50 protein-coding genes, 2 tRNA genes and 6 pseudogenes (1 of these 58 cut by a window edge) are annotated in these 56,548 nt (G+C 61.3%); 33 read left to right on the top strand and 25 right to left on the bottom strand.

Going from position 1 to position 56,548, the window contains the following annotated elements:
- A protein-coding gene (locus JQ641_RS20985; protein ID WP_211997860.1) for an HAD family hydrolase crosses the window boundary here: on the top strand, nt 1-562 show its 3' portion. 113 nt of this gene lie to the left of the window's left edge; only the last 562 of its 675 coding nucleotides appear in the window; the start codon falls outside the window, past its left edge; its stop codon occupies nt 560-562.
- A gap of 353 nt (nt 563-915) precedes the next feature.
- Here the strand turns inward: JQ641_RS20985 and JQ641_RS20980 are convergent, their stop codons facing one another.
- The 9 genes from JQ641_RS20980 to JQ641_RS20940 form a co-directional block, all read right to left on the bottom strand.
- Entirely contained in the window at nt 916-4,425 is a 3,510-nt protein-coding gene (locus tag JQ641_RS20980) for a PAS domain-containing hybrid sensor histidine kinase/response regulator (RefSeq protein WP_211997859.1), read from the bottom strand.
- A gap of 126 nt (nt 4,426-4,551) precedes the next feature.
- Entirely contained in the window at nt 4,552-5,778 is a 1,227-nt protein-coding gene (gene hemA, locus JQ641_RS20975; RefSeq protein WP_211997858.1) for a 5-aminolevulinate synthase, read from the bottom strand.
- Between the two features lie 231 nt (nt 5,779-6,009).
- The gene (locus JQ641_RS20970) at nt 6,010-6,210 is read right to left on the bottom strand and encodes a hypothetical protein (protein WP_192735352.1); all 201 of its coding nucleotides are present in this window, start codon (nt 6,208-6,210) and stop codon (nt 6,010-6,012) included.
- A 26-nt stretch (nt 6,211-6,236) separates the two neighbouring features.
- Nucleotides 6,237-6,518: a hypothetical protein gene (locus tag JQ641_RS20965; protein ID WP_211997857.1), complete on the bottom strand. Its 282-nt coding sequence runs from the start codon at nt 6,516-6,518 to the stop codon at nt 6,237-6,239.
- A 67-nt stretch (nt 6,519-6,585) separates the two neighbouring features.
- Nucleotides 6,586-6,834: a hypothetical protein gene (locus tag JQ641_RS20960; RefSeq protein WP_211997856.1), complete on the bottom strand. Its 249-nt coding sequence runs from the start codon at nt 6,832-6,834 to the stop codon at nt 6,586-6,588.
- A 129-nt stretch (nt 6,835-6,963) separates the two neighbouring features.
- Nucleotides 6,964-8,025 carry an MBL fold metallo-hydrolase gene (locus JQ641_RS20955; protein WP_211997855.1) on the bottom strand — a complete coding sequence of 354 codons (1,062 nt, stop codon included), beginning with the start codon at nt 8,023-8,025 and terminating at the stop codon, nt 6,964-6,966.
- 199 nt (nt 8,026-8,224) lie between these two features.
- Entirely contained in the window at nt 8,225-10,369 is a 2,145-nt protein-coding gene (locus tag JQ641_RS20950; protein WP_211997854.1) for a methyl-accepting chemotaxis protein, read from the bottom strand.
- A gap of 238 nt (nt 10,370-10,607) precedes the next feature.
- Nucleotides 10,608-11,324: an outer membrane protein gene (locus JQ641_RS20945; RefSeq protein ID WP_211997853.1), complete on the bottom strand. Its 717-nt coding sequence runs from the start codon at nt 11,322-11,324 to the stop codon at nt 10,608-10,610.
- Between the two features lie 249 nt (nt 11,325-11,573).
- Nucleotides 11,574-11,894, bottom strand: a complete 321-nt coding sequence (locus tag JQ641_RS20940) for a helix-turn-helix domain-containing protein (protein ID WP_211997852.1) — start codon at nt 11,892-11,894, stop codon at nt 11,574-11,576.
- Between the two features lie 102 nt (nt 11,895-11,996).
- Here JQ641_RS20940 and JQ641_RS20935 point away from each other — a divergent pair, with 102 nt between their 5' ends.
- Nucleotides 11,997-12,233 carry a hypothetical protein gene (locus JQ641_RS20935; RefSeq protein ID WP_211997851.1) on the top strand — a complete coding sequence of 79 codons (237 nt, stop codon included), beginning with the start codon at nt 11,997-11,999 and terminating at the stop codon, nt 12,231-12,233.
- Between the two features lie 6 nt (nt 12,234-12,239).
- Here JQ641_RS20935 and JQ641_RS20930 read toward each other — a convergent pair whose 3' ends face one another.
- From JQ641_RS20930 to JQ641_RS20915, 4 genes are all read right to left on the bottom strand, one after another.
- Nucleotides 12,240-13,709 carry a GH1 family beta-glucosidase gene (locus JQ641_RS20930; protein WP_211997850.1) on the bottom strand — a complete coding sequence of 490 codons (1,470 nt, stop codon included), beginning with the start codon at nt 13,707-13,709 and terminating at the stop codon, nt 12,240-12,242.
- Nucleotides 13,710-13,766: 57 nt separating this feature from the next.
- On the bottom strand, nt 13,767-14,738 hold the full coding sequence (locus tag JQ641_RS20925; RefSeq protein ID WP_502754978.1) for a glycoside hydrolase family 16 protein: 972 nt from the start codon (nt 14,736-14,738) through the stop codon (nt 13,767-13,769).
- A gap of 104 nt (nt 14,739-14,842) precedes the next feature.
- The gene (locus tag JQ641_RS20920) at nt 14,843-15,220 is read right to left on the bottom strand and encodes a hypothetical protein (RefSeq protein ID WP_211997849.1); all 378 of its coding nucleotides are present in this window, start codon (nt 15,218-15,220) and stop codon (nt 14,843-14,845) included.
- Nucleotides 15,221-15,463: 243 nt separating this feature from the next.
- Nucleotides 15,464-15,538: transfer RNA gene (locus JQ641_RS20915), tRNA-Thr, on the bottom strand.
- Between the two features lie 318 nt (nt 15,539-15,856).
- Between JQ641_RS20915 and JQ641_RS20910 the strand changes: the two genes are divergently transcribed.
- The 5 genes from JQ641_RS20910 to JQ641_RS20890 all read left to right on the top strand — a co-directional run bounded on the left by JQ641_RS20910 (nt 15,857) and on the right by JQ641_RS20890 (nt 20,095).
- The gene (locus JQ641_RS20910) at nt 15,857-16,060 is read left to right on the top strand and encodes a hypothetical protein (protein ID WP_211997848.1); all 204 of its coding nucleotides are present in this window, start codon (nt 15,857-15,859) and stop codon (nt 16,058-16,060) included.
- Nucleotides 16,061-16,140: 80 nt separating this feature from the next.
- Nucleotides 16,141-17,862: an FAD-dependent oxidoreductase gene (locus JQ641_RS20905; protein WP_211997847.1), complete on the top strand. Its 1,722-nt coding sequence runs from the start codon at nt 16,141-16,143 to the stop codon at nt 17,860-17,862.
- Nucleotides 17,863-17,976: 114 nt separating this feature from the next.
- Complete coding sequence (locus tag JQ641_RS20900) at nt 17,977-18,483, top strand: hypothetical protein (protein ID WP_211997846.1); 507 nt, start codon at nt 17,977-17,979, stop codon at nt 18,481-18,483.
- A 110-nt stretch (nt 18,484-18,593) separates the two neighbouring features.
- The gene (locus JQ641_RS20895; protein WP_211997845.1) at nt 18,594-19,418 is read left to right on the top strand and encodes an alpha/beta fold hydrolase; all 825 of its coding nucleotides are present in this window, start codon (nt 18,594-18,596) and stop codon (nt 19,416-19,418) included.
- 17 nt (nt 19,419-19,435) lie between these two features.
- Nucleotides 19,436-20,095, top strand: a complete 660-nt coding sequence (locus JQ641_RS20890; RefSeq protein WP_211997844.1) for an NAD-dependent epimerase/dehydratase family protein — start codon at nt 19,436-19,438, stop codon at nt 20,093-20,095.
- 205 nt (nt 20,096-20,300) lie between these two features.
- Here JQ641_RS20890 and JQ641_RS20885 read toward each other — a convergent pair whose 3' ends face one another.
- The 6 genes from JQ641_RS20885 to JQ641_RS20860 all read right to left on the bottom strand — a co-directional run bounded on the left by JQ641_RS20885 (nt 20,301) and on the right by JQ641_RS20860 (nt 24,280).
- Nucleotides 20,301-21,062 carry an ABC transporter ATP-binding protein gene (locus JQ641_RS20885; protein WP_211997843.1) on the bottom strand — a complete coding sequence of 254 codons (762 nt, stop codon included), beginning with the start codon at nt 21,060-21,062 and terminating at the stop codon, nt 20,301-20,303.
- Entirely contained in the window at nt 21,059-22,078 is a 1,020-nt protein-coding gene (locus JQ641_RS20880) for a FecCD family ABC transporter permease (protein ID WP_211997842.1), read from the bottom strand. Before JQ641_RS20880 ends, JQ641_RS20885 begins: the two co-directional genes overlap by 4 nt.
- Nucleotides 22,079-22,274: 196 nt before the next feature.
- Complete coding sequence (locus JQ641_RS20875) at nt 22,275-22,673, bottom strand: helix-turn-helix domain-containing protein (protein ID WP_211997841.1); 399 nt, start codon at nt 22,671-22,673, stop codon at nt 22,275-22,277.
- Nucleotides 22,674-22,985, bottom strand: a complete 312-nt coding sequence (locus JQ641_RS20870) for a type II toxin-antitoxin system HigB family toxin (protein ID WP_211997840.1) — start codon at nt 22,983-22,985, stop codon at nt 22,674-22,676.
- A 63-nt stretch (nt 22,986-23,048) separates the two neighbouring features.
- Complete coding sequence (locus JQ641_RS20865) at nt 23,049-24,074, bottom strand: iron ABC transporter substrate-binding protein (RefSeq protein ID WP_211997839.1); 1,026 nt, start codon at nt 24,072-24,074, stop codon at nt 23,049-23,051.
- On the bottom strand, nt 24,071-24,280 hold the full coding sequence (locus JQ641_RS20860; protein WP_211997838.1) for a TOBE domain-containing protein: 210 nt from the start codon (nt 24,278-24,280) through the stop codon (nt 24,071-24,073). Before JQ641_RS20860 ends, JQ641_RS20865 begins: the two co-directional genes overlap by 4 nt.
- A 205-nt stretch (nt 24,281-24,485) precedes the next feature.
- Here JQ641_RS20860 and murA point away from each other — a divergent pair, with 205 nt between their 5' ends.
- From murA to JQ641_RS20810, 10 genes are all read left to right on the top strand, one after another.
- Nucleotides 24,486-25,775 carry a UDP-N-acetylglucosamine 1-carboxyvinyltransferase gene (murA, locus tag JQ641_RS20855; RefSeq protein ID WP_211997837.1) on the top strand — a complete coding sequence of 430 codons (1,290 nt, stop codon included), beginning with the start codon at nt 24,486-24,488 and terminating at the stop codon, nt 25,773-25,775.
- Nucleotides 25,776-25,870: 95 nt separating this feature from the next.
- Nucleotides 25,871-26,323: a DUF2948 family protein gene (locus JQ641_RS20850; protein ID WP_211997836.1), complete on the top strand. Its 453-nt coding sequence runs from the start codon at nt 25,871-25,873 to the stop codon at nt 26,321-26,323.
- 210 nt (nt 26,324-26,533) lie between these two features.
- The gene (hisD, locus tag JQ641_RS20845) at nt 26,534-27,829 is read left to right on the top strand and encodes a histidinol dehydrogenase (protein WP_211997835.1); all 1,296 of its coding nucleotides are present in this window, start codon (nt 26,534-26,536) and stop codon (nt 27,827-27,829) included.
- Nucleotides 27,826-28,329: a UPF0262 family protein gene (locus JQ641_RS20840; protein WP_211997834.1), complete on the top strand. Its 504-nt coding sequence runs from the start codon at nt 27,826-27,828 to the stop codon at nt 28,327-28,329. The genes hisD and JQ641_RS20840 overlap by 4 nt, the downstream gene beginning before the upstream one ends.
- A 105-nt stretch (nt 28,330-28,434) precedes the next feature.
- The gene (locus tag JQ641_RS20835) at nt 28,435-28,902 is read left to right on the top strand and encodes an arsenate-mycothiol transferase ArsC (protein ID WP_211997833.1); all 468 of its coding nucleotides are present in this window, start codon (nt 28,435-28,437) and stop codon (nt 28,900-28,902) included.
- A 268-nt stretch (nt 28,903-29,170) separates the two neighbouring features.
- Entirely contained in the window at nt 29,171-29,794 is a 624-nt protein-coding gene (locus JQ641_RS20830; RefSeq protein WP_211997832.1) for a Maf-like protein, read from the top strand.
- A gap of 58 nt (nt 29,795-29,852) precedes the next feature.
- The gene (gene yacG, locus JQ641_RS38025) at nt 29,853-30,032 is read left to right on the top strand and encodes a DNA gyrase inhibitor YacG (protein ID WP_349628600.1); all 180 of its coding nucleotides are present in this window, start codon (nt 29,853-29,855) and stop codon (nt 30,030-30,032) included.
- Between the two features lie 317 nt (nt 30,033-30,349).
- Nucleotides 30,350-30,425, top strand: a tRNA-Phe gene (locus JQ641_RS20820).
- Nucleotides 30,426-30,813: 388 nt separating this feature from the next.
- Complete coding sequence (locus JQ641_RS20815; protein ID WP_211997830.1) at nt 30,814-31,164, top strand: hypothetical protein; 351 nt, start codon at nt 30,814-30,816, stop codon at nt 31,162-31,164.
- Between the two features lie 396 nt (nt 31,165-31,560).
- Nucleotides 31,561-31,698: a hypothetical protein gene (locus JQ641_RS20810; protein ID WP_211997829.1), complete on the top strand. Its 138-nt coding sequence runs from the start codon at nt 31,561-31,563 to the stop codon at nt 31,696-31,698.
- A 42-nt stretch (nt 31,699-31,740) separates the two neighbouring features.
- On the opposite strand, the gene JQ641_RS20805 is transcribed toward JQ641_RS20810, so the two are convergent.
- The gene (locus tag JQ641_RS20805; RefSeq protein ID WP_249150579.1) at nt 31,741-32,358 is read right to left on the bottom strand and encodes a terminase small subunit; all 618 of its coding nucleotides are present in this window, start codon (nt 32,356-32,358) and stop codon (nt 31,741-31,743) included.
- Nucleotides 32,359-32,750: 392 nt separating this feature from the next.
- Here JQ641_RS20805 and JQ641_RS38895 point away from each other — a divergent pair, with 392 nt between their 5' ends.
- Both JQ641_RS38895 and JQ641_RS38890 read left to right on the top strand, forming a co-directional pair.
- Nucleotides 32,751-33,215 carry a helix-turn-helix domain-containing protein gene (locus tag JQ641_RS38895; RefSeq protein WP_211997828.1) on the top strand — a complete coding sequence of 155 codons (465 nt, stop codon included), beginning with the start codon at nt 32,751-32,753 and terminating at the stop codon, nt 33,213-33,215.
- Nucleotides 33,212-33,540, top strand: a pseudogene (locus JQ641_RS38890) (IS30 family transposase); the annotation flags it as partial. The gene JQ641_RS38895 and the pseudogene JQ641_RS38890, both read left to right, overlap by 4 nt.
- A gap of 45 nt (nt 33,541-33,585) precedes the next feature.
- Here JQ641_RS38890 and JQ641_RS20790 read toward each other — a convergent pair.
- Nucleotides 33,586-33,770, bottom strand: a pseudogene (locus JQ641_RS20790) (transposase); the annotation flags it as partial.
- A gap of 689 nt (nt 33,771-34,459) precedes the next feature.
- Between JQ641_RS20790 and JQ641_RS20785 the strand changes: the two are divergent.
- The 11 genes and pseudogenes from JQ641_RS20785 (at nt 34,460) to JQ641_RS20735 (ending at nt 48,287) form a co-directional block, all read left to right on the top strand.
- Complete coding sequence (locus JQ641_RS20785) at nt 34,460-35,788, top strand: TAXI family TRAP transporter solute-binding subunit (protein ID WP_211997827.1); 1,329 nt, start codon at nt 34,460-34,462, stop codon at nt 35,786-35,788.
- A gap of 188 nt (nt 35,789-35,976) precedes the next feature.
- Complete coding sequence (locus JQ641_RS20780; RefSeq protein WP_211997826.1) at nt 35,977-36,396, top strand: GFA family protein; 420 nt, start codon at nt 35,977-35,979, stop codon at nt 36,394-36,396.
- 214 nt (nt 36,397-36,610) lie between these two features.
- Nucleotides 36,611-37,597, top strand: a complete 987-nt coding sequence (locus JQ641_RS20775; protein WP_211997825.1) for an ABC transporter substrate-binding protein — start codon at nt 36,611-36,613, stop codon at nt 37,595-37,597.
- Nucleotides 37,598-37,936: 339 nt separating this feature from the next.
- Nucleotides 37,937-39,344 (top strand): annotated as a pseudogene (locus tag JQ641_RS20770) (DUF1254 domain-containing protein).
- A gap of 91 nt (nt 39,345-39,435) precedes the next feature.
- Nucleotides 39,436-40,582, top strand: a pseudogene (locus JQ641_RS20765) (IS30 family transposase).
- 150 nt (nt 40,583-40,732) lie between these two features.
- Nucleotides 40,733-42,559 carry an adenylate/guanylate cyclase domain-containing protein gene (locus JQ641_RS20760; RefSeq protein WP_211997824.1) on the top strand — a complete coding sequence of 609 codons (1,827 nt, stop codon included), beginning with the start codon at nt 40,733-40,735 and terminating at the stop codon, nt 42,557-42,559.
- 280 nt (nt 42,560-42,839) lie between these two features.
- Nucleotides 42,840-43,670, top strand: a complete 831-nt coding sequence (locus JQ641_RS20755) for an LssY C-terminal domain-containing protein (RefSeq protein ID WP_211997823.1) — start codon at nt 42,840-42,842, stop codon at nt 43,668-43,670.
- A 450-nt stretch (nt 43,671-44,120) separates the two neighbouring features.
- Nucleotides 44,121-45,893, top strand: coding sequence for an adenylate/guanylate cyclase domain-containing protein (locus JQ641_RS20750; RefSeq protein ID WP_211997822.1), 1,773 nt, complete (start codon nt 44,121-44,123; stop codon nt 45,891-45,893).
- 17 nt (nt 45,894-45,910) lie between these two features.
- Nucleotides 45,911-46,282, top strand: a complete 372-nt coding sequence (locus JQ641_RS38745; protein WP_349628596.1) for an ABC transporter substrate binding protein — start codon at nt 45,911-45,913, stop codon at nt 46,280-46,282.
- A 259-nt stretch (nt 46,283-46,541) separates the two neighbouring features.
- Nucleotides 46,542-47,258: an ABC transporter substrate-binding protein gene (locus JQ641_RS20740; RefSeq protein WP_249150589.1), complete on the top strand. Its 717-nt coding sequence runs from the start codon at nt 46,542-46,544 to the stop codon at nt 47,256-47,258.
- A 252-nt stretch (nt 47,259-47,510) separates the two neighbouring features.
- Nucleotides 47,511-48,287 (top strand): ABC transporter substrate binding protein, encoded by a 777-nt coding sequence (locus JQ641_RS20735; protein WP_211997821.1) that lies wholly within the window; start codon nt 47,511-47,513, stop codon nt 48,285-48,287.
- Between the two features lie 385 nt (nt 48,288-48,672).
- Here the strand turns inward: JQ641_RS20735 and JQ641_RS20730 are convergent, their stop codons facing one another.
- Nucleotides 48,673-49,953, bottom strand: a complete 1,281-nt coding sequence (locus JQ641_RS20730) for a flavin-dependent oxidoreductase (protein WP_211997997.1) — start codon at nt 49,951-49,953, stop codon at nt 48,673-48,675.
- Between the two features lie 5 nt (nt 49,954-49,958).
- Entirely contained in the window at nt 49,959-51,128 is a 1,170-nt protein-coding gene (locus JQ641_RS20725; protein WP_211997820.1) for an ABC transporter substrate-binding protein, read from the bottom strand.
- Between the two features lie 157 nt (nt 51,129-51,285).
- On the opposite strand from JQ641_RS20725, the gene JQ641_RS20720 reads away from it, so the two are divergent.
- Entirely contained in the window at nt 51,286-52,254 is a 969-nt protein-coding gene (locus tag JQ641_RS20720) for a LysR family transcriptional regulator (protein WP_211997819.1), read from the top strand.
- 157 nt (nt 52,255-52,411) lie between these two features.
- Here the strand turns inward: JQ641_RS20720 and JQ641_RS20715 are convergent, their stop codons facing one another.
- Entirely contained in the window at nt 52,412-52,762 is a 351-nt protein-coding gene (locus JQ641_RS20715) for a hypothetical protein (RefSeq protein WP_211997818.1), read from the bottom strand.
- Nucleotides 52,763-52,983: 221 nt separating this feature from the next.
- On the opposite strand from JQ641_RS20715, the pseudogene JQ641_RS20710 reads away from it, so the two are divergent.
- Nucleotides 52,984-54,059 (top strand): annotated as a pseudogene (locus JQ641_RS20710) (transposase).
- Between the two features lie 1,151 nt (nt 54,060-55,210).
- Nucleotides 55,211-55,315 (top strand): annotated as a pseudogene (locus tag JQ641_RS20700) (transposase); the annotation flags it as partial.
- A 947-nt stretch (nt 55,316-56,262) separates the two neighbouring features.
- On the opposite strand, the gene JQ641_RS20695 reads toward JQ641_RS20700, so the two are convergent.
- A partial coding sequence (locus JQ641_RS20695) for a hypothetical protein (RefSeq protein WP_211997816.1) occupies nt 56,263-56,548 on the bottom strand: 286 nt, incomplete at its 5' end.

The following is a 56,548-nucleotide window of genomic DNA, read 5'->3' as shown; positions in this document are numbered from 1 at the left end:
CTTCGACCACGCGCGCTTCAGCAAGGAGCTCCAGGGCTTCTCCAACGCCTCGATCAGCGCGCGGTTTCTCGCCGAGGAACCACCGACGCGCCAGACGGCGATCATCGGCGAGAAGGAGGCAACCTTCCGCAAGCTCGTTGCCGGGAAAGTCCAGCCATTGCCCGGCCTGATGGCGCTGCTTGCGCGCGCGGATCGCGCCGGCATCCCGATGGTCGCGGTGACCAACGCGCCTCGGCTGAATGCCGAGATGCTGCTCTCCGGATTGGGGATCATGGACCGGTTCAAGGCGCTCGTCATCGGCGATGAACTTGCCCACGGCAAACCACATCCGATGCCGTATCTGGAAGGTCTGCGCGCGGCGGGCGCTTCAGCCGCCCTGTCGATCGCATTCGAGGATTCCCGCTCCGGCATTCAATCCGCCGCGGCCGCAGGTATTGCGACGATCGGGATAAGAACGAGCCTTGCTCATGCGGACATGGTCGCGGCAGGCGCCGTCACGACGGCCGCGAACTTCGACGATCCGGAATTGGCTCGGATGGTCGGGGCGACGATGAATTGGTGATGGTGGTAGCGGATTGTGATGGGTGGAGCGCAGCAATACCCATCCTACAATCTCGTCTAGGACGGGCCGGTAACAGAGCGCTTCCTGAAGATAGCGACAAGGGCAAAGCCCCAACAAACCAGCCAGACTGCCAGGACCGCAAGCCAACCCTCCACGACGACGCCGCTTCTCGTTAATCCCTGCACGTTGCCGACCAGTAGCAACAGCGGCAGCAACAGAATCCCAAATGCCATCGAGCACCAATTCCAAGGGGCCCGGCCCCGCCAGAACGCCAGCCCGGCCGGTAGCATCACCAGAAGGACCACGAAGAGCAGCCTGGGTAAGCCCCAAAACTCCAAGTACATGTCTCGCGACTACTCCGCCGCGACCAGTTGCTGGGCGCGCCACTGGCCGAGCAGCGCCCGCAGCGATGCCGGTTTGACCGGCTTGTTCAGCACCGCGATATTTTCCTCGCGCGCGGCCGCCCGCACATTCGGACTGCGGTCCGCCGTGATCAGGATGGCCGGCGTGTTCTCGCCGAAACGGCGGCGGATCTCGCGGATCGCGGCGACGCCGTTGCCGCGATCGAGGTGATAGTCGACCAGAAGGCCGGTGACGCTTCCGCCTGACGTCTCGATCGCGGCGATCGCAGCCTCGGGGTCGGCTACCGCGATCACCTCGGCGTCCCATGCCGTGAGCAGCGTCTTCATGCCATCGAGGATCGCCGGATCGTTTTCGATGCAGACGATCAAGGCGCCGCTCATCGGCGTCTTCGAGAGCGGCGTCGCGCTGGTGACCGCGGCGGTATAGTTGACCGCCTTGGCGACCGGCACCGTCACCGAGAACACCGAGCCGCCGCCGGCATTGGCTGATAGCGCGATGCCGTGGTTCAGCACGCGCGCCAGCCGCTCGACGATCGAGAGCCCGAGACCGAGCCCGCGCGCGATCCGCGCGCCCTGTTCGAGACGGTGGAACTCCTTGAAGATCTCGCCGCGCTTCTGCACGGGAATCCCGACGCCGGTATCATAGATGCCGATCTGCAGGGTTTGCCCGCGGCGGCGGCAGCCGACCAGCACGCGGCCGCGCGGGGTGTATTTGATGGCGTTAGAGATGAAGTTCTGCAGCAGCCGGCGCAGCAGCGCGCGGTCGGATTCGACCGGCAGCGAGCACGGCACGAAGCTCAGCTTCAGCCCCTTGGCGCGGGCGATTGGGGCGAATTCGATTTCCAGCGACCGCATCAGGTCGGCCATCTTGAAGCTGGTGATCGAGGTGGTCATCGCGCCGGCGTCGAGCCGCGAGATGTCCAGCAGCGCGCCGAGGATTTCCTCGATCGCCTCCAGCGAGTCGTCGATGTTCTCGACCAGGCGCGAATCCTCGCCGCCGCTCTGGCGCTCGACCAGGCTCGTGACATAAAGCCGCGCCGCGTTCAGCGGCTGCAGGATGTCGTGGCTGGCGGCCGCGAGAAACCGCGTCTTCGAGATGTTGGCGTCCTCAGCGGTGCTCTTGGCCAGCGCCAGTTCGGAATTCAGCCGGGTGAGTTCCTCGGTGCGGTCCCGCACCCGCTTTTCCAGCGTCGCATTGGCGCGCTCCAGCGCTTCCGCCGCCTCGAAGCTCGGCGTGACGTCCGAGAAGGTGATCACGAGCCCGCCGCCCGGCATCCGGTTGGAGCGGACCTCGATCACCATGTGCCGGTCGGGCAGGCGTTCCAGATAGGGCTCGCCCTCGGTGGTGTAGGCTTTCAGCCGCAGCGCCAGCAGGGCGTCGCTGTTGCCGGAGCCGGGCGGGCTGACGGCGTCCATGAATTCGAGGATTTCCTGCAAGGGAATCCCGAGCTGGACCAGATGCGGCGGCAGCGCCAGGATTTCGCCAAACTGCGCGTTCGAACAGATCAGCTGCAGATCGGCGTCGAATACCGCAATTCCCTGGCGCACATGGTTCAGCGCGGTCTGCAGGATCTCGCGGTTGAAATGCAGCGCGGCGTGTGAATCGTCGAGCAGTTTCAGCGCCGCCTTGGCGGAGACGGTGCGCTTGCGCAGCAGCAGCGACATCACAAGGCGCGAGGAGGCCGCGCCGATCGAGGACGCGATCAGGCGCTCGGCATGCTGCAGCAGTTCGAAATCGGCGGGCGCGGCCGGATCGAGATGACCGGGATGGCCGGCGGTAAAGGTCTCGAACGCCTGGCGGGCGCGGTCGGGGCCGAGATATTGCGCGACCGTGCTCTGGATATCCTGCACCGTGACCGTGGTGCGCCAGCGCCGGAAGGTCGGTGTAATTGGCGTCAGCGTGCTCGGCACGAACAGGTCGGCCTGCAACCGTTCGATCGACGACGGCTGGCGCGCCAGCGACATCACGACATAGGTCAGGATGTTGAGCCCGAGCGACCACAGCACGCCATGCATCAGCGGCGGCAGATCAGCGCCGAACAGCGCCCGCGGACGAAGCGCCTCGATGCCGAATGGCCCGTGCTGCAGGAATTGCAGCCCCGCCGTGGTGGTTTCGAGGAAGCTCGGCACGAACAGCGTGTAGATCCACACGGCGACGCCGGCCAGCATGCCGCCCATGGCGCCGCGCGCGGTGCCCTGCCGCCAGAACAGGCCGCCGAAGAACGCCGGCGCGAGCTGGGCGAGGGCGGCGAACGACAGCAGCCCGATCGCGGCCAGTTGGGTGCTGCCGAGCGCGCGGTAGTAGAAATAGGCCATCACCATGATGGCGAAGATCGCAAAGCGCCGCACCTTGAGCAGGAAGTCGCCGAAATCCTGCCGGCCCGGGCGCGCCCGCGGGCTCCGCTGCAACACCAGCGGCAACACGATGTCGTTCGAAACCATGATCGAAAGTGCCACGCATTCCACGATCACCATCGCGGTCGCGGCCGACAGGCCGCCGACAAAGACGATGATGCTGAGCAAGGGAGCGTTTCCCTCGATCGGCAGCGCCAGCACGTACATGTCGCTGTCGACGGCGCCGAACGGGAAGGTGACGAGGCCGGCGATGGCGATCGGGATCACGAACAGATTGATGGCGACCAGGTAGAGCGGAAACAGCCAGCGTGCACGATTGACCTCGTCGATGCTGGAATTCTCGACCACGCTGACGTGAAACTGTCGTGGCAACAGCATGATCGCGCAGAACGACAGCAGCGTCATGGTCAGGAAATTGCCGATCGAAGGCGTGTAGTTGATCGCGCGCATTGCTTCCGGTGTCTTCATTGCGCGTTCGATCAGTTCGACCGGCGAGAACATCCAGAAGGTGACGAAGAGGCCGGCGGCGAGAAACGCCACCAGCTTGACGATGGACTCGGTGGCGACCGCCAGCATCAACCCGTGCTGGTGCTCGGTGGCGTCGGTCTGGCGGGTGCCGAACAGCACGGCGAAAACGGCCATCGCCAGCGTCACCACCAGCGCGATGTCGCCGATCAGCGGAATCGAGGAGAACAGCTTGTCCTCGCTCAGGATCGTTTCCAGCGACGACGACATCGCCTTGAGCTGCAGCGCGATATAGGGGACCGATCCGACAATCGCGATGACCGCCACGGTCGCGGCGACCGCCTGGCTCTTGCCGTAACGGGCGGCGATAAAGTCGGCGATCGAGGTGATGTTCTGCGATTTGGCCAGCTGGATCACGCGGCGCAGCAGCGGCGTGCACAGTCCGATCATCAGGATCGGGCCGACATAGATCGCGAGGAAATCGACGCTGGTGCGGCTGGCGAAGCCGACCGAGCCGAAGAAGGTCCAGGAGGTGCAGTAGATCGCCAGCGACAGCGGATAGATCATCATGCTGGCGCGGCCGCGTTGGCTCGGCGACAGGCGGTCGCCATAGCTGGCGACGAAGAACAGCAGTCCGATATACGCGAATGCGGCGGCGATCACGCCCCAGTCGTGCAGCATTGCTGCCTGTCTCCCTTCCCGGCCTCTGTTCGGCCGCGCCGGACCGGAACTGACAGTATAAACGCATTGAGCCGGCAGCGCATCGCGCTACCGGCCCGATTTCCGGGAGTTCGTAGTAGGGTTACTCTACTCGGCCGCCAGCGATTTCTGCTTCAGCGGCAGGCCGAGGCGCTCCCAGACCTGCAGCAGCGCTTCGGCCAGGTGATCGATCAGGCCGTCATCATGGTAGGGCGAGGGCGTGATCCGGAGGCGCTCGGTTCCCTTGGCGACGGTCGGATAGTTGATCGGCTGGATGTAGATGCCGTGCTCTTCGAGCAGGATGTCGGAGGCCTTCTTGCAGTTCTCGGGGTCGCCGACGAACAGCGGCACGATGTGGGTCTCGCTCGACATCACGGGCAGGCCCGCGGCGTTCAGGATCGCCTTGACGCGGGCGGCGCGGTCCTGGTGGCGTTCGCGCTCCCAGTTCGAGGTTTTCAGGTGGCGGATCGCGGCCGTCGCGGCCGAGCAGATCGCCGGCGGCAGCGCGGTGGTGAAGATGAAGCCCGCCGCATAGGAGCGCACGCAGTCGATGATCTCAGCCTTGCCGGCGATATAGCCGCCGAGGCAGCCAAACGCCTTGGCGAGGGTTCCTTCCAGCACGTCAATGCGGTGCATGACGCCGTCGCGCTCGGCAATGCCGCCGCCGCGCGGACCATACATGCCGACGGCGTGTACTTCATCGACATAGGTCATGGCGCCGTATTTCTCGGCGAGATCGCAGATTTTTGCGAGCGGGGCAACGTCGCCGTCCATCGAATAGAGGCTCTCGCAGGCGATCAGCTTAGGCCGGTCGCCGGCAGCGATCAGCAGTTCTTCCAGATGCGAGACATCGTTGTGGCGGAAGATTTGACGCTCGCAGCGCGACTCGCGAACGCCTTCGATCATCGAATTGTGGTTGAGGGCGTCCGACAGGATCAGGACGTTGGGAATCAGCTTGGCGATGGTCGAGATGCCGGTCTGGTTCGAGACGTAGCCCGAGGTGAACAGCAGTGACGCTTCCTTGCCGTGCAGGTCGGCCAGTTCGGCCTCGAGCTGCACCAGCGGGTGATGGGTGCCGGCGATGTTGCGGGTGCCGCCGGCGCCGGTGCCGACACGGGTCGCGGTCTCGACCATGGCGCCGACCACTTTCGGGTGCTGGCCCATGCCGAGATAGTCGTTGGAGCACCAGATCACGACGTTGCGCTGGCCCTTCGGCGAGTGCCAGACCGCATGCGGGAAGCGGCCCGCGATCCGCTCGAGGTCGGCGAAAACCCGGTAGCGCCGCTCGTCATGCAGGCGGTTGAGGGCGGCGGAGAAGAATTTGCTGTAATCCATCACAAGACCTGACGAAAACCTGGAACCAACCGGCCGGAGCGGCGTGGGCTCTTTTTAGAGCTTTTCCAGGTTTGGTGTCTATGTGAAATCCCACATTTTAGCGGGCCTCCGGGATCAACCCGAGGCAAGGCAAATCTTGATCTCGATCAACGCGCTAGCTGCGATTTACGGTCCCGGTATTTTGGCGGTGCGGGTGAAACCATAAGCGGCCAAAGAGCGCCGCCGACCCGCTTACGAGTCAAGTTCCCTGATGGCGCGATTGGCCGCGATCAAGGCGTCGTCTTCGGACTTGCTGTCCTCGGCTGTCACAAAGCCCCGGATCGCCGCGCCCCGTGTGATCGTCGGCGGCTGGACGATCGGCGTCATATTGGCCCGCCAAAGCCCGGGCTGCCGCTGAAAGGTAATGATTCGATAGTCCGACACTTTGGCCATTGTCGTCCTTCTTCGTCTGACGTGGCTCAGCAGCCGCGACAGATGTTGTTCAGTTTGGACGTGGTGCGGGCGTTCTCCGCGAGGAAGGGATCCTTGTACTCGGGCCGTGAGTCGCTCTCGATCGCCCTGGGTTTTTCCCTGAATTTTTCGCTGGATATTTCCTTGGGCGTTGCGATTTTCGGAGGCTGCGCCGCGTCGTAGCAGGCGAGCCGTGCGCTGTGGCTTTCGACCGCACGGCATTCCGGGCTTGCAGCGAACGCGTTCTGTGCGAAGGCGCACAGCGCCAGGGCGGCAACAATTATTTTCATCTATTTTCCTTTGCGGGCGTAATTGCCCGGGACAAAAGTTACATTTCGGAAGGTCACATCAGAAAAGTCACATCGACGAATAGCGAACCGCGCTCTTCAGCGCGCCGTCGATCTCGTCAGCCAGTTCGGCCTCTCCGATCTCTTGAAGTGCTGTTGCCATATTCGATGCCTGCACCGCGCTCATCGAAAGCGGCTCGCTCGTCTCATAGCTGAACTTGATGCGCCAAATTCCGCCAGGGTTGCGATGCGGCTCGATCAGCAGCGCCGGAAGATCAGGCAGTCCGTTCTCAAAAAGCAGCGCCGCGCGCGTCAGCATGACGGCGTCAAATCAATGCCGCCGCTGCGCAAGGCTTCAATGTGGAAGTTCGTCTGGCACGACAGCCGGGATAGCATGGCGCGACCGTGCGCTCTTTTAGGCTCAATAGCTATGGATTAGTTGGGCGAGTCAGGTGGTCCGGAAGTACAGCACGCCGTCGGTGACTTCAGAGGTCAGGCGGCCCTCGACCAGCATGTAGTTGACGTGGGCGATCAGCTCGCCGGCGGCAAACCCCATCTGGTGGGCGTCCAGCACGTGCTTGTGGAACACCACCGGCACAAGTTCCTTCGAGGTCTGCGGCACGGTCCGGCAGGCTTCGGCGATCAGGCGGCAGCGGTCCTCGTGATGATCGGCCAGCTGCTTGATCCGGGTCTTGAGGCCGTAGAACGGCACGCCGTGGCCGGGCAGCACCATCACGTCATAGGGCAGCGTGGTGGTCAGGCTCGCCAGCGAGGCCAGATATTCCCCGAGCGAATTCTGGTTGGGTTCGACCGCCCAGACGCTGACATTGGGCGAGATCTTGCTCAGCACCTGGTCGGCGGAAAGGAATAATTTGTCGGCGGCGCAATACAGCATCACCTGGTCGAGCGCGTGGCCGCCGCCGGTGATGACCTTGAAACGCCGCGTGCCGATCGAGATTTCGTCGCCATGGGCGATGCGCCGGTAGGACGGCGGCAGGATCGACACCTGCTTCAGATAATCCTGGCCGCGGCTCAGCAAGGTGTCGGTCAGGCTCTCGTCCATGCCATGGCGGCGGAAGAACAGCCGCTGAGCGTTGCGGCGCTCCTCGGTGCCGCGGTTCTGGTGATAGACCGACTGCAGATATTCGACCTGCGACATCTGCAGCGGGCAGTCGAAGCGCTCGGTGACCCAGCCTGCCAGACCGACGTGATCGGGATGCGAATGGGTCACGATCAGGCGGGAGATTTTCACGTGCCGGAGCGGGCCCTCGAACAGCGTGGTCCAGGCTTCGATGGTTTCCTCATTGCCGAACCCGGAATCGATCATCGCCCAGCCCTCGCCGTCGGCGAGCAGGTAGATGTTCACGTGATTGAGCCGGAACGGCAGCTTCAGCCGGACCCACAACACGCCCGGCACTACCTCGACGACCTGATCCTGGCCGGGGTGATTTTCCCAGGGGTATCGCAGGGCCTCGGCGGAGGACTGAACGGGGTCGGTTTTCGAGTGCATCCCACCGACTTACCCGCACAATTGGTGCGGCGCTAGCCGAAAAAACGGGTGCTGGTTTGGCCAAAACACATGGACGGCCGATTGGTCGTCATTCCAGGGCTATGCGAAGCATAGAACCCGGAATCTCGAGATTCCCCGGGGGCGCAATTGCGCACCTGAGGTTCTATGCTTCGCATAGCCCCGGAATGACGAACAAGGATCACGCCGCCCGGATATTCCCCAAAAACGCGTCGATTTCCGCCCGCAGCACGTCGGCTTCGCGGCGGAGCGCGCCGGAGGCGGTCAAGACTTCGCTGGCGGCGGAGCCGGCTTCGGTCGAGGCGCTGGAGACGCCGACGATGTTGCTGGAAACCTCGCTGGTGCCGCCGGCGGCATGCGAAATGTTGCGCGCGATCTCGCGCGTCGCCGCGCCCTGCTCCTCGACCGCGGCCGCGATCGCTGTCGTGACGTCGTTGATCTCGCCGATCGTGGTCGAGATGCTGCGGATCGCTGACACCGCCGACGTCGTCACCGTCTGCATGCTGACGATCTGCTGACGGATCTCGTCGGTGGCCTTCGCGGTCTGGGTGGCGAGGCTCTTCACCTCGGAGGCGACCACGGCGAATCCGCGGCCGGCTTCACCGGCGCGCGCGGCTTCGATGGTGGCGTTCAACGCCAGCAAATTGGTCTGCGAGGCGATGGTCTGGATCAAATCGACCACCACGCTGATGCGGGCGGCGTTGTCGGCCAGCCCCTGCATGGTGGCGTCGGTGGCGCCGGCTTCCTCGACCGCCTTGCGGGCGATCTCCGCCGAGGTGACGACCTGGCGGCCGATTTCCTCGATCGAAGACGACAGTTCCTCGGTGCCGGACGACACGGTCTGCACGTTGACCGAGGTCTCCTCGGCGGCGGAGGCGACCGCGCTCACCAGCGCGCTGGACTGATCGGCGGTCGCCGACATGCTCTGCGCGGTGGTCTGCATCGAGCCGGCCGCTTCCTGCAAACTATCCAGCGCCGTACGCACCGTGGTTTCGAACTCGACGATGCGGGATTCCATGCGGGTGGCGCGCTCGGCCTTGGCGATGCGATCCTTGTCCTGGTCGGCGGTGAGCGCCCGGCTCTGGATCATGCTTTCCCGGAACACGTGCAGCGAATTGGCCATCGCCGCGATCTCGTCCTTCTGGCTCGACTGATAGATTTCCGATTCGAGGTCGGCGCTGGAGAGCAGCTGCATCGAACGCTGCAGATTGCCGATGCGGCGCAGAATGTTACGGCCGACATAGAGCCAGACGAACAGCACCGATCCGATCAGGGTCGCCGCACCGAGTGCGAGCATGACCGTGGTCGCCAGCGAAATCTCCTTGCCCGCCTGCCGGGTCGAGGCGTCGGTTTCACCGCGTACCCCGTCCACCAGTTGCTGCACGCTGATGCCGAGACCGACATTGAGCTTGCGGGTTTCTTCCAAAATGGTCTGGCCGTAGTCCGTGGCGTCCAGTTCCTTCTGGCGGACCTTGAAGACGCCGGTCTTGCCTTCGCCGAGCGCCAGCAGGGCTTTCGAGGCGTTGCTCAGTGCCGTCGTCAGGGAACCTTTGGGAAGCTGGTCGAGGTTCGATTTCACGCGCTGCTGCGCAATGCGGGTCTGCTTCTCGATGGTTTCGAGCGTGTCGCTGCTCTCGGATGAAAGCGCGGCCATCATGTTGAATGCGGTCAGATTGCCGGCGGCGATGATGTCGCTGATCTGCTCGACCGTTTTCTCCGCCTTGGTGGCTTCGTCCTGGTTGAAGCTGGCGGCGCCGAAGATGCTGCTGAGCTGGGTCTGGGCGTCGACCATCGCGGGCGCGGCGGCCTTGACGAACGCGGCCTGGGCCGCGCGCAGTGCTTCATACAGTTTTTCGTGCTGGGCGCCGGTTTCCAGCCGTTCGCGTGCCGCGCCGCCGAGACTCTTGATCATGTCCTCGATGTTTTTCACCGTCTCGGTGAGGGCTGCGACGGTATCCTTGTTGGCGCCGAGCTTGGTGACCTCGGCGAGCCTTTGCAGGGTGATGCGCTGGGTCTCCTGCATTTTTTTGGAGCGTTCGTTCAGCATCTCCTCGCTGCGGGAGGCGAGCAGCCCCGGCCCCTGGCTGGCAAGGCTGGCGCTCTCCGCCGACAATTGCAGGCTGGCCGCGAGGCGGGGGATGTCCCGTCCGCTCAGGTCGACCATGGCCCCGCCGAGATGTCCGAGCACCAGGCCGGCGCCGGCGCTGATCACGATCGCCATGCCGGCGATGACGGCGAAGGCGGCAAACAGGCTGCCTCTGACGCCGAATTTCGGAAAGCTGAATCCCTTGAGCCTGATCTTGCCGATGCTGAATCGTAACGCCATTTGCCGCCGCCCCGTCCCGCTATCCCTGGATGATTCCCCGCGCGGCAGTATCGTGGTACCCGGTTAACAAGTCGGGAAAATGCGGATGCTTTTCGCGATTTGAGCGCTGGCCCGCCATCGAACAATGTTTGAAAATCGCAAGCCCGCTTCGCTGGAAAACGCCATGGCGCAAACAACATGCCGCAAACAAAAAGGCCGGCGTTCAAGCCGGCCTTTTCGCGCCTCCCTGTAGAAGCGATTAGTAGCGCCCGCCTGCGAAGTTGAAGCGATAATTGACGCCAACCTTCAACGTATGCTCGTCGTTATGGAAGGTGCCAAAGGGGACCAGCGCGACCGGGGTCACGAAGCGGGTGGTGCCGAAGTCGTAGTACATGTATTCGGCCTTGGCCGACCAGTTCGGGGCAAACATGTACTCGACGCCGGCGCCGACGGTGTAGCCATTGCTGTGATTCTTATCGAGCGTGAACGCGACCGGCACGCCGGCAAAGGTCAGGGTGTCGCGATTGTTCGAATAGGCGTAGCCGCCTTTGACATAGAGCATGCCCGGGCCCCAGGTGTAGCCGACGCGGGCGGTGATCGAAGCGATCGCGCGCTGATCATTGTTGTAGACGAAGCCGTTCGGGAACACCGAACTGAGGTTGTTCTGGCCGAGCCAGCTGTACTGGCCCTCGGCGCCGATGACCCAGTTCGGCGCGAACTGATAATCGGCACCGGCCTGCACGCCGCCGAGCAGGCGGGCGCTGTAGTCGCTGAGCACCAGGCCGTTGAAAGTGTTGCTGCTCGAGAAGGCGCCGCCGATATGGGCGCCGAGATAGAAGCCGGTCCAGTTGTAGAGCGGCGCGGCATAGGCCGGCGCCTTGTTGTAGTACGGCCGTGCGCCCATGTCGGCGCCGAGCGCAGGCGACGTCGCGCCGAGGGCCGCAAGAGCGACGATAGCGAGCAGGAACTTCTTCATGGTCGTGAGTCTCCGGAAAATCGTTGGGAGGCGCCACATCCCGGGCGCCGTCCATGGCGTGCAGTTAGACAGCTTTTGAATAAAATGCTGTCACTTGCCGGGCACACCGATCGAATACCCAACCCATTGGAGAACAAACGTTTTTTGTGCTTAACGAAGCCCTATTTTCTGTGCTTAACAGCGTCCTAATGCAAGCTTAAGGAAGCCTTAAAATCGGGTCCCTCCGGCGTGCGGCGCGAAAGCTTTGCTTCACGCAATGCGCCGCCGCACGTCGCCGCGCATCTGCTCGCGGAACGCCTGCCGCCGTGCCGGCCGTTCCTTTTCGGCGACGTCATGGCGGTCGAACACGTTGAACATTTCCAGGATCGGATAGCGGTCGCTGGCCATCGCCAGGATGCGCAGCAGTTCGGCGACGGGGCCACTCGGGCCCGTGACTTCCCATTTCCGAATCGTGGTGGCGCCGTCTTCAGGCGGCAACCCGCAGAGCTTGGCCATGTCGGCCACGCCGAGGGGTTGGCCGATCGCCTCAGCGAGGTCTTCGCGCAGTTTCTTCAGTTCCGGACCGGTCACGGGTTCTCCGTTTTAATGCGGGCTTCTGTGAAGTACGTCACACACCGGGACCGGAGTGCAAGCTATACGCAGCGCAATCAGTTCCTCGAGGAGGAGGCAGTCATGCGCAGCTTGATCGAAAGCCTTACCCCCGACAGCCGCCGGATCTACTGGCGCTGGGTCGGTGGCATCTTCGGCCTTTATGTCGTCTTGATGGTCGGCGCCGCCAGCATGTTCATCAGCCACGAATCATCGCGGAACGTGCGGCATGAACCCGCCGTGACTGTGGCAATTAAAGGTGATCTCGCGCCGTCACACGAGACTTCGATGCCCCAGCCGCAGCTGGTGCGCTATCACTAAGCCGCTTCAGGCGCCGATCGCGTTGCGCGTCACCACGTCGCGATAAAACGACGCACTGAGCTTCGGCGTCCGGCGCTGGGTTTCAAAATCGACGTGGATGAGCCCGAAGCGCTTTTCGTAGCCGTAGATCCATTCGAAATTGTCCATCAGGGTCCACAGGAAATAGCCGCGGACCGGCACGCCCTCGGCCACGGCGCGCTGCAGCTGCCGCAAATAATTGCGCAGGTACATGATGCGGTCGAGGTCGTAGATCTTGCCGTCGGCATGCACCTTGTCCTCCGACGAGGTGCCGTTCTCGGTGATGTAGATCGTCTTGAGGTTCCAGACCTTGGCCGCGAGCCGCGGCGCCCAATAGATCGTTTCGGGACCGATACGCAGCCAGTCGGCGCTCATGTGCGGAAACGAGGCGGGAAACGGCAATACCGACCAGCCCGGCTTCTTGTCTGACGCTGCGATGTAGAATTGCGGCGCGTAGATGTTGAGGCCGACGAAATCGTTGGGCGAGCCGATGATCTTCAATTCCTCGGCGGTGAATTTCGGCGCGTCCTTGCCGGCATATTCGAGGAAGCCGTCGGTGTATTTGCCCTCGAGCATCACGCCGAGCAGGCCCGAGTTCAGTTCGCGGGTCGCGATCTCGGCGGCGCGGACGTTTTCGGGCGTGTCGAAGGCCGGCACGCAGGTCGCGATGTTCTCGGCCGGGCCGACCTTGGTGCCGGCGCGCCCGCGGGCGCGGATCGCCTGCACCGCAAGGCCGTGACCCAATACGACGTTATGCCGTGCCTGGTTCAATTCCGCATTCGGCAGTTTGAGGCCGGGCGCGTCGATGCCCCATCCGTAGCCGAAATTCAGGAAACGTCCGGCTTCGTTCAGCGTGAAGATGTATTTGACGCGGTCGGTCAAACGCTCGGCGACATAGCCGGCGTAATCGGCGAACGCTTTCGAGGTGTCGGTGGACTGCCAGCCGCCGACGCGGTCCTGCAAGGCCTGCGGCAAGTCCCAATGATACAGCGTCGCGTAGGGTTCGATGCCTTTGGCGAGCAGTTCGTCGAGCAGGCGGTTATAGAAATCGAGGCCCTTGGGATTGGGTTTGCCGGTGCCTTCCGGAAACACCCGCGGCCACGCGATCGAGAAGCGGTAGTGCTTGACGCCGAGATCGCGCATCAGGCCGACGTCTTCCTTGTAGCGATGATAATGTTCGTTGGCGCGGTCCCCGGTGGTCTTGTCCTCGATCTTGCCCGGGGTGTGGGCGAAGGTGTCCCAGATCGAGCGGCCGCGGCCATCCTCGTTGACCGCGCCCTCGATCTGATAGGCCGACGTCGCGGTGCCCCAGCGAAAGTCTTTCGGGAAACGGGCAGGGGCGTGCGGGTCGGCGGCCGTTTTTTGTTTTGGCGCCGCATTCGCCGATGTCGCCGTCAGACCGAGCGCGGAGAGGCCCGCCAGCTTGGCAAATTGCCGGCGCGAGAATTTCCCGGACATCACGTTCTCCGTCAGCTTCGGTGCTGCCGGCTTGCGCGTCCCGGCCGGTTGCAATGATCAGTATGTATCAATTTGATAGACCGAGATCCGGTCGATTTCGAATTCCACGACATTGGGAGACAGGCCGTCGACGAATCCGACGCCCTCCATCGTCTTCGAGCCCATCGCAAGGTTGACGATCATGTACATCGGAGCGTCGAAGCCGACCGGGACCTTGATCTCCGACACCGGCTGGCGGTCGATGAAATAGATGATGCGATCGCGCTGCCACAGCACACCGTAATTGTGGAATTCGTTCCGCGTATCGGCCACCATGAAGTCGAACCCGCAACGTTCGACCCTTCCGGTGGCCGGAATCCGCCAATGCGTGGTCATCACGATGTTGTCGTGCTGCTGTCCGCGGCCCTCCATGATGTCGATTTCCGGCGGCCAGCCGCCGTCATCGGCGAGCATCCAGAACGCCGGCCACACGCCGACCCCGGCCGGGATCTTGGAGCGCATTTCGAAATAGCCGTACTTCTGCGTGAACTTGCTCTGCGTGGTCAGGATGCCCGAGATGTATTCATTGTTGAACAGCAGGGACCGCAAGTCGGGCGGCGTCCGGCTGGCGATGATCGAGAGTATGCCATTGCGGACCCGGAACGGATCGAGCCCGAGCGGCACCGTGCCCCGCCCGCCATACACTGAATCCACGTAGATCTGCTGTTCGCCATTATAGCTGGTCTTGCGCTTGAAATCGGAGCCTTCGCCGCCCCAGTAGCGCGACTGCGGCCAGGCGGCGCCGCCGGCGTAGTGCGGCACCCATCGTGCCTCGACCAGCGGATGCACGTCGAAATCGTCGTGGAAGGTCCGATGCAGCGACACCGGCACCAGCGGATCATCAGCTTCGATCTTGCGGCACTGATCGCCGAGCGCGCGGGTCGGCACCTGCAAGGTGAGCTCGGGCAGCGCCAGCGTGGGATCGCTTTGCGCGGAAGCCGGCATGGCCGTGAAAAGACAGAAGATCAATGCGAGAGCGTGCGGTCTCAACCTCGTGATCCCCAGGGTCCGCGCATGCGAATCCCGGGGTTCGCGCATGCGCTGAAGTCGACGGGCGAAAGACATAGCAGATCGCGGAATCGAAAAGGATGCGGCTATTTGATCGTCGCGTTCACCGTAATGACCGACGTGCCGGCCGCCGTCGGCCCCTTGCCCGTTGCCTTGATCACGAAAGTGTCGCTCCCCTTGTATTTCGCCTTCGCCCTGTATTCGTAAGTGGATGCGTCAATCTTCTTCAACTTGCCGCGTGCCGGCTTCTGCGAAATTTCAGAGCTGGTCACCGTGCCGCGTATCTTGATCGGAAACACGCAGCTTTCCCCGGCCGCGATGTCAATGTCGCCGGTCGAGTTCTCGCCCCAGTTCGCCAGTGTCGTCGATGCTGAACAGTCGGAAGCGGCCGGCGCCGAAGATGCCGGCGCCACGCTCGTGGCTGCAACGATCAGCGCCAGGGCGGCGGCTTTGGATAGGCGCATGGTGGACTTCCTCGCTTTCATGCAAACCCGTTCAAGGTTTCCCAAATGAGGGCTATCATAATCCGGAATGGGACGCGCGCGTGGCGTGTGGAGCAGCCGGGCGATGCCGAATTGAAGGGCATCGGATAAGCGGTCGCTCGAAAGCTGATCGAGATGGCAGCCGAGACGGAATGGAGGGAAAGTGCGCGCAGATCTTTGAGCGCGCGGCGATGTCTCGTTTGAGGCGAGAGACAATGCCAGAAATGGTGCTGCCAGACAGGATTGAACTGTCGACCTCTCCATTACCAATGGAGTGCTCTACCACTGAGCTACGGCAGCGTGCCCGGTAATTAGGAATCGGCCAAAAGGCCCCTGCAGGCGGCCGGTTCTTGCCACAAGGACCCCTCCGGCGCAAGCACGCGGCGGGCCCCGAAAGGGCCCAAAACGGGCAAAAATTGGCATGGTCGCCGGCTCATGGCTTCAAACCGGGCCAACTCGGGCCGATCGGTTCCATTTCGCCGGCCCACCCCGGACGCCAGCGCCGCCGAATCATTGTGGCGCGTCCGGCAAGGAGGCGATTGCGCGGCGGGTGGGCGAAACCCAATATGTTCGGAGAGAAGATTAAAGTGCCGCGACGGCACACCCGACAGGCCCAGGATGCAAGACGACCAAGACGAGCGCGCGGGAAAAACCGATGGCGGTGTGAAGGATTCGCGACAACAGCGCTTGAAGGTGGCGCTGCGCGAAAATCTCAAGCGGCGGAAGTCGCAGGCGCGCGGGCGCAGCGACGAGGCCGCCGCACCTTCCGAAAGCGCCGATGTCTCCTTAGATGACGCAGGCGGCGAGAAGCCGGGCCGATAGCGGACAGGAAACTCCCGGCGGCTCGCCGGGTGGTCCGGGACATGCTCTCCGCAAGCTCTGAATTTTAATTGGGTGGCGAGATGAGTACAGACACCACGACAGCCGGTCCGGCGGCCGGCCAGGCTTCCTTCGCCTTTCCGCGCCACGAACAGACCTTCCCGACGCTGACGTCGCACGAAATCGAGCGCATGCGCCGGTTCGGCGAATTACGCAGGTTTGGGCACGGCGAAACGCTGTTCGAGACCGGCAAGCCCGGACCCGGCATGTTCGTGGTGCTGTCGGGCCATGTCGCGATCACGCTGCGCGACGGCCTCGGCCATGTCACGCCGGTTATCGATCAGTGCGTTGGACAATTCGTGGCCGAGATCGGCCAGCTCTCCGGCCGCGTCGCGCTGGTCGACGGCCATGCCGAGGGCGACGTCGAGACGCTGCTGATTCCGCCGGACCGGTTGCGGGCGCTGCTGATGGCCGAGGCCGACCTCGGCGAGCGCATCATGCGCGCGCTGGTGCTGCGCCGGGTCAGCCTGATCCAGGGCGGCGTCGGCGGCCCGGTGCTGATCGGGCCGGCCTCGCTCGGCGACATGGCGCGCTTGCAGAACTTTTTGACGCGCAACGGTCAGCCGCATCATCTGCTCGATCCCGAGAACGACAAGGACGCCGCCGATCTCGTCGAGCGTTATTCGGCCGCGCGCAGCGATTTGCCGCTGGTGGTGTGTCCTGACGGCACCGTGCTGCGCAATCCGTCAGAAACCTCGCTGGCGCTGGCGATGGGCATGATCACCAACCATGCGCATGACAAGCTCTACGATGTCGCCGTGGTCGGCAGCGGTCCGGCCGGGCTTGCCACCGCCGTCTATGCGGCGTCGGAAGGGCTGTCGGTCGCGGTGTTCGATTCCCGCGCCTTTGGCGGGCAGGCCGGGGCCAGTGCGCGGATTGAGAACTATCTGGGGTTCCCGACCGGCATTTCCGGCCAGGCGCTTGCCGGGCGGGCCTACAACCAGGCGCAGAAATTCGGCGCCGAGATGCTGATCCCGGTCTCCATCCGCTCGCTGGATTGCACGAAGCCCGATGGCCTGTTCGCGCTGGCGACCGAATGCGGGCAGTCGCTGAAAGCCAAATCGGTCGTGGTCGCGAGCGGCGCGCGCTACCGCCGGCCCGAGATCGAAAACCTCGACGCCTATGAGGGCCGCGGCGTCTGGTACTGGGCCTCGCCGATCGAGGGCAAGCTGTGCGTCGATCAGGACGTCGTGCTGGTCGGCGGCGGTAATTCCGCCGGACAGGCCGCCGTGTTTTTATCCAGCCATGCGCGGAAAGTTTACATGATCATCCGCGGCGGCGGCCTCGGCGCCAGCATGTCGCACTATCTCATCGAGCGCATCGAAGCGACTGACAATATCGAGCTGATCTTCAACGCCGAGGTGGTCGGCCTCGAGGGCGAGGATGCCTCGCTGCGGCGCGTGCGCTGGCGCAGCCGTCTGGCCCCGGACGAGGTGCAGAGCCTCGACATCCGCAATCTCTTTCTGTTCGTCGGCGCCGACCCTGCGACCGGCTGGCTCGAAGGTTGCGGCGTCAAGGTCGACCGCGCCGGTTTTGTTCTCACCGGCGTCCAAGGTGGCATCCAGGGCGGCCAAAATAGCGAGCGTGCGGTGCCGTTTCTGGAAACCACGGTGCCCGGCGTGTTCGCGGTCGGCGACGTCCGCTCCGGCTCGGTCAAGCGGGTCGGCGGCGCGATCGGCGAGGGCGCGCAGGTGGTGGCGGCATTGCACGGCTTTCTCGCCGATGGTTCGAAGCCGGCGCTCTAATCCGCGTGCGACTTTCGTCGATGCCGCGCATGACGGTTGTGCAATGGGCGCGTGTGGCAATTTTTTCTGCTGCATCGTAACGTGCGGGCGGGTTTCCAACGAAGGGGGCGCTTCATGATACTCGGTATGAGCACGGCGACATTTGTTCTCGTGCATGTCGTCATCAGTTTGATCGGGATCGTTACAGGCCTCATCGTGATGTTCGGAATGCTCGGCTCGAAGCGGCAGCCGGGGCTGACCGCGATCTTCCTGCTGACCACGATCCTGACCAGCGCGACCGGTTTTGTGATTCCGCCGCTGCTGTTCGAAAAATTCCTGCCGTCGCACCTGTTCGGCCTGATGTCGCTGGTGCTGCTGGCGATCGCCTGTTTTGCGCTCTACATCATGAATCTGCGCGGCGCCTGGCGCTGGATCTACGCGCTGACCGCGCTGGTGGCGCTCTATCTCAATGTGTTCGTGCTGGTGGTCCAGTCGTTCCTGAAGGTGCCGGTGCTGCACGCGCTGGCGCCGAGCGTGCCGCCGGCCGAGCCGCCCTTTGCGGTCGCGCAGGGCATCGTGCTGGTGTTCTTCGTGATCGTTATCATTGGTGTCATCCGGCGCTACCGGCCGGCATACGCCTGACGCTTTTGTCGTTCCGGGGCGCGCGATAGCGCGAACCCGGAACCTCGAGATTCCGGGTTCGACGCTTTGCGTCGCCCCGGAATGACGAACCAATCCAAAGGAGTCTCCCCATGCCCACGATCACAACAAAAGACGGCGTCGAGATTTTCTACAAGGACTGGGGCTCCGGTCAGCCGATCGTGTTCAGCCACGGCTGGCCGCTGTCGGCGGACGACTGGGACACGCAGATGCTGTTCTTCCTCCACAACGGCTTTCGCGTCATCGCCCATGACCGCCGCGGCCATGGCCGCTCTGCCCAGGTCGGCGACGGCCACGACATGGACCATTATGCCGACGACCTCGCGGCGGTGACGGCGCATCTCGATCTGAAGAACGCGGTGCATGTCGGCCATTCCACCGGCGGCGGCGAGGTGGTGCATTACATCGCCCGCCACGGCGAGAGCCGGGTGGCGAAGGCCGCGATCATCAGCGCAGTGCCGCCGCTGATGGTGAAGACGGCTGCCAATCCCGGCGGTCTGCCCAAGGATGTCTTCGACGGCTTGCAGGCCGCACTCGCGGCCAACCGCTCAGACTTCTATCGCGATCTCCCGTCCGGCCCGTTCTACGGCTACAACCGGCCCGGCGCCAAACCGTCGGAAGCCATCATTCAGAATTGGTGGCGGCAGGGCATGATGGGCGGCGCGAAGGCACATTACGACGGCATAGTCGCCTTCTCGCAGACCGATTTCACCGAGGACCTGAAGAAGATCAACGTGCCCGTGCTGGTCATGCATGGCGACGACGACCAGATCGTGCCCTATGCCGACTCCGCGCCGTTGTCGGCAAAGCTGCTGAAGAACGGCATACTGAAAACCTACAAGGGCTTTCCGCACGGCATGCCGACCACGGAAGCGGCGACGATCAACGCCGACCTGCTCGCCTTCATCAAGGGATGAGCCAGGCTCACCCTGCCATGAAGGTCATTCTGTTCGGCGCCACCGGCATGGTCGGGCAGGGCGTACTGCGCGAATGCCTGCTCGACGCCGGTGTCGAGCGCGTGCTGGTGGTCGGGCGCAGCCCGACCGGGCAGCAGCACGCCAAGCTTCGTGAAGTCCTGCACAAGGACTTTACGAATTTTTCCGCCATCGAATCCGATCTCACCGGGTACGACGCCTGTTTCTTCTGCCTCGGCGTTTCCTCGGTCGGCATGGACGCCGAGCGCTACCGGCATCTGACCTATGACGTCACGATGGCCGCGGCGAACACGCTGGTTCGGCTCAACCCGAACATGGTGTTCACCTACGTCACCGGCCGCAGCACGGATTCAACCGAACAGGGCCCGGTGCGCTGGGCGCGCGTCAAAGGCAAGACCGAGAACGATCTGCTCAAGCTGCCGTTCAAGGCCGCCTATATGTTCCGGCCCGCCGGCATCCAGCCGCTGCACGGCGTGCGCTCGAAGACAGGCTGGGTGAACGCGATCTATGTCGTCGCCGCACCGCTGCTGTCGTATCTCGCCCGCACCTCACCGAAGTTCATGACAACAAGCGAACAACTCGGCCGCGCCATGATCAAGGTCGCACGCGATGGCTATCCGAAGCCGGTGCTGGAGAGCGAGGATATCAACGCGGTCTGACGAATATGCATTCGTCGCACGTGCACGGGCTGCATGGTTCGAGACGCGCGAAGCCGCGCTCCTCACCATGAGGGATAAAACAACTCCCCATCCAGACGAAGAGACTAAATCCTCATCCCCGCGTGAGCGTAAGCTCATCGCTGGAGGAGCGGCCTCTTGGCCGCGTCTCGAAGGACGAGGCCCCGCTACAAGCCGCGCCTTCACTTCACCCCGGCACAAACGCCGTGCCAGTCGCATCCGTAATCACCCGCACCGGCGCGCCGTAAAGCGCTTCCAGCTGCGCCTGCGTCAGGATTTCCTTGGTCGGTCCTTCGGCAATGCGCTCACCGCCGCGCAGCAGGTAAGCGCGGTCGGCGGCGCGCAGCGCATGGTTGGGATCGTGGGTGGTGAACAGCACGCCGAGGCCGGAAGCGGCCAGCGCGCGGATCTCGCGCATCACCTTGCCCTGGTTACCGAAGTCGAGATTGGCGGTCGGCTCGTCCAGCACGATGAATTGCGGCTCCTGCGCCAGCGCCCGCGCCAGCAGCACCAGTTGTCGCTCGCCGCCGGAGATCATGGTGTAGGGCCGGTTCGCCAGCGCTGCGATCCCGAGCCGGTCGAGCATGGTTACCGCGACCATGCGATCCCTTGCCGTCGGCCGCGCGAACAGGTCGCCATGCGCGGTACGGCCCATCAGCACCACGGCCTCCACCGTGAACGCAAATGTCGCGACGTGGGTCTGCGGCACATAGGCGATCAGGCGCGCGCGTTCGCGGATCGAGCGGGACGACAGGTCAGCGCCGTCGAGCCGAACCTCGCCCGCTTTCGGCGGCAATAATCCGAGCAGGGTCTTCAAGAGCGTGGTCTTGCCGCCGCCATTGGGTCCCAGCAGTGCCAGCACCTCGCCGGTCTCCATCCGGACATCGAGCGAGGTGCCGACCACGCGGTCCGGATAGCCGATCGTGAGCTTGTCGCCCTCGAGGATCATGACCAGTTCTTTTGCACGCTGGCGAGCAGCCAGATGAAGAACGGCGTCCCAATCACGGCGGTGAGGATGCCGAGCGGAATTTCGACCTGCGCCATGGTGCGGGCCAGCGTGTCGATCAGCAGCAGATAGCCGCCGCCGAGAATGGCCGCCGCCGGCAACAGCCGCGCGAAATCGGGTCCTACCAAAGATCGCGCCAGATGCGGCACGACGAGGCCGACCCAGCCGATGATTCCGGCGGTGGCGACGCTGGCCGAGGTGACGAGGGTCGCCGCAGCGACGATGGCGATGCGCAGCGGCCCGGTGGCGACGCCGAGCGCGCGCGCCTCTTCCTCGGGGAGCGACATCACGTTCATGCGCCAGCGCAACGCGACCAGTACGGCGGTGCCGAGCGCGACCGGGCCGAACAGCGGCAGCAAGTCAGCGATCCCGGTCGACGACAGGCTGCCGAGCAGCCAGAACGTCATGGCCGGAAGCTGGTTGTAGGGGTCGGCGAGATATTTCACGAGGCCGACGCCGGCGCCGAACAGCGAGCCGACCACGACGCCGGTCAATACCAGCACCAGGATCGGATCGCGCGAGCGCACCGCAGCCCCGATCACATAGACGATCGCGACCGCGATCAGCCCGCCCACGAATGCGACGGCCTGGATCGCGAATATACCGAGCGACAAATAGATGCCGACCACGGCGCCGAGCGCCGCCCCCGACGATGCGCCGAGAATATCGGGGGAGACCAGCGGATTGCGAAACAAGCCCTGAAACGCGGTACCGGCGACCGCGAGTGCCGCACCCACCAGCATCGCCGCGATCACGCGCGGCCCGCGCACCTGGAAAATGACGCTTTCGACCGCGGGATGAACGTCGGCGCGGTGGCCCGCCAGCTTCGCGTAGAGCACGCTGAGGAGATCGCCAAGTCCCACCGGATAGCGGCCGACGGTGAGCGCCAGCAGCAAGCCCGCGATCAGCACCGCGATCGCGATCGCAAATCCCGGCACGGCGGATCGGACATTGTTCATGCGGCCGAAGCTAGAGCCTTTCTCGCTTCGATAAAATCGAAACGGGGCTCTAGATTGTTTTTTTGACGCGTTTTCTTCACGCGAACCGGGCGCCACCGCGGACGAAGATCGGCACTACGGCTTCGCCGTTGTGCTATGACGAGCCATCTGAAGCTGCGGCGAACCTCACAGACATAAGCTCGAACTCCCGGAAACACTACGCCGCTCGTTTAGCGTTGCGCCGGATCGATGCTTTCTTGGGCGGTGGCAACAGCAAGTCGGCTGATACGCGGAAGCGGGCACGCAACCTCTGAACCATCGCCATGCTCAGTTCCTTCCTGCCTCGCAGGACTTCACTAACTCTGCTCGGTGTGCCCAGGATCGGCACCATGTCGGCGCGCGTGAGGTTGTGCTGATCCATAAGGTGCCGGATTAGTTCTGCGGTGCTCGACGGACGGCGAGGCCACCTGCGCGCCTCATAGGCGGCGATCAGCCGCGCTTGTGCCTCCAGCCGCGCGATGTCGGCTGGGTCATCCGAAGTCCAGAGACGATCTACCAGTGCGCGAGCACGCGCGAGCTCCGCGTCGCTGTCGATCAAGATCATGGTTGCGTCCATTTACACTGTCTCCGCGTCTATCTCGTCGTATTCCGCGTGCGTCCCAAAGAACCGGATCGCCAAAACGCCTGCTTGGTACTGCAACCGGGCGATCAGTCGATAATCATTGCCCTTGATGTTGAACACGACCCGGCCAGCCTTCAAGATGCTAGCCTTGGGGTAGGACGCCTTCACCTCTTCTGGATTGCTCCATTCGGCACGAGCGACGATATCCAGCCACGCTCCGTATTGCGATCGTGCGGCTTTGATCCCTTCATGGCCGGCATGAGCGGCAAGGTAGCTTTCGACCACATCCGTCCCAACAACGATCATCAATGAAGCGTAGCACGAAATTCCAAAAATTGGAAGGCCGCGATTGGCATCCGAGATGCTCTGCTAATCCCGGCCCGCAAGTACATGGTCGATTTGCGCCGCCGTCGGGGTAACATGATAGAAGCGGGAATAGAAATCTGCTGTCAGCGTGCGCAGGTCTTCCGGAAAGCGCTCGGGGTAAAGCAGCTTGGCGAGCCACCACAGCCCGATCAGGCGGTTGACCGAGGGCGGAAAATCCACCCAGCCGAACGGCATCTTGGGTGACAGGTGCACGCGGTTGTCCCTGACGGCCTTGACCGACGCCCAGGCAGCATCGCTCCGCACATTGGCGGCGAACTCCTGGTCGATGGTCACGATCACATCGGGATTCCACACCAGGACCTGTTCGATCGAGACATTGGCGAGCCCGCCCTGGGTTTCGCCCGCGACGTTGCGGCCGAGCATTTCAATGGTCTCGACATTGATCGAGCCGCCGAGCCCGGTCGAAAGTCCGCGCGGCCCGCGCGCGTAATAGACTTTTGGGCGGTCGCCTGCTGCGACCGGCGCGACGCGATCGAGGATGGTCTTCAGCGTGTCTTCGGCATAGCGCGCGAGTTTCTCGGCATCTTCAGTTCGTCCGATCAGTTCGCCGAGCGTACGATAGGTGCCGGCGATGCCGGCGAAGCGGCCGTCCAGCAGCGCGTAGGGAATCCCGGTCTGCTCCTGAACTTTTTCCGCCAGCGAGACGAAGGTGGCGCTGGTCGATCCGACGTCGAGGATCAGGTCGGGCTTGGCCGCCAGCACGGTTTCGAGATTGGCGGTGTTGCCGCGGCCCGTGATGCGACCGACTTCCGGCCGCGCGCAGATATCCGGCAGCATGTAGGCGCATTCTTCAACCCGGTTGGCGCGCGGCCAGCCGATCAAAAGGTCCGGCGCCAGCGTGTAGAGCAGGATCGCCGCCGGCGGCCCGGCGGGAAACACGCGCGCCACCTTGGCCGGGATCGGCACCGCGCGTCCCGCGGCGTCCTTGGCGGTCGCCGCGAACGCACGGCGCGGCCCGATCAGGGCCGCGGCCGACAAACCCGCAAGTAGCGCGCGGCGGTCGATCAATCGACACCCACCATCACGTCGCTGGCCTTGATCACGGCGGTGGCGGCTTTGCCCTTTGCCAGTTTGAGATCGTCGACCGCTTCATTGGTAATCGACGCGGTGACGGTGACGCCGCCGCCGATGTCGATCCGGACATGCGACGTGGTCGCGCCCTTGACGATTTCGGTGATGGTGCCCTTGAGCTGATTGCGTGCGCTGATTTTCATGGGAGGCTCCGTGTTGGTGGCAGGCCTGGCGCCGAACTGTCGTGACAGCCAATGCTCCGTGTTGCTGACTCACCATAGCAATTCAGAATACAGCGGTCTAACCGGCCTGGAATCCTGCAACCCCATCAAATAGCCGCAAATTGCAAGGCTTTTGCCATTGGGGTTTCGCGGCCCCCATACGTTCTACATAACAAAGGGGGGTGGCATGGACCGCATTCGGATTGTCGGCGGAAGCCCACTCAACGGCACCATCGCGATTTCGGGCGCGAAGAATGCCGCGCTGCCGCTGATGATCGCGGGGCTGCTCACCGAGGAAACCCTTATTCTCGACAACGTGCCGCGGCTCGCCGATGTCGCGCAGCTGCAGCGTATCCTCGGCAATCACGGCGTCGATATCATGTCCGCGGGCAAGCGGCCCGGCGACCGCGAATATCAGGGACAGACCCTGCATATTTCGGCGGCTGATGTCATCGATACGACCGCGCCTTACGAACTGGTGTCACGGATGCGCGCCAGTTTTTGGGTGATCGCGCCGCTCCTGGCACGGATGCACGAGGCGAAGGTCTCATTGCCGGGCGGCTGCGCGATCGGCACGCGGCCGGTTGACCTGCTGATCATGGCGCTGGAGAAACTCGGCGCCGAGATCACCATCGACGCCGGCTATGTGGTCGCCAAAGCGCCCGGCGGCCTGCGCGGCGCGGCCATCGATTTCCCCAAGGTGACGGTCAGCGGCACCCATGTCGCGCTGATGGCGGCGACGCTGGCCAGGGGCACGACCGTCATCGACAACGCGGCCTGCGAGCCCGAGATATCAGACGTTGCCGATTGCCTGAACAAGATGGGCGCGCGGATCACCGGCGCCGGCACGCCGCGCATCGTGGTCGATGGCGTCGAAAAACTGCACGGCGCGCGGCATACCGTGCTGCCCGACCGCATCGAGACCGGCACCTATGCGATGGCGGTGGCGATGACCGGCGGCGAGGTGCAGCTCGCCGGCGCACGGCCGGAGCTGCTGCAATCGGCGCTCGACGTGCTGACCGAGGCGGGCGCCGTCATCACCGTCAACAAGGATGGCATAAAAGTTTCCCGCAACGGTGCGGGGATCAAGCCGGTCAACGTGTCGACCGCGCCGTTCCCGGGCTTCCCGACCGATCTGCAGGCGCAGCTGATGGCGCTGATGGCCTGCGCCGGCGGCTCCTCGCAGATCACCGAAACCATTTTCGAGAACCGCTTCATGCATGTGCAGGAGCTGGCGCGGTTCGGCGCGAAGATTTCGCTCGACGGCGAAACCGCCACCATCGACGGCACCGCGAGCTTGCGCGGCGCGCCGGTCATGGCGACCGATCTGCGCGCGTCGGTGTCGCTGGTCATCGCCGCCCTTGCCGCCGAAGGCGAGACCATGGTCAACCGGATCTATCATCTCGACCGCGGTTTTGAGCGGCTGGAGGAAAAACTGTCGGCCTGCGGCGCCTCGATCCAGCGCATCAGCGACTGACGTGTCTCCGGCAAAAGCATGTCCTCGGACTTGACCCGGGATGGGAACCGGCTTTTGCGGCTAGGCTACGCCCAAATTAAAGGTAAAGTTGGCGCATGGGTTCGCCTGAACAGCTCAAACTGATCGCGCTCGACGCCGATGATCTCTCGGTGATCTCCGCGCATGTCCAGGATGCCCGGGTGCAGGCTTCCGACATCGTTTGGCGACAGGACGAAAAGCGCCTGGTGGTCGGCATGAACCGGCTCGACTGGGAACAAACGCTGTCCGGCGGCACCACCCCGCGGCGGACGATCGCAGCATTGCGCTTCGACCGGGTGCTGGCCTGCAAGTCGCGCAACATCGATCTGGATGCGCCGGACGCCGTGCTGGAACTGGTCGGGATCGAATTCCACCCCGGCGAGGCCCCCGGCGGCAGCGCCTTGTTGCTGTTCAGCCATGGCGGAGCGCTGCGGCTGGACGTCGAATGCCTGGAATGCGAGCTGACCGACCTCGGCGCCGACGACCTCGGCACCAGCGATATCGGCATCGCGCCGTCGGACGCTTCGTAGGGTGGGCAAAGGCGCTTTTCGCGCCGTGCCCACCACATTGGGGCAGATTCTCAGCCTTTCCCCGAGTTAGGTGGGCACGCTTCGCTCTGCCCACCCTACGGGGCCGGCCCGACCCTTTGAACCATCCGGCCAGGGCGGACTCAAAGGGTTGACGGCCATGGGCCGCCGCGCCATTGAGCATAGGCCCGCAAGCCTCCACAGAAAGCCACCATGCCCATTCGCCTGGACAGAAGCAGCGCCGATTTCGACCAGCGCTTTGGCGCCTTTCTCGGCGCCAAGCGCGAAGCGTCCGCCGATGTCGAGCGGGCCACCCGCGCCATCGTCGATGACGTGGCCGCGCGCGGCGACGCCGCCCTGCTCGAGGCGACCCGCAAATTCGACCGGCTGGATATCGCAGCCAGCGGCCTGCGCGTCACCGCTGATGAGATCGCCGCCGCGACCAAGGCCTGCGACAGCGCCACGCTGGATGCGCTGAAATTCGCGCGCGACCGGATCGAGATGTTCCATCGCCGCCAACTGCCCAAGGACGAGCGCTTCACCGATGCGCTCGGCGTCGAGCTCGGCTGGCGCTGGAGCGCGATCGACGCGGTAGGCCTTTACGTGCCCGGCGGCACGGCGGCGTATCCGTCCTCGGTGCTGATGAATGCTGTGCCGGCCGCGGTGGCCGGCGTGCCGCGCGTGGTGATGGTGGTGCCGTCGCCGGACGGCAAGCTCAACCCGCTGGTGCTGGCGGCAGCTGAGCTTGGCGGCGTCTCGGAAATCTACCGCGTCGGCGGCGCGCAGGCGGTGGCGGCGCTGGCCTACGGCACCGCAACGATCGCGCCGGTGGCAAAGATCGTCGGCCCCGGCAACGCCTATGTCGCTGCCGCCAAGCGGCAGGTGTTCGGCAAGGTCGGCATCGACATGATCGCCGGCCCCTCCGAAGTTCTCGTCATCGCCGACGACACCGGCAATGCCGGCTGGATCGCGGCTGATCTTTTGGCGCAGGCCGAACACGATGCCAGCGCGCAGTCGATCCTGATCACCGACAGCGAACGTCTCGCCGCCGAGGTCGAACAGGCGGTGGAAGCGCAGCTCGTCACGCTGCCGCGCGCGGAAATCGCCCGCGCCTCGTGGCAGGATTTCGGCGCCATCATCATGGTGAAAAAGCTCGACGACGCCGTGGAGCTGGCGAACGCCATCGCGGCCGAGCATTTGGAAATCATGACCGCGGACGCCGAAGCGCTGTCGGCAAAGGTCCGCAACGCCGGCGCGATCTTCCTGGGGGCCCATACGCCCGAGGCGATCGGCGACTATGTCGGCGGCTCCAACCATGTGCTGCCGACCGCGCGCTCGGCGCGGTTCTCGTCGGGCCTCGGCGTGCTAGACTTCATGAAGCGCACCTCGATTCTCAAATGCGGGCCGGACCAGTTGCGCGCGCTGGGACCCGCCGCGATGACCCTGGGCAAGGCCGAAGGTCTCGATGCCCATTCACGCTCGATCGGATTGCGCCTCAACCTGTCATGACCAAGCCGCCCGCAGAGGAAGACCCGCAGAACCGCATTGTCGCGGTGACGCTCGACGAGGAATCGATCGGGCGTTCCGGGCCCGACATCGAGCATGAGCGCGCCATTGCGATCTACGACCTGATCGAGCAGAACCTGTTCGCGCCTGATGGGGCCGACAGCGGCCCGTTCACGCTGCACCTTGCGATCACCGGCAACCGGCTGATGTTCGACATCCGCCGCGAGGACGGCACGCCCGTGGTGGCGCATCTGCTGTCGCTGACGCCGTTCCGGCGGATCGTGAAGGACTATTTCATGATCTGCGACAGCTACTACCAGGCGATCCGCACCGCGACGACCGACAAGATCGAGGCCATCGACATGGGCCGCCGCGGCATCCATGACGAGGGCTCGCGCACGCTGCAGGAGCGGCTGAAGGGCAAGGTGCGGATCGATTTCGAAACCTCGCGGCGGCTGTTCACGCTGATCTGCGTGCTGCACTGGAAGGGGCAGGACGCATGACCCCGAAAAGTGCGAAGCGGTTTTCGGATCAGGTCATGCGTCAAATAAAGCGCGGGATCCGACTTTCGGAGAGGCTCGCGCCCCGAACAAGAGAAGACTGACCGCATGGACGCGCCGCCCCGCGCGCGCAATCCGCAGGCCGTATTGTTCTCATGCGGCCTGAACAGCGTGCGTTCGCCGATGGCGGAAAGCCTGCTGCAGCAGATGTTTCCGCAGGCGCTCTATGTGAAATCCGCCGGCGTCAAGAAGGGCGAGCTCGATCCGTTCGCGGTCGCGGTGATGGCCGAACTCGGCCAGGATATTTCCGGCCACAAGCCGCAGACGTTCGAGGAACTCGAGGATTGGGAAGGGCTCAATTTCGACCTCATCATCACGCTGTCGCCCGAAGCGCATCACAAGGCGCTGGCGCTGACGCACACGCTGGCCGCCGACGTCGAATACTGGCCGACGCCGGATCCGACCGACACCGAAGGCAGCCGCGAGCAGAAACTGCAAGCCTATCGCGACGTCTGCGACGGCCTCTCGCTGCGCATCCGCCGGCGGTTTTCAAAGGTGGGCGCGGCGAGCGGGTGAAGATTGGTGTTGATTGGCGTTCCCCGGATGCAGCGCAACACGGAGTGTTGCGCTGCTGTTCCGGGGTCCATCTTTGCGGGGAGCGTGGGTCCCGGCTCTGCGTCGCAACACTTCGTGCTGCGCCGCGTCCGGGACACGAGCCTCTCGCAGGGGCGACTTAGATAGTGAAGCCACCACAACCACTTGCCACCCGGTTGTGAAAACCACGCCCTTCCGATAGGTTCCGCGCGCATTCGCCCCTCGATTCCTCTGCCTCCCAAAAATCAGCATGCTTGGCCGACCCAAATTCGTTCTTGCCTCCGGTTCGCCGCGACGGCTCAGCCTGCTCAACCAGGCCGGCATCGAGCCCGACGCGCTGCGTCCCGCTGACGTCGACGAGACCCCGAAGCGGGGCGAGCTGCCGCGCGCCTGCGCCAATCGCCTGGCGCGCGCCAAGGCGGATGCTGCGCTGAAATCCGTGCAGCTCGACGACGAGCTGCGCGGTTCCTTCATCCTCGCCGCCGACACCGTGGTCGCGGTCGGCCGCCGCATCCTGCCGAAGGCGAACCTGGTCGACGAAGCCTCGCAGTGCCTGCGGCTGCTGTCGGGCCGCAACCATCGCGTCTACACGGCGATCTGCGTGGTGACGCCGAAGGAAGCCTTTCGCCAACGCCTGATCGAGACCCGCGTGCGCTTCAAGCGGCTCAACGAGGACGACATCCAGGCCTATATCGGCTCCGGCGAATGGCGCGGCAAAGCCGGCGGCTATGCGGTGCAGGGCATCGCTGGATCGTTCGTGGTCAAGATGGTCGGCTCCTACACCAACATCGTCGGCCTGCCGCTCTATGAAACGATCACGCTGCTCGGCGGGGAAGGTTTTCCGATCCGCTTCGGCTGGTTGAATGCCAGCTGACCCGCCCAAAGATGCGGGCCAGGAAACGGGCAAGGATGCCGGCCAGGCCGAATCGGGCGTGTCGAAACCGGCATCGGAGCCTTCATCGAAGCCTTGCCCGGAATGCGGCAAGCCCGCCGAAAATCCCAAAACCCTGCCGTTCTGTTCCCCGCGCTGCCGCGACGTCGACCTGAACCGCTGGCTCTCCGGCCGCTACGTCATCCCCGGCAAAGAGAATGAGGCAGAAGACGAGGAGTAGGGGCGATCTTTCCCTCTCCCGCTTGCGGGGGTCGAGACGAGCGGAGCTCGCTCTTAGGGTGCCGAGCAAAGCGAGGCGGGTGGGGGCTCTCTCCACGAGTCGCATCGCGGAGAGAGCCCCCACCCCAACCCTCCCCCGCAAGCGGGAGAGGGAGCCGAGTCCCTTCGCGGTGACACCAAATACCGCTTAATTCCCAACAATTTGGCGGATAAGTCACAAACGGGCCGCGCCCGGCGAAGCCAAAGGCGAAGCCGGGTGGACACGGCCCTCTCGCCCCACTATAAACCGCCCGCTCCGGGCCGTTTTCGCCCCGCAGTGCCCAGGTAGCTCAGTTGGTAGAGCATGCGACTGAAAATCGCAGTGTCGGTGGTTCGATCCCGCCCCTGGGCACCATTTTACAGAGAAAATCATAATAAAATCAAAAAGATAGTGTGCGATACGGAATCACGTTACACACTTGTTTCCACAGTGTAATGCGTGATGAACCGCCGCGCCCTAAGCCGGCAGCCAAGAACAAAACCCAGCGCTTGGCCGAGCTTCTGTCGTCCGGAGAGAGATTTCAGAGCAGCCAGCTTCTCCGCACCGGCGGGTGTCATGCCGCGATCTACGCTGCCAGCCGGCGCTTTGGCGTCAGACCGCGCTGGGCGGTACTGCCGGGCGCGCTGGCATGATCGCATGCACGGGTCAGAGCCGCCGGATAGCTTCGACGGTGCGGAAGACCCGAGCCGTCGTCTTGGAATCACAAAACGCGCCGCGCCGGAAGAGACTATACGAAACGCTAATGCGGTTCGGTCATCCTACATGGAGGAACGACGAGCCGACGCCGCCGCCGAGCGAAAAACAGAAGCGGCCGACGTATGCCGAAGAACTGGCGACGCTGTATCCCGATGGCGACTTCGCCGTCCGTCCGGTCAAGGCGACGCGATACGGCCGTCAGCAACTTCGAACCTGGACAAATAGTGTCACGGCCGACAAGACATCTTCGCGGACGGTTTCGGTTATCCGTACGTCGCTTGAACAGGCGCTCGGTGTCACATTTGACGCCGAGAAGGGTAGCCATTTCTTCAGATCGACGCTGGTGCAGACGCTGTTCTATGGTGTCTTCTCCGCGTGGGTTTTATGGGCCCGCTAAGTGCCGCGCTCTTCTCCAAAATTTGACTGGAAGCTCGCGACTTGGCATCTCACGGTTCCGTTCATCCGTTTCAGCAAATTGCGAGTTCCGCACATTTGCAGCCGCTTCATCTGGTCGAGGTGCTCGATTGGACTGCTGCAACCCTCAATCGGGTAGACCCCGACGGGTTCTTCAAGCGGTTCAACAGTTCTTTTATGAGCCATTCCTCGAAGCTTTCGATCCCGAACTGCGCAAGGAACTCGGAGGTTGGTATACGCCAAACGAGGTCGTCACCTACATGGTCGCCCGGGTGGACAAGGCGATGCGCGAAGACTTGAATATCGAGGACGGGCTCGCGTCGGATCGCGTATTCGTACTCGACCCCCCTGCTGCGGCACGGGCGCATTCCTGGCCGCCGTGCTGAAACGCATCGAAGCGACGTATGAAGCGAAAGGGCTTGGCGGTCTTAAAAGTCAAATGGTAAAGAAGGCGGCGCTTTCGCGCGTCTTCGGCTTTGAGATCATGCCGGCGCCGTCGTGGCGCATCTCCAAGTAGGCCTCTCCGCCGACACGACTCGGACTGCTTTCGATCGAAGAGTTAAACATTGCGGTCCATGCGCTGTCCCGCGCGAACTAGCCGATCCGCGAGACCTTCGACGTCGTTAATAACTATCTGATTCTGGAACGCATTTACGCCTACATGCTTGCCAATCAATTCCAGACGGCGCAGTCGATCGCTAAACTTGATCTTCTTCACCAGACCGACTTGCTTGCGATCTTCGCCATAGCCTTCGAACAGTGCCTCGACTTCAACACCAACGACCAATCCTTGCCGCCAAATTTCTGGCCATGCCTCGATCGGCTTGAGATCGCCCGCGTCCGTGTAGAGATCGGCGAGATCGGCATCGGCTTCCAGCACAAGGCGCTTCAAGACCCAATCGGCATCGATTTCCGTTCGGTCGGAGCGCGCAAGCTTTGCCGCGTCGATCGCGGCCTTGATGCCGGTCTGACCGAGCAGAATGTGCCCCTGCTGGTTTGCTGTCTTTTTCGAGTATCCGGCCCGGATCGCGGCTTTGCCGGCGCACATGTCGAGAAGGTACTCCTCGACAAATCGCCGTTGCTTGGGCGTCAGGACCGGCATGACCGGCATGGGTGCATCGGGTGACATCACGTCCGACGCATATCCCTCGAATGGTTGCCGCCACCAGTCGATCAAGTTTTATCAACGTCAGGCCGTCTGAGGTTTCGTAGGTTTATGAGGTTGTTTCACCTCCCTTCCATGAACTGTCATGTATGCACGGGTATATAAGCGGCTCTACTGACAGTTTCCGCGTTAGGGTTGATAGAAACCTCAGAAACCTCAGAAACCTCAGATAGGTGGAATTCTAGGACGTGTACTCGTATATGCGCGATGTCCGCTTCTAGGGGTGAAGCAGACTTCCCCAAGCAACTCCGGGACGGCGCCTTTTGACGGCGGGTTCAACTGATCAACGCAACACTCTAATCCTTGTCCAAAGATGGAGTGTGGTCATGAAACAGCGGCGTCGCATCTATTACTCGGCAGCGCAGCGGTCAGAGATCTGGGATCGCTAGCAGGCTGGGGAGCCGATGAGTGCGATCGGGCGCTGGTTTGACCGGGAGTCTTCTTCTGTCTTCTCGGTAATCTCGCCAAAGGGCGGAATCCGTCCTCCAGATCGCCGCCGTTCCAAGTGGACACTCAGTCTTCTGAACGAGAGGGAGATTTCTCGATGGCTCAGCATGCGCCGCTCATTGCGTTCAATTGCGCTCCACTTGGGACGATCTGTGTCAACTATCAGCCGTGAAGTCCATTGTAATGGCGGGGCGGACCGCTATCGAGCTCCCCGGTCCGATCAGGCTGCCTGGGATAGGGCGCGGCGCCCCAAGCTTTGCAAGCTGGCTTGCCGTCCGTTCCTGAGGCGGACAGTATCGACCTGGCTGCGGCGGCAATGGTCACCGGAGCAAATTGCCGGCTGGCTCAAGCGCACATATCCGGGGGAACCTCAAAAGCAGGTGTCACACGAGACGATCTATCGGAGCCTGTTCGCGTGCTGAAAAAGGAGCTTCTTGAGCACCTGAGGGCGAGGCGCACGGTCCCCCGATCCAGGCACGCCAGAACGGGCTCGGCCAGATCAAGAATGCCGTATCCATCAGCGAACGACCGCCGTCAGTTGAAGATCGTGCGGTCGCAGGCCATTGGGAGGGCGACCTGATCGGTGGATCGGGGAATAGTTATGTCGCAACGCTTGTCGAGCGCCATTCGCGCTACGTGATGCTGGTCAAGGTTGCGAATAAGGACACCGAAAGCGTCGTCTCCGCGCTGATCAAGCAATCGCTAAGATTGCCCAGTGAACTGTACCGGTCGTTGACCTGGGATAGAAGGAACTCGCGGACCATCAACGCTTGACATCATTCTGCGAACTTCTCAGCCGGCGTAGAGCAAGGTCTTTGTCGGCCGTTCATTGAGCTGCCTTGCGATGGCACTGAGCTTAACCTGGCTGTGCAAGGACAGACCGGTGCCGCGCGGAAGGTATTGGCGCAGCAATCTGTTGGTGTTTTCGTTTGATCGCGCTGCCAGGGAGATCGAGGATCACAAAAGTAGACCTCGACCTCAGTGGTTGAACCCGCCACCCCAAGCGGACATTCGGCATGGTCTGCTGCTTTATAGGTAGGCCGTATAAGAATTGATAATAGGATCGAGGCGAGCAGACCGATCACGCCAGCGTTGCCGGCAATGGCGGTGACGCTGCCTGACATGCCTAGGTGAAGCGACTCGCGGCTAATCCCGTCAGGGATCGAGATAACCGCGGGAAACACCGTCGCCCCGCCGAACGAGTTGGTGCGCGCCAGCTCGCCCGACGTCGCGATCTGCCCCTGGCCGATGCCTCTGGGAATGGCGATGACCTTCGCGTGAAAGATGCGGTCCGGGACGTTGTCGAAAACGATATCGACGTCCACGCCCTCCTTGATGGTCTGGAAGCCGTTCTGGGAAAACATCCCGACCAGCGTGATCTCTTTCTCGACGATGAACGACATCGCCGAGCGCGCCTGCAGCGCCCGGTCGCCGACGGTCAATGCGACCACGGTGACATAGCCGTCCCTCGGCTCGGCGGCATTCGTTGACGGCCACTCCGCAAGTCCGACCGACGGCCGGACCAGAGTCTCCTGCTGGCACGATACGGACCAGCCGTACCGCCCGCCGGATGTCTGCTTTGAGGGGTAGAACGGAGGTCCGCGTTGGCCAGTTCGACTTCTGAGTTTGACCCGAAGCAGACATTTTCTCTGCTAGGATCGGTAAGATGGTCAGCGACCATCCTTACCGCAAAGTGAGCCGGATGCGATATTGGCTGAATTTGATCATTATGAGTGCGTTGGCGGCCATTGTCGTTGCTGTCCCATATGTCACGTATCGCCTTATCGATCCGCTGCCGCCGCGTCGCTTCGCCATCGCGGCTGGGGCGGCAGGATCGGGGTACGATAACTATGCGAGGCAATACGCTCGCATACTCGCGCGCCATGGTGTCGAGCTGGAGATCCGAAATTTTGCCGGCGCCATTGAAAATCTTGATCAGTTGCGCGATGCCACCTCCGGGGTGCAGGCTGCCCTTACTACTTTCGGCGTCACACAATCATCGGATGCCGGCACCTTTTATTCGCTGGGTGGGGTGTTCGATGCCGCAATATTCATTTTCTACAAAAGCACGGAGCCTGTTACGCTCTTTGCGCAGTTGAGTGGCAAGCGCCTCTCCATCGGCATGCCAGGAACCGCCCTGCGATTGGCTATGCTAGAAATTCTCAAAGCCACCAATGCGTTGGATGCTTCGACCCAACTATTGGATCATCCCGATTACACACGAGCAATCGACGCATTGATGGCGGGCGAAATCGACGTGCTGGTCATTCCACAGCAGGATCTCAACCGCGTGCAGGATACGCTCGACGCACCTGGCGTTCGGCTAATGAGCGTCGCGCAGGCTGAAGCCATCGCTCAGACGATCCCCGGTCTCAAGCACGTAGTGCTCTGGCGAGGTCTCCTTGACCTAGGCCGAGACATCCCGAATTCAAACGTGGATATGCTCGCTTCCCGCAATAGAATGTTGGTGCGCAAGACCCTTCACCCAGCGTTGCAATATTTGCTGCTGGAAGCGATGCGCGAAGTCCACTGGCCCGCAGGCTCGTTCAATCGCCTCGGCGAGTTTCCGGCCGAGCAACCCAGTGATTTGCCTCTTTCTCCAACGGCAGAGGCCTTTTACCGGTATGGCCCGACCTTCTGGCAACGCTACACGACGTTCTGGCTCTCGTCGCTCCTCAACCGGATAGCATTCTTTATCATTCCAGTCATTTTGACGATTATTCCGCTGGTCGGCTTCGCGCCTCGCATTTATCGGTGGCTCCACGTTCGTCGTATCGACCAATTGCACCGCGCTCTGGGGCACTTGGAACGGGAGCTTGCCCAGAAGCCGGATGCAGCATCCCGGGAGGCCGAGTATCTGCAACGAATGGCCAAGATCGAAGCCGACGTGCGGTCCCTATCGGTTTCGCGTGCATTCGAGGTTGATCTGCAGCGGCTCAAGGCGCACTTGCGGATGGTACAAGAAGAAGTTCGCCAAGTGGGCGCGTTTTCTTGAGAGCATGTCTGCTCTTGGCACTTTTGAGACATGCCGACCGTCTCTGATGATGTCCGTTAATTGGGATAGACCGGAAGTGGTTGGCTATGGGTCAGACCAACGCGAATCAACGAATTCGGACCTATCAGCGGTCCGAAGAGCCATTAGAGTTCGGGTGGCCACGTGAACGATGTAACAAGGGGCAAGCCATGAAAATCGATGGACGGTGTCACTGCGGCTATGTGTCATTCGAGGCTGAAGCCGATCCTGAAACTACGACAATGTGCAACTGCACGGACTGTCAGACAATGAGCGGCGCGCCAATGCGAGCGGTCATTATCGCGCGGCCAGGCACGTTCGTGCTGTTATCGGGCAAGCCCAAGGAATACCTGAAGACAGCCGATAGCGGAGCGGTCCGCCCGCAAGCATTTTGCCCACAGTGCGGCACGGCGCTCTACTCCACTTCAGTTGGTGATGACCCAAAGCCTTACAACGTCCGGGTCGGCGTACTTCGCCAACGCTATGAACTAGCGCCGCGCCGACAGTTATTTGTTCAATCGCAGCAGGCGTGGGTCTACGACCTCAATTCGATCACCAAGTTTGAAAAAATGCCGCCGCCGTCGCGGTGACCGCTCCTATTGGCACCTTTCAACATGCCCGCCTATCCTGAGAATGTCCGTTCACCGTGGTAGACCGGAAGTCGCCGTGATCCGGTCAAACCGACGCGAATGACCCATTTTGGAAGTGAACTGATCGTCCAGACCTGTTTCTGGGCTACCTCCCGGCCTTTCAGACTGCTAGGTTCTGCCGGAGCCACTTTGTCGTGACGGTGGAGCTATCGGCATGAGACGGCGTGAGTTCATTACGCTTCTTGGCTGCGCGACGGCACTGCCGCTCAACGCGCGTGCACAGCAATCGGGTCGGGTCCGCCGCGTCGGGGTTCTCGTATTATACAATGAAGATGATCGGGAAGGTCAGCTTCGAGCGCGAGCCTTTCAGGAAGGGCTTCAAGCGCGTGGCTGGGTTATCGGAAGCAATCTTGTTATCGATTTTCGTTGGGGTGTAGGCGACCTCGATTGGATACGCTCGAAGGTAAATGACTTGATGGACGCCACGCCGGAGGTGATCCTGGCAAATAGCGACCAAATGGCCCGCGCTGTTCAGTCGGTTTCAAAAACAATACCGATTGTGTTTATCGGTGCGAGTGACCCAATTGCTCAGGGCTTCGTCCGGAGCCTCGCACATCCCGGCGGCAATATGACCGGGTTCAGTATCCTAGAGCCCAGCCTCGGGCCAAAGTGGATCGAAATACTCAAGGAGATTGCGCCGCAGGTAAAACGGGTGGCTGTACTTCTTAATTCTGAGAATGCAGGTTCACTGCTTCTGTTCCGCTCGTCTGCCGACGCGGCAAATAAATTTGGCGTGGAAGTATTTTCAACTCAAATCCGCAAACCTGCAGAGATTGAGGCCGCCTTCGAGACGCTCGCAAGGGAAACCGCCATTGGCTTCATTCTTCCACCTGATCCGTCCATCGCGGCACATCGCAAATTGATCGTCGAGATGGCCGCCCGGTACCGAATACCAGGTGTGTATGCTCTGCCTAGCTTTGCCGCCGAGGGGGGCCTGATCTCATACGGCATCATTATTCCAGAGGTATTCCGACAGGCGGCTGATTATGTCGACCGCATACTCCGGGGCGACAAGCCCGGAGACCTTCCCGTCCAGCGCCCAACAAAGTTTGAGTTGACCATCAATATCAAGACCGCGCAGGCGCTTGGTCTGACTGTTTCGCCAACGCTTCTCGCTCGCGCCGACAGGGTAATCGAATGAAGCGGCCACTTCCGGTGTTGGCACGAAGCGGAAGAGCCGAGCCGATCTGGCGATGTCCGTTCACCGTGGTAGACCGGAAGTCGCCGTGATCCGGTCAAACCGACGCGAATGACCCAACCCGGACATTCCACTAGCCCAGTAGTAGACCCCTATGCTTTGATGTTAGGGTTGAACAGACCGACTGCGGGAACATCCCTTGGCGGCGAGTGGGTAGAATGGCCATTCGTTGCGATTTGCGTGATCCTGCATCGTCCGTTTTTGCATAGTCAGCCACGACCATTCGGATGATATTTATTGCGTCCCGCCCCCGCCCGGTGCGCCACAACGTGGAGCTTCGCCATGAAAGCCATCACACGAAGAACTTTTGCCTGCGGGATTGCCGTGCTCCCGGCACTGCGCTTGACCGCAGCCCACGCCCAGGCCGGCGTCACCCCCGTTGAAGCGCGGGCCATCGCAAAGGAGGCCTACGTCTATGGCTTCCCGATGGTAGACAACTATCGCATCCAGCACGCCTATTGGGTGGATCGCACGAACCCGGAATACAAGGGGGGCTTCAACCAAGTCTGGAACGCTTCACGTCTCTTTTCGCCGGCGGACACAGCGATTCAAACGCCCAACTCGGATACGCTTTACTCCATGATCGGCGGTGACCTGCGTGCCGAGCCACTTGTCCTCACTGTGCCGGCGATGGAGAAGGAACGGTATTTCAGCGTCCAGTTCATCGATTACTACACTTTCAACTTCGACTACGCCGGCACTCGCACGACCGGCAACGGAGGCGGTACCTTTCTGCTCGCAGGGCCAAGCTGGAAAGGCGAGATCCCAAAGGGCGTCGATAAGGTTTTTCGCTCGGAGACTGAACTGGTATTCCCGGCGTATCGCACCCAGCTCTTCAACCCTGCCGACATCGAAAATGTGAACAAGGTTCAGGCCGGCTACAAGGTGCAGACGCTATCCGCATTTCTCGGGCAGCCCGCACCAAAGGCCGCACCGGCGATCGATTTCATCAAGCCGCTGACGCCGGATCAGGAGAAAACTTCGATCGAGTTTTTCAATATCCTGAACTTCGTCTTGCAATTCTGCCCGACGGTTCCGTCCGAGGTAGAACTCAGGGCGCGTTTCGCGAATCGGCGTGGGCGCGGGAAAGACCGTGAATGTGAGCTCGCCCGAGATGAAAACGGCCATCGAGCAAGGCATGGCCGATGCGTGGAAGGAATTGGGAGACTTCGAGCGGACCGAGATCAACACCGGCAAGGTAACCCCCGCCAATCTCTTCGGCACCCGGGAATTTCTGAAGAACAACTATCTCAATCGTTGGACGGGCGTCGTTCTCGGCATCTACGCCAACTCCAAGGCTGAGGCGCTGTATCCGATCTACAGGGTGGATGCCGCGGGAGAGAAGCTCGACGCTTCGAAGAACCGCTACACGCTGCGGTTCGCTCCGGGTCAATTGCCGCCGGTCAACGCGTTCTGGTCGCTGACCATGTATGATTTGCCGCAGAGCCTGCTGGTGGCCAATCCGCTCAATCGCTACCTGATCAACTCGCCAATGCTACCGAACCTCAAGCTCGATGCCGACGGCGGGCTGACGATTTACATCCAGCGCGAATCCCCCGGTGCCGACAAAGAGGCCAACTGGCTGCCGGCACCGAAGGAGCTATTCTGGACGGCCCTGCGCCTCTACTGGCCGAAGGAAGAGGCGGTGGATGGCAAGTGGAAACATCCGCCGCTGAATCGGGTGACATAAGGCGGCAGCCTCAAAGCTACGTCTGGGTTTGGCGGCGGGCTCAATTGGTCAGCGCAACACTCTAATCTTTTAGCAAAGATGGAGTGTGGACATGAAACAGCGACGTCGCATTTATTACTCGGCGGCCCAGCGATCAGAAATCTGGGATCGGTGGCAGGCCGGCGAGCCGATGAGTTCGATCGGACGCCGATTTGACCGGGAATCCTCGTCGGTCTTCTCAGTGATCTCGCCGACCGGCGGCATCCGTCCTCCGGATCGGCGCCGTGCCAAGCAGACGCTCAGCCTTTCTGAACGAGAGGAGATCTCTCGATGGCTCAGCATGCGCTGCTCGTTGCGGTCGATCGCGCGCCACTTGGGACGATCTGCGTCGACCATCAGCCGTGAAGTCCAGCGCAATGGTGGGGCGGATCGCTATCGGGCTGCGGGGTCCGATCGGGCCGGGTGGGATAGGGCGCGGCGCCCCAAGCTTTGCAAGCTGGCTTGCCGTCCGTTCCTGAGGCGGACAGTATCAACCTTGCTGCAGCGGCAATGGTCACCGGAGCAAATTGCCGGCTGGCTCAAGCGCACCTATCCGGGGGAACCTCAAAAGCAGGTGTCACACGAGACGATCTATCGCAGCCTGTTCATTCAGGCCCGCGGCGTGCTGAAAAAGGAGCTTCTTGAGCACCTGAGGGCAAGGCGCACGGTCCGCCGATCCAGACATGCCAGCATGAAACGAAACGGGCTCGGGCAGATCAAGAATGCCGTGTCCATCAGCGAGAGGCCGGCATCTGTTGAAGATCGCGCCGTGCCGGGCCACTGGGAGGGCGACCTGATCGGCGGGTCCAGGAATAGCTATGTCGCAACGCTTGTCGAGCGTCATTCGCGCTACGTGATGCTGGTCAAGGTCGCGAACAAGGATACTGAAAGCGTCGTCTCGGCGCTGATCAAACAATCGCAGAGACTGCCCAGTGAACTCTACCGGTCGCTGACTTGGGACAGAGGTAAAGAGCTTGCCGATCACCAGCGCCTGACACTGGCCACCGAGGTCGAGGTCTCGGTCTCCCTGGCAGCGCGGCTCAAACGAAAACACCAACAGATTGCTGCGCCAGTATCTTCCGCGTGGCACCGATCTGTCCTTGCACAGCCAGGCCAGGCTCAGTGCCATCGCAAGGCAACTCAATGAAAGGCCGAGAAAGACCTTGCTCTATCAGACGCCGGCTGAGAAGTTCGCAGAATGTGTTGCAGCGATCGGTTGAACTCGCCGCACTTTTCGGACATGCCGCGATGTCCGAGTTGAGTCCGCTTTCGGGGGCACAGCGGAAGTTGGCCTTCGGGGCTGTCAGGGCAGCTTTTGACCCATTTGGGACATTGGCCCTAGCCGAAGGGCAACGCATTATGGTTTGATAATGTCGGACGGATCTACTGATCTCGGGGAGCAGTTATTGCCCGACAATCGCGTGATACGGCGGCTTGCGGCAATTTTGGCGGCGGATGTTGCCGGATACAGCCGCTTGATGGGTCGCGACGAAGAACGCACGCTCGCCGATCTGAAATTAACCCGAAAGACGCTTGTCGATCCCGAGATCGCCTCGCACCGTGGTCGCATCGTCAAGACCACCGGCGATGGCATGCTGGTCGAGTTCGCCAGCGCCGTGGATGCGGCACGATGTGCGGTCGAAGTCCAGCGCGGCATGGCCAAGCAAAACGCCGACGTGCCACAGGATGTCAGGATCGAATTCCGCGTCGGCATTCATGTCGGCGACATCATCATCGACGACAATGATATTTTCGGCGACGGCGTCAATATTTTGGCGCGCCTTGAGGGGATTGCGGAGTCCGGTGGAATATGCATCTCGGACGATGCTTACCGCCAAATCCGTGGCAAAATTGATTTCGCATTCGACGATATGGGATCGCAGAACCTGAAAAATATCGCCGAGCCGATGCGAGCGTGGCGCCTTCGGATTGACGAGAATTCCTGTTCGCCAACGGCGGCGAAACCGCCGAACGAAAACGCTCGACCGCTCGCGCTCCCTGACAAGCCTTCCATCGCCGTGCTTCCATTCCAGAACATGAGCGGCGATCCAGAGCAGGAATATTTTGCCGACGGTATGGTCGAGGACATCATCACCGCACTGTCCCGTTTCAAGGCGCTGTTCGTCATCGCCCGCAACTCGAGTTTCACGTACAAGGGGCGCGCCGTCGACGTAAAGCAGGTGGGGAGCGAGCTTGGGGTGCGCTACGTGTTGGAAGGGAGCGTTCGCAAAACGGCAAACCGAGTCCGTATCACGGGACAACTCATCGATGCCGCCACTGGGATGCATCTTTGGGCGGACCGGTTTGATGGAGGGCTCGGCGAAATCTTCGATCTGCAGGATCAGGTGACTGAGAGCGTTGTCTGGGCGATCGCGCCTACCGTGGAAAAAGCCGAGATCGAGCGTGCCAAGCGCAAACCGACCGAGAGTCTCGACGCCTATACCCTCTATTTACGCGGTTTGGCTAGGCTTTATCAGTTTGCTAACCGGCAAGCGAACGACGAGGCGTTGCGCCTGTTCTACGGTGCGATTGAGCTCGACCCAGATTTTGCGTCCGTCTACAGCCGCGCCGCCCTTTGCTATGCCGGCGCCAAGGCCTATGGCTGGATTTCAGGCACAGGGAGCGAGATTGCGGAAGTGACGAGGCTCGCTCAGTTGGCGGTTGAGTTGGGCAAAGATGATGCGATGGCGCTTGCCTTCAGCGGCGGGGCGTTAGCGTATGTTGCTCGCGATCTTGAGAGGGGCGCCGCCTTAATCGATCGCGCGCTTGTGCTCAATTCCAATTTGGCCGAGGCGTGGATTTGCGGTGGTTGGGTAAAAAATTGGCTCGGAGAGCCGAAACTGGCGATAGAGCGTTTTACTCATGCCATGCGCCTGAGCCCCCTTGATCCGATGGTTTTAGACATGCGAAACGGGACCGCTCATGCGCAGTTCTTCCTGGGCCGCTATGACGAAGCGGCATCGTGGGCGGCAATGGCCTTGCAGGATTTTGCAGATTATCAACCTGGATTACGGATCGGCGCCGCAAGCAATGCGATAGCGGGACGGATCGAGCAAGCACATAAGGCATTGACTCGGCTGCGACAGCTGAATCCCACGCTACGTGTTTCCAATCTCAAAGAGGTGCTAGGCCCTTATCGGCCCGAAGACCTCTCGCTGTACGAGGAGGGGTTGCGCAAAGCCGGGCTGCCCGAATGACCGTCGCGGCCAGGTGCTCGCCCGTGGCGACGAGGTGATCGAACGAGAGCGGCGACTTCCGCCTTTGGCACGAACCGGACCAAACGGGCCGGTCCGTTGATGTCCGTTCGCGGGGGTAGACCTGAAGTGAGCGTCGCACGCTCAAAGTGACGCGATTAACCCGGACCGGACATCAGCCGCTTGGACTGGGCCCAAAAAATGCCTACGCTCGGGTTGAGGCATCGCAGGCGGAATTGGCAATGAAGCGACGCGGGTTCATCACGCTGATTGGCGGCGCGCCGTGAGGTCGCTTAAACGCTTATTCCAGCGCTTGTTGATCCTGGGGTTGGGCATCCTCAGTATCTGGGTGATCGTCTTTGTGATCTTTGAAACTGCGGACCGCAGGCTACCGTGGCTTCTGGCCTTGGGCCTCACTTATGGAATCGCAGCGTATATTGTCCTCCCCCGCGCCATTCGCATCGGCCTCAAAATCCTCCAGCACAAACTTGTGCCTAGCTTCACAATTACGGGCGATGGACTGCCTGGTGACCCCGTCAACATCGCGCTCATTGGCACAATCCCGCAGCTCCGTACCGCCTTTGCAGCCCTCGGTTGGTCAGAAGCAGATCGATTGAGCGTGGCAAGCTCGTGGCGCATGACGCGCGCGTTCGTATTCAACTCGCCCTATCCGACCGCCCCGTTTAGTACCCTCTATCTCTTCGGACGTGGCCAAGACATTGGTTTCCAGAAGGCAATTGATAACAGTCCGCGAAAGCGCCATCACATACGATTCTGGGCGTTGAGCCTAACGCGTGCTCAGGACACCTGGGGAGCACCAGGCTTCTGGCTAAACACTGACCGGCCACCGGACAATGAACACGTTCTCTGGGTCGGAGCCGGCACCAGAGATACAGGTTTGTCGTTAACTCGACTCACTTTCCAGATAACCCATGCGACCGATTCGGATACGAATGCTGAGCGAGACTACATCATTGCTGAGTTAATAAAAAATCGAGTCATCCAGGCGGTGAAAGTAGTTCAGTCCGGCCAACGTCTGCCCGCGGAACGCGTCAACCACTACATTACTGATGGGGAAGTTACGTTGGCCAGCCTGGTGGTAAATGACGCTTGATACCCGGTTCGCGCTCGTTGCCGTGCTGCATGAGTCTGATTCTGGCACCCTTGAGACGTGCTGCGATGTCCGCTATTCGGTCGCTATCGGGGGTAAACCGGACATGTCGCCGACAACTCATTTCGGTAGCGAATGACCCACAACAGACATCACCACCTGCAGGTTCTCAGACCCTATCGGGCAGTCCAGCGTAGAAGTTAAAGGCCATAGTTCCCGCGTATTTGATCAGCACGATCGATACATCTCCTGCAGAGGCCTTCCGCGCAGGAAGATAGTGTAGGAGTCTTCGCGGCGGAGCCTCTAGACTGTCCAAGGGCTCGCCGAAGCAGTTTAGGGGCCCCCCCGAGCGGGGTCCATGCGTAGCTGCTTGTTGCAAACTGCGCCCTATGAGACTTGCCTCTCAGGTCAGCTTTCGTACAAGATGGCCTCGCAAGAGGAAACGTGCTTGCCATGGAGCACGAGCAACCAGGTCGTGTCGGACGCAGGCTCGCCGCCATAGTCGCGGCTGACGTCGCGGGCTACTCGCGGCTCATGGGGCTCGACGAGGTCGGCACGGTCCGCACGCTCCGCGAACACCGTAGGGTCACCGATGCACTCGTGGAGAAGCACGGTGGACGGCTTGTGAAGAGCACGGGAGACGGTGTGCTGCTTGAGTTTCCTTCGGTGGTCGATGCGGTCGAGTGCGCGGTAGTCGTGCAAGCAGTAATCGCCCAGAGGAACGAAGGCATCCCGCAGGACCGGCGTATGCTGTTTCGGATCGGGATTAACCTTGGAGACATCCTGATCGACGGAGACGACATTCTTGGCGATGGTGTGAACGTCGCCGCTCGGCTTGAAGGCATCGCTGAACCGGGTGGCATCTGTATCTCTTCTTCCGCGTACGAACAGGTTCGTGGGAAGGTTACGGTCGAGTTCACTGACATCGGCGAGCAAATCCTCAAGAACATAACCTGTCCGATCCGTGCCTACGTGGTTGGCCAGACCGCAAAGGCTCATCAGGCCGCCCCCCTGTCATCTTCAGCACCGCATTTGTCTGTAGTGGTTCTGCCATTCGGAAACCTCGGCCGCGATCCCGAGCAAGAATACTTCGTCGATGGCGTCACCGAGAGCCTGACAACAGACTTATCGCGCATCAGTGGGGCGTTCGTGATTGCGCGCAACACGGCGTTCACGTTCAAGGGCAGACCCGTGAACGTAAAGGAAGTCGGACGTGAGCTGAACGTCCGTTATGTGCTCGAAGGTTCTGTGCAGCGCGGAGGTAACCGGCTTCGAGTGAACGTGCAGCTGATCGACGCCGAAACCGGCAATCACCTGTGGGCTGAGCGTTTTGACAAGTTTGTGGCCGATCTGTTCGACATGCAAGACGAAATCGTTTCGAGGCTCGCCAATGCGCTCGATGCCGAACTTATCGCTGCCGAGGCCCGCCGAGCGGAGCGTTCACCGCATCCGGACGCGATGGACTTGGTGTTCCAGGGTAGCAGTTGGTTCAACAAGGGGCTGACACCCGATAGCCTGACACGAGCGCGCGGCTTTTTCGAGAAGGCCATTGCGCTCGATCCCGACAACATCGAGGCCATGGTCGGATTGGCACGGGTCGATGGCTACCTAGGCGCTTCGTTTATGACCGATGACTATTCAGAGCGGCTCGCGGCGGCGGAGACGACCATTAGGAGGGTACTATCCCTCGCACCAAACCACGCTTTGGCCCACGTGACTTTGGGCTTCGTGCAGGTATTTACGAACCGCGCAGCCCAAGGTATCGCGGAATGCCAGCAGGCTTTGACGCTGGATCGCAATTCGGCCCGCGCTCATGCTCTCATCGGGTTTGCCAAGTTCTTCCTTGGTCGCGGCGAAGAAACCGAAACTCACATCAACGAGGCCTTCCGTCTTTCTCCTCGCGACACCGCTGCCGCTCGTTGGCTGGGGTATGTCGGCCTTGCCAAGGCGCAGCTCGGTGCAGATGAGGAAGCGGTCATCTGGATGCGTCGGGGCCTCGAAGCAAACCGAAACCATTCGTTTGCGCATTTCCCTCTCGCGGCAATGCTGGCGCGGCTTGGCGAGTTGGACGAGGCGCGCGCCACGGTACAGGCGGGACTTGCGCTTGATCCGAGCTTCACTATCCGTCGGTTCCGCGCTCACGTACCGAGCGACAATCAGATTCTCATTGCTGTCCACGAACGCATCGTTGCGGGAATGCGGCTGGCCGGGGTGCCGGAAGGGTAGCGTCGTCGGCGACAACATTGACACTTCAAGTTGACGGCACCAGCCAGAGCCCACACTGGCCGGTGGCCCTAATGTCTTATGATCCTGACCTGATCGATCAGTATCGCCGCGTAGCTGGCTATGTCGACCGCATTCTCAAAGGTGAGAGGCCGCACGACCTGCCGGTTCAGGAACCGACTAAGTTCGAGTTGGCGATCAACCTGAAGTCTGCCAAGGCACTCGGTCTCACTGTGCCGCAGACCGTTGCTCGCTCGCGCTGGCGAGATGATCGAATAACAATCCGTTTGCTGCACTGCATGGGTCCGTGTTTGACCGACCCAAAGCAGACATTCCGCCGCATGGACCGGTGCCGAAATGTGATTACGCTGGAAGCGTCATCCAAGGAGTAACGGATGAGGCGGAGAGAGTTCATCGCGGGTGCTGCGGCGTCGCTCGTTTTGCCATTGTCTGCGCCTGCGCAGGAGACCCGACGTCGGATCGGCTTGCTTTTTGTAAACGAGTTGCCACCGACTTGGCAGAGTGCGTGGCTCGACGGTTTGCGAAGCCACGGCTGGGTTGATGGAAAGAACCTGACCCTCGAACCCCGATTTGCCCGATCCCGGGACCGCTTGCCAGCGATGGCAGCAGAACTGGTCACTCTCGGCGCAAATGTGCTTATGGCCGGCAACCCCACAATCGGCCATAGCCCTGAAATCGGCAACCACAACTATACCGATTGTATTTGTGGGGGTGGCTGATCCGGTCGGGATAGGATTGGTGCAAAGCCTCGCCCGTCCCGGCGGCAACATCACAGGTCTTGCGACGTTCGTGCCGGGGCAGTTCATCAGCAAACAGCTACAAATAATTCGGGAGCTGGTTCCGGCGGCTTCGAAAGTCGCCGTTCTTAGCAATCCAGGCAATCTCATACACAGAAGGGTAATCGCCGATGAGCTGCCGCAAGCGGCCCGGCAACTCGGCGTAACCCTACCAGTCTTAGAAGCGACCAAGGAGGAAGAACTTGTTGGAGCCTTCACCTCGGCAGCAGCTCAGCAAGCAGATGCAAGAATCGTTTTTGGTGATCCAATAACCTTACGCAACGCCGGGAAGATTGCTGCGCTGGCTGCCCAACATCGCTTGCCTGCAGTTTATCTTGGTCGAAACTACGTCACGGATGGTGGATTGATTTCGTATAGCCCCGATTATCAAGACCTGTGGCTCCGCGCGGGCGGCTACGTCGGTAGAATCCTCAAAGGTACCAAGCCGGCCGAGTTGCCGGTCGAGCAACCTGCCAAATACGAGCTGGTGATCAATCTCAAGACCGCCAAGGCGTTAGGCCTTACTGTGCCACCCTCCTTGCTTGCAACCGCCGACGAGTTGGTCGAGTAGATGCGGCATATCTACTGTTGGCACGTTTGAGACTTACCCGCCAATCCTGAGAATGTCCGTTCACGGGTCAGACCGGAAGTCGCCGTGGTGCGGCCAAACCGACGCGAATGACCCTTAGCGGTCATGGCACAATGCAGAAGAGCGGATTGCCGCGCTCGACATCCTGCGCCTCCAACACCCGGACTCCCATGGCGCGATGTGGTATGCTTCGAGCTGGATTTAGCGTGGTCCTGAGCCTCCTTGGAGGGCTGCATGAGACGACGCGGTTTCATCAGTGGCGGTGCGGCGGTGGCATGGCCGCTCGCTGCGACGGCACAGCAGAGCGCCAATAAGAAACGTCTTGCTATCTTCAGCCCGTCAGAGCCAAGCGCGGACTTGCATGAGCATAGCGAACGCAAAAAGTACCGAACCTTTTTCGCCGAGCTTCGGCGGTTGGGATGGATCGAGGGACACAACCTCAAGGTCGAACGTTACGGCCGAGAGCAAAACACGTCCGGCCCCGAAGCCCTGGCGACGGAAATCGTTCGGAGCAACCCGGATGTCATCCACGTCGTTGGCCCTGGCGCAGTCATCTTCAAAAAGCTAACATCGCGTATTCCAATCGTTGTGATAACTAGCGACCCCGTTAAGCAAGGGATCGCCGAAAGTCTGGCACATCCGGGCGGCAATTTCACCGGAGCTAGTGTCGACGTTGGTCCATCCATTTATGGAAAACGGTTCGCACTGTTGCGCGAGATGGTTCCAACGATGACGAAACTTGGCTGTCTCGCTCTTGGATTGCAATGGAATGGGCCAACCATAGGTCCCGCAATCCGCGCAGCGGCCGAAACGGCAGGCCTCTCTCTCGCGGTGTCGTTACTGGAACTTGGTACCAGCGAAGCAGGCTATCGGGCGGCGATCGAGAGCATCACCCGCGATGATGCAAATGCGGTCCTAGTCGTCGAGTCGCCTGAGACCGATCAAAACAGCACTTTGCTCGCTAAGTTGGTCGGCGACGCGAAGCTTCCGGCGGATTTTTGGAGTTCCTGAACCCGTCGAGGCCGGGGGCTTAATGGCCTATTCCTTCGATCTAATCGAGGTGCATAAGCGCGCCGCCAATAACATCGACGCAATTCTCCGAGGAGCAAAGCCCGAGCGACATCCCGATCTACCAAGTAACCAAATTCGAGTTGTCCATCAACCTCAAGACAGCCAGCAGCTGGGGCTTTCCGTACCTCCTGCGCTCGTTGCGAGTGCCGATAAGGTAATTGAGTGAACCAAAGGTCCGGTGATGGCACCTTTGAGACATGGCGACCGGTCCAGACGATGTCCGTTTCCAGGGGAAGAGCGGAAGTTCGCGGCGCGCTGTCAAAGTGACGCGATTGACCCAAACCAGACATCAGCACTCATTTGCAGCTCTACGCGGCTGGACAAGTCAGACGTCGGGGGATTGATATGCCGTCTGTTGGCCTGGATGTACGAGGGAGAGCCGGTTATTAACCGTTTCGACATCAAGACCCGCGGCCGCAGCGAACGAGTTGGCGATGGAAGCCAGTTCGTGCCGCGAAATCACGTCTTCGATCCGGACGAAGCCATTTGGCGCGCGCTCTTCCACCAGCTGCATGGCGGCCTCCGGCCCAAAGCTCCGATTACGCAGGGTTATGTCGTTCATGACGGGCCGTCGCGTCGCGTCGTAGTACCGCAGTGCCTCTACTGGATTCGCAGTTTCGATAAGCGCGGCTGTAAGCAACCGAGCGTCGAGAACTGCCTGGGAGCCGGCTTGGCTGCCAATCGGTTGCATCGGATGCGCGGCATCGCCGATCAGGGTGACGCGGCCGAGCGTCCATGCCGAAACCGGGTCGCGATCGACCAGCGGAAACTCAAAGATGTCCGGTGATTGCTCGATCAGCGCCGGCACATCGAGCCAGGGAAACCGCCAGCCGCCGAATGCCGCCAATATCTTGTCTTTGGCGGCACGCCTGTTCCAGTCCTCGCGTGGCGGTGCCTCGTCAGTCACCGTCATTTGGCAAATCCAGTTGGTGAGCAATTTGCCACCAGCCGCTTTGGCGACGGGATAGGCGATGATCCGCTGATGGAAATGTCCGGCGATGACCATCGTGAGGCCGTCCAGGAATGCCTCAGCGTCGACGGCGGCGCGCCATAGCAGCTGTTTCGCAAAGCGAGGACCGCCTTCGGCCGGATAGAGTTGCCGTCGGACCGCGGAATGGATGCCGTCCGCGCCGATCAGCACATCCGCTTCGTCGATCACCTCCGCGCCCGATGCGCGATCATGGAAGCGGCCACGGACCCTGCCGCCAATTTGCTCGAACGCAGTGAACGTCAGTCCGCCGCGGAAATGATCATAGCCGATGCGTTCGCGAACGGCCTTTAGCAGTAGCTGCTGCAGACGTCCGCGATGGAGCGAATATTGCGGCCATCGATATCCGGCCGCCATTCCCCTGGGCTCGCTGCGGATCAGCTGTCCGAACTTGTTGTACAGGTTCAACCGCTGGGTGGCGATGCCGGTCTCGGCGAGGGCATCGCCGAGCCCGAGCTCGACGAGTTCGCGCACGGCGGTCGATTGAAGGTTGATGCCGACCCCGAGCGGCGAGAGATCGCGCACCGCCTCATAGACCCGGACCTTGAAGCCGGCCTGATGCAGGCTGAGCGCAAGGCTCAGCCCGCCGATGCCGCCTCCGACAACGATTATTTCCATCTTTTTCATTTTGCCGCGACGCGGGGATCCCTGACGTTGTTGAAGGTTACAAACTCGACGTTGCGAAGTTCGCCATCCACCTTCTCGACTTTGCGGATGTAGATGTTGTGGACGACCTCGCCGGTTGCACTGTCGATCGACATCGGGCCGCGCGGGCTCTCCCATGCGGTGCCCTTCATGGCCGAGACCAGCGTCTTGCCGTCGGTCGAGCCGCCGGTCTTTTTCAGCGCCTCATAGATCACGTGCATGCCGTCGTAGCCGCTTGCCGCCATGAAGTTGGCGCGAACATGGTTGTCTTTTTGGTATTCGTCGGCGAAGGCCTTGTTCATCGCGGAGGGATGCGCGGCCGAGTAAAAATGCGCGGTTACAGCGCCCAGCATAGCGTCGCCCATGTTCGATAACGCTTCGTCGTCGGTCAGGTCGCCGGGGCCAATCAGCTTGATCCCGGCCTTGTCGAGACCGCGCTCCACGAACTGCTTGGCGAAGGTGGCGGCCTGGACCGATGGAATGAACACGAACAAGGTCTGCGGAGCCGCATCCCGCACCCGTTGCAGGAACGGCGCGAAATCGGGGCTTCGCAAGGGTACGCGGATCATTTCGGCGATCTGACCGCCGGCAGCCTTGAAGTTGTTGGTGAAGGTCTCTTCCGCTTCCAGTCCCGGCGCAAATTCCGTTACCAGGGTCACGGCCTTGCCGAGACCGTTTCGGATCGCCCAGTCCGCCATGATGGCGGACGATTGCGCCAGCGTGCCGCTGGTCCGGACAAAGTAGGGCGATTTTTCAATCACGGCGGTCGTGCTCGATATCATGATGACGGCCGGCTTCTGTGCCTCGGTGAGGAGGGGCGCGCTGGCCATCAGGTCCGCCGTCGGACCGCCGCCGATGACGTCGACCTTTTCGTTGACGATGAGTTCCTGAATCAGCCGCTTTCCGTTTTCGCCGGACGAGGCGTTGTCCTTGACGATCAATTCGATCTGCCTGCCGGCCACGGTGGCGCCGTGCTGCTTGATGTAGAGCCGGGCGCCGGCGATCACTTGCTGGCCCGCGCTCGCCAGCGTCCCGGTCATCGGCATGACCATGCCGATCTTGACCGCGTTTTGCGCGTACGCGCCGCTCGTCGCGGCGGCGGTCATGCCGAGGATTGCAATGGTTCGAGCGACATATTTGCTCAACATGGCCGTTCTCCCTCTGGGTTGTCGGACTGTTTCGCGGGCGCTGATATCCCTGAATCGGGTTTGGTTTGAAATGGCAGTTGTATTATGGCCGCCGGTGGCTGTAGTTTGGAAGTTCGATTTTCCGGCATCCCTGTAGCCTGCAGACTAAGGGGCGAAAATGGACTGGTCAGATCGGATCGGCCGTCGCGTCCGTCTGCGCGACCTTCACATCGTGCTCGCGGTGGCCGAGGCCGGCAGCATGGCGAAGGCGTCCACCAGGCTTGCTATCTCGCATCCCGTTGTCTCCAAGGCGATTTCCGAGCTGGAGCACACCCTCGGCGTCAGCCTGTTCGACCGTAGCGCCCAGGGCGTTGAGCCAACGGCGTATGGAAGGGCATTGCTCGATGCTGCCGTCAACGTATTCGACGAGATGCGCCAGGGGTTCAAGCGCATTGAGTTCCTCGCCGACCCCACCGCGGGCGAACTCGCCGTCGGCTGCCCCGAAATCATCCTGGCCGGTGTGCTGCCGGCGATCACGGAGCATTTTCTTGGCCAACATCCCCGAGTGCAGCTGAGGGTCATTCACGCCGACACCGCGCTGATGCAGTTCGACCAGTTGCGCAAGCACAATGTCGAACTCCTGATCGGGCGTATGCCGATGCCGTTCGTCGAGGAGGATCTCGTCTCGGAGCCGTTGTTCGACGAACCCTTCTCCGTTGTGGCGGGGATCGACAGCCAATGGGCGCGGCGTCGCCAGATCGAACTGGCAGAACTTGCCGGGGAAGCCTGGGTGCTGCCGCCCCCCGACAGTGTTCCGGGCGTGCTGATCGCCCAGATCTTTCGCGAGCATGGTCTGCAGCAGCCGCGCGCCGGCATCCTCACTTTGTCGGTTCAATTGACGACGACCGTGATTGCCACCGGGAGGTTTGTCGGACTGCTGCCGGGTTCGGTGGCGCGATTTAGTGCTGGGCGGGTAGGCCTCAAGATATTGCCGGTCAAGGTGCCGACCGTACTGGGCTCGGTCAACGTCATCACCGTCAAGAACCGCACCCCCAGTCCGCTCGCCCAGCTGTTCATTAGTTCGGCGCGCGCGGTGGCAAAATCGATCTCGGCGCCGGGGACGCGAAGGACACTTGCCGGAAAGTAGTGCGATATCGTGGCGTCTGCATGTGGCACCTTTGAGACATGCCCGCCTTTCCTGAGAATGTACGTTCACCGGGGTAGACCCGAAGTCTCCGTGGTCCAGCCAAACCGACGTGATTGACCCGAAGCGGACTTCAACTTTCTTCAATGGGCAAATGCAGCTAGCCAGTACGAAACACGACAACAAGCTGAATCATACGCACAGTTGCCACGACGTAGAAGCCTATCGCGAGGATTCGAACTCCAAGATGTAGCTGTTGCTTGTTAAGCTGATGTAAGCCACTGAGCGCGTTTAGGATCGCAAGAAGAACTCCGATAGCCAGCACGATAAAGCCAACCAACTCGTCAAATAAAACCCCAAACAGGTCTACGGCCACACCGTGTCTTGTTGCGTAACTTCCCGCAGCCATGATGAGCGCTGCCATAAGAAGATTCCTGACGTGATCGAACAGGTCTTTCAGGCCGCCTTCATCGAACAGTCTTGCCTTAGTAGATAAGAAAAAATCGGACATCATTCCTCCATGACCTGCAGTTAGCCGTTACGCAGGGCGCGCCGACATTCCCATCGACGAAGGCGTCGAGGTAAATGATCCAATCAGCACTAGCAGCTTAAGGGGCCGGTTTTGAGACAGCTGCGATGTCCGCTACTGGCGGATTTTGTTGCAAAAGTCATTGAGACAGGCCGTGAAGCGTGATTCCGTTGTGTTGACGCTATTCTCGGTGGGGTCGATCCATGATGGGCCGTCTGAAGAGTGACCAAGGTCAACTGTTCTACGAGTTTCATCTTGGCGACGCGGTTCCCGAAGATCACCTAGTGCGGAAGATCGATGCTGCGCTCGATCTATCCTGGCTTCGCGGCAAACTTGCACCTCACCATTCGTCGATGGGCCGCCCGTCGATCGATCCGGAACTAATGATTCGGATGCTGGTCGTGGGGTATGTGTTTGCGATCCGCTCGGAGCGGCCGATCTGCCGTTAAGTGCAGGTGAACTTGGCCTATCGCTGGTTCTGCAAGCTCGGTATCGAAGATGCTATCCCGGATCATTCGGCATTTTCGCGCGCCCGCAACGAGCGTTTCCGCGATGGAGATGTTTTCCGCCACATGTTCGTGCATCGCGGTCGGTCTGGTTGGCGGTGAAGGCTTTGCCGTCGATGCGAGCCTGATTGCGGCCGACGCCAACAAGCAACGCTCAATCACGGGTCAGGATTGGCGCAAGGATCGCGATCCGGCGAGGTCCAGTCGCGCGGTGAAGGAGTATCTGGCGACCCTCGACGATACGGAGTGGGGCGCCGCCAGCGACGTTGTCGAGGCAGGCATCACGTTGACCCTGCCCAAGCCGCAGACGTCCGGTGCCAAGTCAGATGGCCGCTTCGGCAAGCAGGACTTTGTCTATTTGCCTGAGGAGGACGCCTATCGCTGTCCTGCTGGGGAGCAACTGCCATATCGCTCTACGAACGAGGAAGACGGCAGCGGTTACGACGCTACTGGACCACAGCCTGTCAAGATTGCTCGCTTAAATAGCAGTGCGCGACAGGCCAGAGCGGCGGATTCCACGATGGGAGCATGAGCATCTGCTCGAAGCTGTACAGCAGCGCCTTGATGCAAACCCACAAGCTATGCGCGTGCGTCGCGAGACGGTCGAGCATCCGTTCGGCACGATGAAGGCCCGTATGGGAGCGACACACTTCCTCACCAAAACGCTTCCAAAAGTAGCCGCCGAGATGGCTCTCTCGGTCCTAGCCTATAACCTGACACGGGTCATGAACACCGTCGGGACCAAGCCGCTGATGGCTGCGATCGTAGCCTGAGACCGAACTGGTCCTGGCTTCTCTCCGACTTCCTTGGAAGGGTGTTTTTACACGGCCAAGACTCATAGCGGACGTGCAGCAAGCGATGGCCATTTTCCTGAATTGGTCCACGGGCACGATCCGTTCCTATGGGCGGTGGGGTGCTGGCCCCTTTCCATCCCTTCGCCAAGTTAATGGTCCCTTTTGATTTTTAACGTTGGTCCCTTTTGGACCTCATCAGCGCCGCGCTGCTGCCGCGCTCTGTTCATCAGCCATAGTGGGTAGTCCCGGAACGGAGCAAGGCGGTATCGGCCTATATTTAGAACCCTATTGGCCTAGTTTGGAAACAGTGGCTTAATTTGAAGTGTGACGCACGTCACTGTGAGCCCGGTCACGGCCCGGCATAGTCCCCTCACATTAACGGCGTACAGCGCCGCATGGAGGGACCCCAAATGCACAACCTGGATAGCACGCTCAACAATCGCCAACTGAACGTCGAGGAGTTGGACTATGCGTCCGGTGGTTGGACAACGATGCACTTGGCGAGCGAGCGCGCGCCGAGGTTCATAAAGAATTCAAGGGAAGACAGGAAGATTGAGAATTGGACTGGCCCGACCTGACGCGGCCTTACTTTCATTTGGCCCGTAGTCGTCCCACAAACAGAGAGTTAAGAGGGCCTCAGTTCGCGAGGATATTGGATTTGCCGTACCCAAAGCAATAGGTATTGGCCTGTTTTGATCCCAGTTGGCCGGTGGCGGGTCGCGCGCTCCATTAAACTATTGTGCAGTGCGGAATTTAGTGTCCTTATGTGCGCAATCGTGCGCATGTGATTCATCACCGCCCGGCTTTCGGTATCTATCGGTGACTGCGAGTTCGGTAGTGCTCCCGCCCAATCCAGAGGGAGCAGCATCATGCCGGAATACCGAGCCTACATCATAAGCCCTGACGGCCATTTCCAATCGGCTGTTCCAATAGTTTGCCCAGACGACGAGGCCGCAAAAGAGCAGGCTGAGCAACTTGTCGATGGCCACGATGTTGAGTTGTGGCAATATACCCGCAAGGTGGCCAGGTTCGAGCGTAAGTCCTAATGTCGGAAAATGACGACCGGAGGGAATTGGAGCGTCGGCTGGAGCAAGTCCGCAGAATATCGCGCTCCATTACCGATCCTGTCGCGCTGCTTCACCCGGTTGACCAATGGCTTTAGCAAGAAGCTGGACAACCACGTCGCAGCCGTCGCGTTGTACGTCGCTCACTACAATCTGTGCCGCACTCACGAACCCTGGCAATCCATGCTCAATGATTTTTGCGCGTCGCACTACAACGCTCCAGAGCGAGATATTATTCGCGCGGCTTTGGATTTCTTCATTCAAAACAGACTGGATGCAGAGCCGGAGGTAAGGAAGCGCTATGAGGAAGCGCGCCGCAGGCGGCTTAGCTTATCCGATTCTTTGGTTCGTATCGTCCCCAAAGAGAATGAGTGATTTCCCCGGTGTGCGACCTATCCACAGGGCTGTTCCGGGGCCGCGCAGCGGACATCAAAAGAAACGGCCCCAGCGAGGGGTCTGAATTCCCACTGAGGCCGTTAGCTTGGGGTAGGTCCCCGAGGTCTCGCAGGTCCCGGGTCTGAGGACTGTAATCTCTATTCCTCAAGAAAAAGGAAACGGCCCCAGCGCCTGTCGGGGGACTTCGCGCTGAGGCCGTTTTGATATGTCCGGGTTGTCTCACTCCAGACATGCGGCCTCAACGCAAAGTCATAGCCACTTGTTCCCGAAATTAACTCACGCATATTCAGAACCTTATGCCGCCGCAGGCGTAACCATTAAGCTGGGGCATTGCAATTTCCAGCTCGGAGCAGCGCCACCAAGCAATATTTGGCTTGGGGGCGCTGTTTCCGTAAGTGGCCTGTTTTAAATCTGCGAGTGGCGCTTATGCCGTAGGCGGGCGCGTTCGGGTAGGCATAACAAGCTTCGCCTTGCCGCTTTCGAAGAATCCGGACAGATCGGCAGAGCGCTCTAACACCCGCCGCGCGCGGTCTTTTTGCTTTCAGGCAACTGCGTAGGTCCGTTTGAGTGTGTGAGAAGAATCAAGCCTTCTTAGTACCCTCAGGGCCAGACAAACATCTTTATGTTGTCATCACTGAAGCTGATGACTCTGGATGCATGTGCTAGCCAACATCACATCGATGGACCCCGATATCCCTTATGACAACCCGGAAGACACTTGCTCACATTGAGTTCTTCTCACTTTGGCACTTTTGAGACATGCCTGCTCGTCCTGAGAATGTCCGTTCACCGGGGTAGACCGGAAGTCGCCGTGATCGGGGCAAACCGACGCGAATGAACCCAACTGCGACATCAAGGCTGATCGCCTTTGAGGCGAAAGGGGTGTCATTCTTCTCGCTGGCCGGTCGCAGAGTATCGCACGAAGCTTTTCCAGGAGGCACATGCAACGCCGCGATTTCATCGCGATTCTTGGCGGCACAACGGCGTTTTGGCCGCTTGGCGCACGCG

Origin of the sequence: Bradyrhizobium sp. JYMT SZCCT0180 (genome assembly GCF_018130165.1) — a bacterium.
Taxonomy (GTDB): Bacteria; Pseudomonadota; Alphaproteobacteria; order Rhizobiales; family Xanthobacteraceae; genus Bradyrhizobium.
This window is presented reverse-complemented; position numbering and strand designations above follow the sequence as displayed.

What these genes read in the sequence shown, in the direction of transcription:
- JQ641_RS20950 (WP_211997854.1), bottom strand. Translation starts at nt 10,369, where the DNA reads ATGGCGTTACGATTCAGCATCGGCAAGATCAGGCTCAAGGGATTCAGC.
- hisD (WP_211997835.1), top strand. Translation starts at nt 26,534, where the DNA reads ATGCCCATTCGCCTGGACAGAAGCAGCGCCGATTTCGACCAGCGCTTT.
- JQ641_RS20890 (WP_211997844.1), top strand. Translation starts at nt 19,436, where the DNA reads ATGAAGGTCATTCTGTTCGGCGCCACCGGCATGGTCGGGCAGGGCGTA.
- JQ641_RS20905 (WP_211997847.1), top strand. Translation starts at nt 16,141, where the DNA reads ATGAGTACAGACACCACGACAGCCGGTCCGGCGGCCGGCCAGGCTTCC.
- murA (WP_211997837.1), top strand. Translation starts at nt 24,486, where the DNA reads ATGGACCGCATTCGGATTGTCGGCGGAAGCCCACTCAACGGCACCATC.
- JQ641_RS20930 (WP_211997850.1), bottom strand. Translation starts at nt 13,709, where the DNA reads ATGTCCGGGAAATTCTCGCGCCGGCAATTTGCCAAGCTGGCGGGCCTC.
- JQ641_RS20875 (WP_211997841.1), bottom strand. Translation starts at nt 22,673, where the DNA reads ATGGACGCAACCATGATCTTGATCGACAGCGACGCGGAGCTCGCGCGT.
- hemA (WP_211997858.1), bottom strand. Translation starts at nt 5,778, where the DNA reads ATGGATTACAGCAAATTCTTCTCCGCCGCCCTCAACCGCCTGCATGAC.
- JQ641_RS20960 (WP_211997856.1), bottom strand. Translation starts at nt 6,834, where the DNA reads ATGCTGACGCGCGCGGCGCTGCTTTTTGAGAACGGACTGCCTGATCTT.
- JQ641_RS20750 (WP_211997822.1), top strand. Translation starts at nt 44,121, where the DNA reads ATGGAGCACGAGCAACCAGGTCGTGTCGGACGCAGGCTCGCCGCCATA.
- JQ641_RS20780 (WP_211997826.1), top strand. Translation starts at nt 35,977, where the DNA reads ATGAAAATCGATGGACGGTGTCACTGCGGCTATGTGTCATTCGAGGCT.
- JQ641_RS20895 (WP_211997845.1), top strand. Translation starts at nt 18,594, where the DNA reads ATGCCCACGATCACAACAAAAGACGGCGTCGAGATTTTCTACAAGGAC.
- JQ641_RS20965 (WP_211997857.1), bottom strand. Translation starts at nt 6,518, where the DNA reads ATGAAAATAATTGTTGCCGCCCTGGCGCTGTGCGCCTTCGCACAGAAC.
- JQ641_RS20910 (WP_211997848.1), top strand. Translation starts at nt 15,857, where the DNA reads ATGCAAGACGACCAAGACGAGCGCGCGGGAAAAACCGATGGCGGTGTG.
- JQ641_RS20980 (WP_211997859.1), bottom strand. Translation starts at nt 4,425, where the DNA reads ATGCTGCACGACTGGGGCGTGATCGCCGCCGCATTCGCGTATATCGGA.
- JQ641_RS20850 (WP_211997836.1), top strand. Translation starts at nt 25,871, where the DNA reads ATGGGTTCGCCTGAACAGCTCAAACTGATCGCGCTCGACGCCGATGAT.
- JQ641_RS20730 (WP_211997997.1), bottom strand. Translation starts at nt 49,953, where the DNA reads ATGGAAATAATCGTTGTCGGAGGCGGCATCGGCGGGCTGAGCCTTGCG.
- JQ641_RS20720 (WP_211997819.1), top strand. Translation starts at nt 51,286, where the DNA reads ATGGACTGGTCAGATCGGATCGGCCGTCGCGTCCGTCTGCGCGACCTT.
- JQ641_RS20840 (WP_211997834.1), top strand. Translation starts at nt 27,826, where the DNA reads ATGACCAAGCCGCCCGCAGAGGAAGACCCGCAGAACCGCATTGTCGCG.
- JQ641_RS20735 (WP_211997821.1), top strand. Translation starts at nt 47,511, where the DNA reads ATGAGACGACGCGGTTTCATCAGTGGCGGTGCGGCGGTGGCATGGCCG.
- JQ641_RS20740 (WP_249150589.1), top strand. Translation starts at nt 46,542, where the DNA reads ATGTGCTTATGGCCGGCAACCCCACAATCGGCCATAGCCCTGAAATCG.
- JQ641_RS20725 (WP_211997820.1), bottom strand. Translation starts at nt 51,128, where the DNA reads ATGTTGAGCAAATATGTCGCTCGAACCATTGCAATCCTCGGCATGACC.
- JQ641_RS20955 (WP_211997855.1), bottom strand. Translation starts at nt 8,025, where the DNA reads ATGCACTCGAAAACCGACCCCGTTCAGTCCTCCGCCGAGGCCCTGCGA.
- JQ641_RS20870 (WP_211997840.1), bottom strand. Translation starts at nt 22,985, where the DNA reads ATGATCGTTGTTGGGACGGATGTGGTCGAAAGCTACCTTGCCGCTCAT.
- JQ641_RS20785 (WP_211997827.1), top strand. Translation starts at nt 34,460, where the DNA reads ATGGTCAGCGACCATCCTTACCGCAAAGTGAGCCGGATGCGATATTGG.
- JQ641_RS20945 (WP_211997853.1), bottom strand. Translation starts at nt 11,324, where the DNA reads ATGAAGAAGTTCCTGCTCGCTATCGTCGCTCTTGCGGCCCTCGGCGCG.
- JQ641_RS20775 (WP_211997825.1), top strand. Translation starts at nt 36,611, where the DNA reads ATGAGACGGCGTGAGTTCATTACGCTTCTTGGCTGCGCGACGGCACTG.
- JQ641_RS20885 (WP_211997843.1), bottom strand. Translation starts at nt 21,062, where the DNA reads ATGATCCTCGAGGGCGACAAGCTCACGATCGGCTATCCGGACCGCGTG.
- JQ641_RS20860 (WP_211997838.1), bottom strand. Translation starts at nt 24,280, where the DNA reads ATGAAAATCAGCGCACGCAATCAGCTCAAGGGCACCATCACCGAAATC.
- JQ641_RS20880 (WP_211997842.1), bottom strand. Translation starts at nt 22,078, where the DNA reads ATGAACAATGTCCGATCCGCCGTGCCGGGATTTGCGATCGCGATCGCG.
- JQ641_RS20835 (WP_211997833.1), top strand. Translation starts at nt 28,435, where the DNA reads ATGGACGCGCCGCCCCGCGCGCGCAATCCGCAGGCCGTATTGTTCTCA.
- JQ641_RS20815 (WP_211997830.1), top strand. Translation starts at nt 30,814, where the DNA reads ATGCGGTTCGGTCATCCTACATGGAGGAACGACGAGCCGACGCCGCCG.
- JQ641_RS20715 (WP_211997818.1), bottom strand. Translation starts at nt 52,762, where the DNA reads ATGTCCGATTTTTTCTTATCTACTAAGGCAAGACTGTTCGATGAAGGC.
- JQ641_RS20970 (WP_192735352.1), bottom strand. Translation starts at nt 6,210, where the DNA reads ATGGCCAAAGTGTCGGACTATCGAATCATTACCTTTCAGCGGCAGCCC.
- JQ641_RS20760 (WP_211997824.1), top strand. Translation starts at nt 40,733, where the DNA reads ATGTCGGACGGATCTACTGATCTCGGGGAGCAGTTATTGCCCGACAAT.
- JQ641_RS38895 (WP_211997828.1), top strand. Translation starts at nt 32,751, where the DNA reads ATGAGTGCGATCGGGCGCTGGTTTGACCGGGAGTCTTCTTCTGTCTTC.
- JQ641_RS20920 (WP_211997849.1), bottom strand. Translation starts at nt 15,220, where the DNA reads ATGCGCCTATCCAAAGCCGCCGCCCTGGCGCTGATCGTTGCAGCCACG.
- JQ641_RS20830 (WP_211997832.1), top strand. Translation starts at nt 29,171, where the DNA reads ATGCTTGGCCGACCCAAATTCGTTCTTGCCTCCGGTTCGCCGCGACGG.
- JQ641_RS20935 (WP_211997851.1), top strand. Translation starts at nt 11,997, where the DNA reads ATGCGCAGCTTGATCGAAAGCCTTACCCCCGACAGCCGCCGGATCTAC.
- JQ641_RS20900 (WP_211997846.1), top strand. Translation starts at nt 17,977, where the DNA reads ATGATACTCGGTATGAGCACGGCGACATTTGTTCTCGTGCATGTCGTC.